We start from the raw sequence: 57671 nt of genomic DNA on the forward strand, positions 1-57671 counted from the left end.
GGGTGCTCTGGCAGAATTGCCAAATTGTAATTCAAAGATTAGCTTGAAACAAAAGCAAATTTTTAAACATGCTCTAATAAGCAGGAAGGTGTAAAAAGAATTACCACTGAGACTGGGGCTGGTCAGTGGGGCAGCGCACTGAGTTTTGCCTGCCGTCATTTTGGCCTTGAGTGCGAAGTGTACATGGTAAAAATCAGCTATAATCAGAAGCCTTACCGTAAGCTCATGATGAATACCTGGGGTGCCAATGTTATCGCTTCCCCCAGTGACAAAACTGAAGCGGGAAGAAAAATTCTGGCCAAAAATCCTGAATCTCCGGGCAGTCTGGGGATCGCGATCTCTGAGGCAGTAGAGCGTGCCGCAATGGATGAATCCACCAAATACTCTCTGGGTAGCGTGCTCAACCATGTACTGATGCACCAAACTGTGATTGGCCAGGAAGCTATTAAGCAGATGGAAAAAGCGGGAGATATGCCTGACATGGTAGTGGCTCCTTTTGGCGGTGGCTCTAATTTTGCCGGAATAGCTTTTCCTTTTATGCGCCTCAATTTTGAGGAAGGCAAAAACATACGCTGCATCGCCAGTGAGCCAGCTTCCTGCCCCAAGCTCACCAAAGGTGTATTCCGCTACGATTTTGGGGATACGGTAGGCATGACACCTCTGTTGCCTATGTTTACGCTAGGCCACAATTTTGTGCCTGCTCCTATACATGCGGGAGGGCTTCGCTACCACGGAGCAGGAGTCATGGTAAGTCAGTTGCTGAAAGATAAGCTGATGGAGGCTCGGGCGCATCATCAGTTGGAGTGCTTTGAAGCAGGCGTTAAATTCGCGCAGGCAGAAGGCATTATACCGGCTCCTGAAGCCAACCATGCCATCGCTACCGTCATTGCTGAAGCGGAACAGGCCAAGCAGGAAGGAAAGTCCAAAACCATTCTTTTCAATCTCTGTGGACATGGTAATTTTGACATGGCTGCTTATGAAAATTACCTGTCCGGCAACCTGGTAGAACATGAGCTGACAAATGAGGAAATACAATCTTCACTGGCGGAGCTGGATACTCCAACTATAGATTAAGCCTAAGATTTACAGTTTCAAATGCTCAAAGCTACTTCAGTGATGGAGTAGCTTTTATTTTTTCTGGGTACGCATAAACTGATCATCAAAGCGACGGGGAAAGGGCATGCAGATATGCTTTTCTCGGAAAGGCTTAGTTTGCTGCATCAGGTTAAAACCTCCCGCCGTTACGATTTTATCCACATACTCAAAAAGTCCATAGGCAGGAAATAATGAAAGGCATAAATCAATAGATTCATTTTCCACTCCGTTCTGACTACAAAGCACAAAGACTGGCGATGCTTGTTCCGCTTTTGCCACATCCTGTGCATAGTGCAGCAAAGCTTCTACTTCTTCCTGAGGCTCGGAGTGCACTACCAACCATATTGCCTTGCTCTCATCTTTCCATTGCTGGAACTGCGTTAGTATTTCTTCCGGTACTTTAGCCCCGGGATATTGGAGCTCAATTGTTTGTATATTATCCGAAAGTAATGATAAATATCTTTGTTGCTCAGGGTGCCAGCTATCCACTTTATAAAGTGTGTCAAAACTTCTGAAAACAGGCTGATCATAAGCTGTCCAGTTGAGATATCGTCCTACATAATGGATTTGTGTAGGCTTGCGAATTTCAAAATTCCATTCACCCATAATGCCTTCAGGAAAAGTATCCAGATAAATATCCTCAGGCGAGTGAGCATGGGTCCATTCTTTCAGATAATTCCTCAGTTTCTCTGTATCATCAAAAAAAGGTAAAGGTATAGGCTCTATTTTCAACGATTTCCACCGCTCATCCTGAAAGGCAGCCTGCTTCATTTGATAAATCTCTCTATCTGCAAGCATTACTACCATATTATCTAAATTGAGTTCTGGCTGTGTGTGGATGAAAGCAATAGCTCTGCTCAGATGGCCTAATCCTCCGCCTACTGTATAGTACAGCTTCATAGCTTTTTTGAAGTTTGATAAAAAATTTCCAGAAAATTTACAACCTCCTGCTCATGATTAAAATAATCCTTTATCACTTGCTGGCACTTATTTGCTCTTTTCTCTACTAATTCCTCTGGTGAAGCATACCACATTTTTAACGCACGAGCAGCATTCTTCACATCTCCTGCCCTGAAGAGCCAACCCAATTGCTCTCCTTCATAGCGCAAAACATCTTTCATACCATCCACTTCAGCAGCCATGAGAGGAATGCCCAGGCTGCCGGCTTCCAGCATCACATTGGGCATACCATCATAAAAGGAAGGAATGGCAATAGCATCACATGCCGGATAATAGCCCAACAATTCATAGCGATCCAGAAAGGGCAGGGAGGAAAAATGAATAGCTGGCTCCCGCTGCAAGATTTCTTCCAATGTTTCTTCCACATTCCCTACCATCAGCAAATGCAGTTGTTCTGTCAGCCTACTCTTGCGAATAGCTTCCAGGAAAAAAGGAACTCCTTTTTTAGGCTTCAGATCACCAAAGAGGCCAATCACTTTTCGGCCTTGTGCAAATTCTTTTCGCCATTGCGTAGCTTTTTCGTGGTCACTTCGGCTAAGCTTCCAGGGGGTAGTATCAATACCGTTTGGCGTATAACAGACCTTATGTTTGGGAAAAAGCTGCTGAATTTTCTGCACCTTATCACGACTTACAGCACCTACTACTGTCGACTGTTCAATAGCTCTGAGTAAAACAGGCTGCTTCCTGGCAGAGAACATAGCCGCGTCAAAATCATTTCCCCGAAAGAGTGTGACAAGAGGAGTCTGCATCCATGCAGGAAACACAGAAGCAGCCAATACGGGTAAATAACCGCCAAACGCAACTATATGAGTGTAGCTGGTTTTTTCAGTACTCAGATGATTCCAAAGTTTATTAAGCGTATGGGCAGCATCTACTTCAAATGGACAAGCCAAATATCTACCCTGCATTTGTAACTGCCACTGGTAGGCTTTTTTGCGCTGAGAAAAATGAATAATATCTATCTGTACTCCCCGCTCCCGCAGATGGTGCACAATGCGATCGCAGGATTGGGCCATGCCTCCCCGCTTAGGAAAATAATTTTCGGTAAGCCAAAGTAATCGCAGTTTCAACTTAACTATCCAGATAGGTTAATACCTCTTCATCTTCGTCAAATTCCAGTAAATTCTCTTCATCAAAAGCATCATAATCGTCTTCAGAAAACAACCTTCCTCCGGCCCCCCTTTTCTTTACTCTTTTATAGGGATCTTTTTCCTGACCTTCCTCATCGGGAAATATTTCGTCACTCATGATGCTAGGGGTTGAATGGGTTCTACTTGTTTGTATGCTGAAATCAGCAAGCCGGTAAAGTATTTCGGACTCATGCTTTTAAAATAATCTCCGTGAAGATTGGGGTTATGGGTAGACAATTGTTTGCCTTTCATACTGAGCATATAAAATTTTGAGGTCTCTTCTACTCTCAGACCTTCCGGTATTTCTTCTGCCAGCTGGTATTTTGCCTTTGGCAAAATTAGTTTAGTCTTGATCAGATGCTTGGTTTTGTACTTCGTCTTGCGCTTGTTTTTATGGTACTTCACTCCCTTCCGCTGCCTTACAATATCTTCATTCTCCCAAATAAGCAACGCACCATCGGCAAGGGGAACCTTGGCAGTAAGCCAGGGAAGACGAAAAAATGTGGTCGTGATCTTTCTATAACGCTTATTAGTAGGTTTTTCATCAACCTCCTCGCTACCTTTGTATTGCTCATCAGTGGGTAATGCCAGGTTGATATCCAGTTCTACTTTATGGCTTTTGCGCACTTTACTGCTCAGTAATTTCAGACTGGGAATCACGAAGAAGCGAAGCTGATTACCCACGTCCAGTTTTTTGAACTTCAGATGCAGCCACAAGGCTGTGCCAAAAAGTAAAGCAAGCAGAAAACCCAGGAAGAAGGCAAATGTCAATCCGTTTAGCATCATGATGATGGTGAAAAACAGCGGAAAAGCAGAGAATATCATGATCAGCACCAGTCCCTGCCGTGCTTTGTCTGCATACCTGTCCATGAGGGCGATATGGCTCAGTCGGCGGTTCCATTCTCTAATAGTGTATTTACCACTTACTTTACGTTTTTCCAGTATTTCCTTTTCTTCCTCAGTGAGTTTCCGGTAAATCCGGTAGGCATTGATTGAGTTTTTAAACATGCTGCATACGATGGTTGATGATTGTCTGGTATAGCTTGGCCAACTTAGCCTGTTGATCAGTCCAGCTAAATTGACCTCTTACGCTTGAAAGCGCATTCTGACTTAATTTACTACTTTCTTCAGGATAGTCCAGCAGTACTCTGACGGCCCTGGCAAGTTCAGCAGGACGATCAGCTTTTACCAGTTTGGCGTTCATTCCATTTTGCACCAGTTCTCGGACTACCGGCAGGTCGGACGCTACAACTGTAGTGCCACAAGCCATAGATTCCAGAATTTTGAGCGGACAACAGCCCTGCTCCAGATTACGGCTACACTCTTTAAGCGGTGCAAGTGAAAGTTTAGCATGCTGCACATAGGCCCATAACTCTTCCTGCTCAAGCCTAAACTTCCAAATTAGTCGGTCTTCTACGCCTAGTTTTTCAGCAAGTTTGCGGTAAGGTTTTACAAAATGGCGATGATGCGCTGCACAAATTATAAGTTTGAGCTTACTGAAATCCTGCAGATAAGGCAAGGCCTTGAGCAATATGTCTATGCCCTGCCAGGGCTGCAAAGCACCAAAGTAGATAAGATACTGTTCTGGTGCATCCTCAGGGCGTTCAAAAACAGGAGGCAGCACCGCTCCATTGGGAATCCATGTGATTTTAGATTCTGGCAAGCCCCTATTTAATAAATGCTGCTCAATAACTTTGGAAGGTACTACAATATGGTCGGCATGCTGTAAACAATGTTGCTCCAGTTGGTCAATCTTATTCAGCGTATTCTCCGGCAGATCAGCGTAGCGATAAGGCAACTCTATGGAAGGCAAACCATTGACTTCAAAAACTGTAGCATAAGCACGATCAGGTGTCAATAGAGCCATGCCACTCCAGATATCGCGAAAGTGGACCATTTCCAGCTTATCCAAGGCATCTCTCAAGTGCGCAAGCCGCTCTGCAAAAGCCTCAGCCCTTTGCAGATAGTTTTTTAGCGGCAGATTGAAACGCTCATAGCGAAGATTACCCTCTGTTTCTGAAGCAGGTTGATCGGTAGCTCCCAATGTGTAAAGCACACCTCCCCCCCACTGACGAAAGAGCGTTTCAGAAAAATAGCGAATGTGAGTAGCTGCTCCTTTGGGAGAAGGGTAAGGGTCAAAAGCGGCATAAAGGGCACGGTACTGCTGATCCATGGAACCCAATATTAGAAAAGCCAATTCATTTTGCAAACCGATGTAAGTCTATTTATCTTTCTTCACATCACCTACAATTATGAGAATACCTGATGAATCTTTCGTTCTGCATAGCTGGAACCAGAATGCCCGGCAGTGGAACACCCTTATTGTAGAAAACAAACTAGAGAGTCGTCGGCTGGTTACTAATAAGGCCATTGTTGAAGTTTTACTTTCATTAAAGGGTGAGCTAATGCTGGACGTTGGTTGCGGTGAAGGCTGGCTGGTGAGAAAAATGAACAAAGAAGGAATCAAATGTCATGGAATAGATGGAAGCTCCGAACTTATACAACTCGCACAGCAGAAAGGAGGAGGAACCTATGAGTGCATAAGCTATGGAGATATTATCTCGGGCAGTACGATTGAAGGTTCACCCTTTGATGTTTTGGTATTCAACTTTGCAATTTTTGATGAAAAAGCAACTGCCCGGTTACTGCTGAGTTTACAAACTCACTTGCTTGATGGAGGAAAAATTGTCATCCAAAGCCTGCACCCTGATGCTATGCCTGCCAGCAAAAAAAGTCGCTGGGAAGCTGACGTTTGGCAGGGACTTCCGGGAGATTTTAAGGATACTTATGCCTGGTATCTGCGAAGTATGGAAGATTGGAAAGCACTTTTTGATGCTTGTGAGTATAAGCTGGAGAAGATTATTGAGCCCAAACATCCTCAAAGCCAGCAAGCGGTATCAGTGATTTTCGTACTCAGTCTCGCTTAAGAAATGATGTGATTAATCTGTTTGATAATTACATCAAGCTCTTCTGCCCTTCTTTTAATAGTGCGAGGTAGCTTAGTGTTTTCCGGAGAACTCTCGGTCATTAGGTCACTGAGCCCCATAATTCTACAGAGCGGCCCTCTCAGGTGATGCGCATTGATATAGGCATATTCAGCGAGCTTACGGTTTTTTTCTTTGGTGCTCTCTACTTCTTGCTCTATCATTTTCTCCAGCTTAACATTCAGTAATTGAATCTTGGCCTGCTGATGCGCCAGCGCTTTATTTTTTTCTGCAAGTTCATTGTCCAAAGCTTTCAGTTCTTTGTTCTTTCTGACAATCCCATCACGATAAAGAAGGAATTTTTGTTTAAGTATCAGAGTAAAGATGGTAATGAGTAAGGCATGCAAAAGAAAATCAAGAGCCTGAGTAAGATTAGAAGGATAGATAATAGTATCATGTACTGGCAGTGTCTGGGCATAATCCAGGTAAAGCAATGTCAGAATCAGCAGAAAAAAAAATGAAGACGATTGTAAACGCCACTTTTTGGGGCAACAGATGACACTAATCATCATTAACAGGAAAGCATTGTAAGGCATGGTACTGTTGAAGCCCCCAAAAAAGATCCATTCAAAAGTAAGGGAAAGTGCAGCAATCATAATCACCCAGCTAGGGTTGATATGATGATGAGTTTGTTTCAGACCCGGATACAATACTAGTCCGTACAAACTCAACGTAACTATATTTTCAATCTGGGTGATCCATACAAAATCAGTAAACAGAAAATCATAGCACAGTTGAATAAGTTGATAGCCCATGCTAAAATAGATGAAGACTCTTAATAAAGACTGTTCAAGATTTGCTTTCATCTTGTTGTGTGGGAGTATGAATAGTTATGAGTTGCTGATCAGAAAGAAGCGCTTCTTTTATTGCCTGTACCACTTTATATATATCATCCATAGAAGTATTTAGCATTTCCTGATAGCGAGTAGGGTAAGGAGAACCCACCTTTTCAATTACTTCCTGAAGATTTTGTAAAGGAATCTGAATATTTTTAGTGTTCTGCTCAATGTATTGTTGTAGTGCTTTTGTTCTTTGCTCATGATAAGCTTTGCTTTCCCCCACAGCCTGTTTCAATTGCAGATTCATTTGGGTAAGCAATCGTTGTTGTTTATTAAGTTTCGCATTTTTTATACTCACCAGCCTAACCTTTTTCTTCAGCTCTTCATGCTTAGCTTTCAGTTTTTTATCTTCTTCTTCTATAAGTATTTGTAGGTAAGCGATCAAAATAGTCAAGGCGGTAAGTGTGTATAAAAAATTATCATACCCCCAGGAGTTGCGGACAAAGAGCAAATAAAAAAGCGAGTTTTTAACGTACACACTATAGGAAAGATAAATCATAATGGCGAAAGCTATGATAAGAAGTGCTTTTTGCCACCTACCATTGTATAGCAAGCAAAGTATTACTGTTAAACCAAAAAAGTTGTACTCTGTAGTCCCCTCTACTCCACCTGACCGGATGAATAGCAGTGCTAACAATAATACTAAGATCACTCCCAGTAAAGGAGGAATATTTTGAAAAGATTTATTCCGAAAGGCAAGAAAAGTAGTGCCCGCAAATATTCCCACCAGTATACTATCAATTAAAATTCCCTGCCAGGGCACATTACCCATAAGATCTTGTACAGTACCTCCCAGCGTACGCACTAGGGCTATTACTGTGAGAGTGAGTAGCACTCTCGACTCAAAGGACCGATTAGAAGGCTCTGTATCTAGCATAGGTCAACAGTAGGGCTCTCCTAAATTAGAAAAATATTTGAAGTATTAATACTTATTATATTGAAAGTTCATTTGGAAGAAAAGATACTTTGATTTTTTCTAAGACTTACAATTTGCTTGTAACTGTATCTGCAAACTCATATTTTCTTTCTACCCAGGAGCGTTAATGCCGAGCACACCCATACTTGCTTATGACACTACTTTTTGATGAGGCACAACCATTGTAAAAGTGGTTCCTTCTTCTTGTGCGCTTTGTACTTCCACTTTGCCTCCATGCGCCTCTACTATGCCTTTCACCAGCGTTAGGCCAAGGCCCCAACCTTTGGATTTTGCAGGGGCAGCACGATAGTATAGATTAAACAACTCCTTTTGCTTTTCCTTCTCAATCGGCTCCCCAAAGTTCTTTACTGCTATATAGGTTTGATGCGCATCCTGCCTTATGCTAATATTCACATCACTTTCAGGATCACCATGTTTAAGAGCATTTGACACCAGGTTGTCAATAGCTCTGCGTAAAGCTTTGACATCCCAATAGCCCATTATCTCGGCCTGATCTGCCTCCAAATGGATTTTAGCCTGTGTATCAGGATTTAAGCCATATAAAGAAGTCTTGACTTCTTCAAGCAAGTCACCCTCTTCCCGATGTATAGGCAAATGTTCTCCCGACTGAATGAGACTCACATTAAGTAGGTTGTTGATCAGGTCATTTCCTTTGGTCATGCTAAGCTTGATCACATTGAGCAACTTCTCTATGAGTTCGTCATTAGCCGGTGACAAACGCGTTTCCAGTATCTCAACTGCAGAAAGGGTGTTATTGAGAGGGCTTCTGATATCATGTGATAGCGCAGCGATAAACTGATCGCGTAGCATATCCTGGTCCTTCATTTGGTCAAGTAATTTTTCTACTTCTTCCTGATTAGAGTGATCTTCTGCCTGCCGGAATTTATAAAAAGCATCACTGGCCTGCTCTACTGCTTCGTCTATCACATAGGTAATAATATCGCGCTCCAGGCTACTCATATTTTCATATTGGCCATCCAATACATTAAACAAGGTTCTCTTCAGCAAGCGGTATTCTTTGATAATATGCCTGAGAGAGTACTCTGAGAAGGAAACTCTTTGCCGGGCATGCTTCTCACCTTTTACCTGTATGTGGCTAACGTCCTGAGAACGAATAGCCTCTATCAAGGCATCTATCAGGTCAGGTACACTATTCATAATGGTAGGCTGCTCATACTCCTGAGAATGAGGAATTTCTGTCTCTACGCTCTCAACCCATTGCTGAATGATATGCTCTTTTTCGCGTTCTATAATATCGGCTGCGTCCATATGGGTTTTCTTGATGGTAAAATTGTTATAATGCACTTATGCATAAAGCAGTTCATTTCAAAGGGTTAATAAATCTTGATTTAAGACCATTTCTTGAATATGAGTAATGAGAATAACGAAATACACGATAAGAGCAAAGTAATCCTCTTTATTTATATTTTTCTGATATCCCGCTACTCTCTTAGATGTAAGTAAGTCTATAGAACTGATTTTTGACAAATAAGTGTGAATTTGCTGGTTATCTCCCGCATAAACTCTAGCTTTAGACTGTAAATGCCAAGGTAGGCATAGCTAATCTTTACGGCCATGGATGGACTCTTCAGTATTTTAATCATTATTGGCGCAGTGATCCTGGGCATCATGCTATTATTTTACATACTACCGATCAACATATGGGTTCCTGCTGTCTTTTCGGGAGTAAGGGTAAGGTTACTGAATTTGACCTTTATGCGGGTACGTAGAGTACCTCCCAGCACCATTGCTAATGCTATGATCCTGGCCAGTAAAGCAGGCCTAAGTGATGTCAGCTCTGACGAGTTGGAAACACATTATTTGGCAGGAGGAAATGTACCTACTGTAGTGAAAGCATTAATCGTTGCCGATAAAGCCAACATTCCCCTTACTTTTAAGCAGGCTACTGCCATTGATCTGGCTGGTAGAGATGTGCTACAAGCTGTGCAGACTTCCGTTACACCCAAGATCATAGATACACCTTCCATAGCCGGTGTGGCAGGTGACGGTATTCAGCTAATCGTCCGGGCAAGGGTAACGGTACGGGCCAATATACAGCAACTGGTGGGTGGAGCCGGTGAAGACACTATTCTGGCCCGCGTAGGGGAAGGGATCATCAATACCATTGGTTCAGCCCATTCGCATACCATCATCCTGGAAAACCCTGATAACATCTCCAAAAATATCCTGGAAAGAGGACTGGACGCAGGTACTGCCTTCAGTATTTTATCCGTAGATATTGCTGATGTAGATGTGGGAGAGAATATTGGTGCCAAACTGATGATAGATCAGGCCTCGGCCGACCTGAGAGTAGCAAAAGCCAAAGCGGAAGAAAAGCGGGCAATGGCCGTAGCTTTGGAGCAGGAAATGCGTGCCAAGTCTCAAGAAGCCCGGGCCAATGTGATTGCTGCCCAGGCTGAGGTTCCTATTGCCTTAGCTGAAGCCTTCAAAAAAGGGAATCTTAATCTCCGCTAAAGCTGTATGGGTTAATTCAAAATGTAAAAGGAACTTCCACCATTGTCTGGTCCCAAGCCAGTTTCATTACTCCTTCTTTTACTCCTTTACCCTTACCTTCAAATTGTATGGTGAAATTTTCTACCGGATTGCTGAGTTCTGAGACAGGAGCACTTACCCTCAACACATCCTTGGCTTCGTCATAGCTGTAAGCTCCCCACTGATCCACATCACTGCTCAGGATGATGGTCCATTCCTTTTCTCCCGGCACACTTAGCAGCGCATACGATCCAGCTTTTACCTGCTTGCCATTGAGCTTTACATCTTCATAAAACTTAATCTCCGGAGCTTCATTCGCTCCATTTCTCCAGACTTTTCCATAAGGTACTAACTCCCCCATTACTTCTCGTCCATTTTTAGCCGGACGACTGTAAGTTACTCTGATGACCGGGTAATCAAACTCAAGCTCTTCGGGCGCAAAACGTATATCGTGCGCAAAATCATCGGGAAAGTAAGCCATATCCATCGGGCTTTTGTCAGTGCCACGAAGTTCCTGAGCATGTAAAGAGGAGCATAAAGCAAAGCAAAATAAGGAGAGCAACAGGTAATTTTTCATCATAGTAGGTTTGGTAAATAAATATAAAGCAAAAAACAATCTAAGCAGGGGCTTTTGAATGGAAGGTAAGATAGCTGACAATTGGCTGTATACAAAATGAGTAACAAACATATCTTTACCTCTCAAACAATAGTGGAATTAGTATACAAAGTGGAGATGGCATGAGCGTTTTCACTATTCAAGCTTAATGTAAACATTGTGTCAACCTTAAGAAAAATGTGGCCTTGAAAATACTCTTTATTTTCCATATCACTGATAATCAAAATCCTAACTTTTGAGAATGCCATACACGTTGTGAAATCAAGGCAATATCAAAAACACAGCACGATTAAGGCATAAAAGTTGTGCAATCCTCACAAACACTACCCCCTATGAAAAGCACTTTTTTCTGCATAATCTGCCTGGCCTTTCTATCTTCCTGTATGGTTACCTATGGTGACAACAATTTCAGTCGTATCACCAAAGTAAATGAGATTGAATGTGTGGACAAAGCAGAACGGATGTATCTGTTTTTTGAAGGTGAACCTATTGATTATACCTACGAACGTATAGGTCTGGTAGAAGCTAACGGTGATCGCTTCACCTCTAACGATCTAGTAATGGACTACCTCAAATATGAAGCCTGGAATGCCTGTGCCAATGCGATCATCAATATCAGGCGCGACTTTAAAACCAGAGAAGAAGGCTCCATGCTGGATGAGGAAGATGATACCGACTTCTATGATGCTACCGTATATTCTGGACTTGCCGTACGCATATATACTGATGAAGAATTTGTCAGCAAATATGGCAACGGTCTGGATACATCTTTCCGAGAAGTAGTGGCTAATGATATGAACCAACAAATAAAGGAAAGTAATACGCAGGCTACTGCTTCTGTGGTATTGCTCGTGCTAGGGATAATGGTAGCCATAGTTACATTGGGAAATCACTAAGTAAAGGTTTGCTGGCTTAAATTCCTGTTGTGGTAAAGCTAAAATTATTTATTTATCTTAGGTAAGCTTTTCAACATTTCCCAAACCCTCAACCTGCTATATCATGAAAGCCCGCTATCTGCTTTTGTTTTTGTTTGCCTTCTTTGCTATTGGCGTGGGCTTGTACCCTGCCATTTACTTTCTTACCGATATGAGTGATCAGGGGATATTTGCAGGTAAGACTGAGGAATTACTTGCCAGCAACTTCTGGAATTTATGTTTTTATGCCCATGTAGGCTTTGGAGGTATTGCCCTGCTGAGCGGCTGGTCGCAGTTCTTCAAAAAAATCCGCAACAAGCATCTCAGGCTACACCGCAACCTGGGTAAAGTTTATCTACTGGCCGTATTACTCAGTGGACTTTCCAGCCTCTACATTGCATATTACACTGCCGGAGGTATCGTATCCGTTATCGGCTTTGAAGCGTTGGGCTCTCTTTGGCTGTTCACCTCTGCTATGGCTTACATGGCAATCAGGAAGAGGAATACTGACGCACACGAAAACTGGATGATCAGAAGTTACGCCCTTACTTTTGCCGCAGTAACGCTCAGGTTATGGATTCCTTTGTTCATGGGTGCCTTCCAAATGTCTTTCATAGAATCTTACCGCATCATTGCCTGGCTCTGCTGGGTGCCCAACCTGCTCATTGCCCAGTGGATCATTCACCAAAAATATTTCAAAAAGAAGCAGCTAAGTTTAGCACGATAAATTTATGGCCTCACTATTAAGGAGAGCCAGTTAAATAGCCTTATATTGTTAGCTATCATTTGCTTAACAACCTAGCCTGCAATACAATGATACGATACCTGCTCTTTTTGTGCTCATTACTTCCCTATGTATCACTTTGTCAATCTGTTAACACTGATAAGCCCCGCGTAATTGTATCTACCGACATTGGGGGAAGTGATCCTGACGATTTTCAGTCTATGGTACATTTTCTGGTCTATGCCGATCGCTTTGCCATAGAAGGTCTAATCAGTTCTCCCCCTCACGAAGGAAGAAAGGAGCACATAGAAGAAGTACTGCAAGCCTATACCAAAGATTATCCTCAACTCAGGCAACACGGAGAGTTTCCATCGCCGGAAGCACTATTACAAGTGACGAAACAAGGGGCTGTTGACTCACTCACCACTTCCGAACCTACTGAGCTAAGCGAAGGGGCTGAGTGGATTGTTCAAAAAGCCAAAGAGGATTCAGCGCCACTTTATGTACTGGTCTGGGGTTCTATCACTGATGTAGCCCAGGCGGTGCATGCTGATCCTTCTATCAAAAAGAACTTAAGAGTTTATTCCATTGGTTCATGGAATACCCGCCTGGACCCCAATTCCCGTGATTACCTCTACGAAAATCACCCTGACCTCTGGTGGATTGAAAACAATACTACTTTCAGAGGTATGTATATGGGCGGCATACAGGAAGGGGAACATGAAAACACTGCTTTCGTAGAAAAGCATGTAAAAGGACACGGTACCTTAGGTGAGTTGTTCTGGGAAAAGAAAAAGGACATCAAAATGGGCGATACTCCCTCGGTTTTGTATATGCTTTCCGGTGACCCTGCTAATCCTACTGACAAGAGTTGGGGTGGCACTTTTGTCAAAACGGCTCACGGACCTCATTACTGGACCGATGACCCAAAGGCGGAACTGGTGGAAAATGACCGTCCCGGGGCTAAAACCGTCAACCGCTACCGCAAAGCTTATCTGGACGACTGGGCAAAGCGTATGGACTGGACGTTAAAAGAGCCGTAATCCCCTACTTCTGAATCCAACCTAAGTCAAATGTAAAACCTGGCAATACTGTATCTCCCGAAATACGTTGCTGGTAACTCTCAACTTCTTTTACTGCCTGCCCGGGCGTGTAAATAAACACTTTTTCTTCAGAAGGCTGGAATAGCCAGGCCAGGCGGCAACCGTTATCCATCCACTCTTCCATTTTCTGCTGAGCTGCGCTAAGGTTATCCGATTCAGACATTAATTCCACGACAAAGTCTGGGCAAAGCGGAGGAAATTTCTTTTTTTCATCTTCAGTTAAAGCCTCCCAACGGCCCCGGGAAATCCAGGAATCATCAGGAGAACGTGTGGCACCGTTAGCCAAAGCGAACCCCGTGGAAGAATCAAAGACTACACCAAGTTGAGTTTGCTCATTCCACAAATCAAGTTTCGCAACAATTTTTGAATTACTTCTCCCTGTATTTCCTCCGGTAGGTGCCATAATAATGATTTCCCCTTTACTGTTTTTTTCCATGCGGACATGCTCATTTTCCTGACAGAACTCATAAAACTCATCGTCTGTCATTTTTATACTGTCCGGAAATTTTATCGCAAAAGATTCCATATCTGATTCAGTTATCATGCTTCACTTTTCCTAATTTAGCTTAAATGATGAAGCTTATAGAACAAGTCTGTTTAATTTCTTTTTCTTTTTTAATCAAATGATTTACTTCACCCAACTTATCTACCTCAAAGAAGGTCAGGAAGAGGCTTTTCATGCTTTTGAAGATGTTGCCATTCCTATCATCAGCAAACATAAAGGGGAACTTCTTCTCCGGCTCAGACCTACCCAGGATACCGTTATAGACGCTACTCTTGAAAAACCATACGAGATTCATCTGGTATCATTTCCTTCTGAGGCAGAATTTGAAAGCTTCACACGGGATGAAGAGCGTAAACAGTTTCTACATCTGAAAGAGCAGTCAATCAGAGCGGTATGGCTGGTTCAGGGACACAAGTTGTAACGGAAAGAACATGCTTATAATCTTCCTCCTTTTTCCCTATCTTAAAAGTTATTCTTAAGCCATATCTCCTTCCAATGAAGCACTTGATATTTTCAGAGCGGCCCAGCAAAGAGGCATTGACCCAAGCCTTAAAAGAGGGTTTGGGTAGAGATTATAACGTCCGCTTCTTTGGTATTGGCCCTTACAAAAGCATCATCCTGAGCCGCTCTCCTCTTCACGCGGTGCAAATTTCCTACAGCAAACCCAACATCATACAGATTGAAGGTACCTATTCTTCTCCCTTCAGTGCCTTTATGGTGTGGTTAGATACTTTCTTTGGTGCCGGGCTCTCTGCTTTTGATTCTCCTCACGCAGACTGGCGTAAACTGGAAGCTGAGATAAGCACTTTTCTGGAAGATCGGTTCATTAATGAGAAACAAAAAGTACAAGCTGATCTGGATTCTCTTTCTGAATAAAAACAAAAATGAGCACCTAAAACCATGAATCAAGCATTTGCTTTTTTAGCAGCAGGAGTTTTGGTAGATTATTGCCAAAACTACTCATATGAACATATCCATTCACTTTCTGGGTGCAGCCCAATCAGTCACCGGCTCCAAGCATCTGCTTCATTTTGATGATTTTCAGGTATTGATAGATTGCGGTCTTTTTCAGGGACTCAAGGAGCTACGGCTTCGCAACTGGGACCCATTTCCTATGGATGTCTCTCAGGTGGAAGCGCTGGTACTCACCCATGCCCATATTGATCATATCGGCTACCTGCCCAAGCTCGTCAAAGAAGGCTTTGATGGGCCTGTTTACTGTACATCCGCTACCGCTGACCTGGCAAAAATTCTCCTGCTGGACTCTGCCAAGCTACAGGAAGAAGAAGCTGAATGGGCTAAAAAGAAAGGCTACTCTAAGCACAATCCCCCCAGACCATTGTATACTACTGAAGAGGCAGAAAACACTTTTCGCCTGTTCCAGCCTTATGAGTTTGACGAAGATATTTATCTGCGAGATGACATCTGCATCAAATTTCATTATGCCGGACATATTCTGGGTGCTGCCTGGGTAGAACTAACAGTACAAACGGATAAGCAGCAAAAAACCCTGGTATTTTCCGGTGATATCGGCCGCTATCACCAACCCGTATTGCGCGACCCGGTATCTATGAAGCAGGCCGATATTTTAGTAACCGAATCTACTTATGGTGATAGGGATAATTTATTTGAAGACCCCTCAGAGGAGTTTGCTCAGGTGGTGAATGAGGCGATGGAAAGAGGAGGTTGCCTGCTTATTCCCGCATTTGCCCTGGGCCGTACTCAGATGGTCCAGTATTATCTCAGGACACTTATGGAATCAGGCAAAATTCCTAAGGTACCGGTATATCTGGATAGCCCTATGGCCATTAGCATGACGGAGTTGTATAAGCGGCACTTCTCTTACCACAAATTAAGAGATGAGGACCTGTCCGGTGAGTCTATTTTTGATTACGAATTTTTCAATTATTACCGCAGTGTACCTGCCTCTCAGACTATCAATGAGATACGTCGCAATGCCATCATCGTCTCTTCCAGTGGCATGTGCACCGGAGGCCGTATTTTGCACCATCTTTATCATCGGCTTCCACGAGAAGAAGACACTATTCTTTTTGTAGGCTTTCAGGCAAAGGGAACGCGAGGGCGTGATATTTTGGAGCAAAAAGAAACCATCAGAATGTTCGGGCAGGAAGTTCCACTCAAAATGCAGATACGCAAAATTGACGGCCTGTCAGCGCATGCCGATAAAAATGAATTACTCCAATGGGTGGGGACCCTACAGGAAGCACCCAAACGTACTTTTATTGTACATGGAGAACCTGAAAGTGCGCAAGGTTTCCAACAAACGCTTACCCAAAAACTGGGCTGGTCAAATGTACATGTCCCCAATTATATGGAACAGCATAAATTGTTTGATAACATATAAATGGAATTATCAATAGCATCAGATTTGACTGTATATTAATAATACCACTGACTATTAATACTATGCCTTCTCCTACTAGCAGAATTCTTTCCATTGACATTTTCAGAGGCCTCACCATGATGCTAATGATATTTGTCAACGACTTCTGGACATTGGAAGGAATACCCAAATGGCTGAAGCATGCCCAGGCAGGAGAAGACTATCTGGGCTTCTCCGATATTATCTTTCCAGCTTTTCTTTTCATTGTGGGTTTATCCATTCCCTTCGCCATTGATGCCCGTAGAGCCAAAGGAGAGGGCAATATGCAGATTTTAATACACATTCTGGTAAGAACACTGGCATTGCTGGTCATGGGTGTCTTTATCGTCAACCTGGAGAACATTGACGGAAGTCGGGTGCTAATCGGTCGCTACGGATGGGGGATACTAATGGCTTTAGCCTTCTTCCTAATCTGGAATCGTTACCCGAGAGACACAGATAAGAAAAACCTTTACCTTTTTTTACAAGTCCTGGGCATAGCCCTGTTAATTACTTTATTCATACTCTATGCAGGAGGAAGCGCTGACCAACCTCTGGTATTTCAAGCTCACTGGTGGGGCATATTGGGGTTAATCGGCTGGGCTTATCTGGTATGCAGTTGTGTCTATGTTTTTAGCCAAGGCAAATTGTGGCCGGTAGTTGCCATTTGGCTATTTTTCTGTCTGTTCAATGTGGCAGCATTAGCAGGCTGGTTAGCCTTTCTCTCTCCTCTGCACAAGCTTTACCTCTGGCCGGTAGGCAATGGTGCTATGATGGCCTTTACTATGAGTGGGGTAGTGGTTTCTGTCATTTTTCAGCAACAAGTTCAGCAGAGAACATATTGGAGATTTATCGGAATCCTGCTCGTGCTTGGAGTAGGCTCATTACTCTTTGGTTTTACTACGCGGCCTTTCTGGGGTGTTTCCAAGCTAGGTGCCACACCCGGCTGGATTGGTTATTGTACTGCAATCAGCCTGTTTTCTTATGCTTTTCTATTCTGGCTGGCAGATATACGAGGGAAGAAAAGATGGGCAAATTTCTTGAAGCCTGCCGGAACCAGTACGCTTACCTGCTATCTGATTCCCTACCTCTGGTATCCTCTGACAGCAATTCTCGGCCTGAGCTTACCCTTAGCCCTCCGTACTGGCCTTATGGGACTTGTCAAATCTATGCTTTTTGCATTGCTTATCATCGGCATTACTGCCCTGATTAACAAAGCCCATATCAGACTTAAGATCTGAGCAAATTGTACTATTGCCGCTACCCTTCTCTACTATTTGCCAGCAATTCACCTAATTTTTTATATACTTATTTTTCGTAATTTATACGTAAAAATGATAACAATACATACTAATTATCATTTATTTATAATGTAAGTATATTTTTTAATCTTAAACATAGTGACTTATGAATACTAATATCACGAAAAAACTTTTCGCATTTTTGAGTTTAACTGTTCTATTTGCTTTTGTAGGCAACGCATCTGCACAAGATGTAAGTGATGAATATAATGAAGCGATGACTCAGGCTTCAGAAGTAACCGACTGGGATACCAATAATAATGGCATTCTTGACGATAATGAGTTTTATGTAGTGAATTATCGTATCTGGGATGTAGATAGTGATGGGCAGCTTACAAATGAAGAATGGCAGTCAGGTATGGATTATTATGTAACCAACTATGATATGACTGACTATGGCGTATTTACCGATTGGGATACCAATCAGGATGATATGGTTGACGTCAATGAATATATTATAGTGATGGGTGAAAACGATGTGTATGGATTTAAAGAATCCATGAAAGATACCCAAAGCGGACAAGCTACCGCCCAGAATACCGAAGACCCTACTCTTAAGATCTGGCACCTGGACAATGACAATCTGGTAGAAAAGATTGAATATGGTGACTGGTCATATACTTTTGACAAGGACGATAACTAAGCTTAGGTTCAGTGTAATGATAAGTGAAAAGACTTTCTCGTAAGGTAAGAGGAAGTCTTTTTTATTTGTGCTATTGTCAAAAAATTGTTGAGTATACCTGGTGTCCCCCACAACAAACTAACTATCTCCTCTGAGATAAAATGAATAAAGAAGAAAAATCCCTTTCATTAAAAACTAAAATTCTTTAGAATAGGACATATTTAAATTATTACACTAAAAATTATGTCTTACACAATATATAATTCTGAAATAAAGAATAAAAGAAGATTTCTTAAGCAGTTCTTCGCAGGTTCTCTGGCTTCTCTCGCATTACCTACCATAGCGGAAAGCTCAGCCAAGCCTCATGAGATTTTGGAATTATTGTCAAGGCCTGAAAATAAGTATGAGGAAAGTTACTGGGAGATGGTCAAGAAGCAGTTTACCATTCCAAACTCACTAATTATGGTGAATGCTGCTAACCTCTGTCCCAGCCCTTACTTTGTCACTGAGAAAGTGCTCAGCTCACAGCAAAAGCTGGAGAAAGATGTGTCATTTCAATATCGCTCAGTATTCTCTACAGAGCGGGAAGAGGCACTCAAAGCGCTGGCTAGTTTTGTAGGCGTGAACCAAGATGAAATTGGCATTACCCGCAATACCACCGAAAGTAATAATATCATTGTACACGGACTAGACCTGAAAAAAGGCGATGAAGTGCTGCTGTGGGATCAAAACCATCCTACCAACGGTATTGCATGGGAGCAGCAAGCCAAACGTTATGGCTTTAGTGTCAAAATGATTAGCGTGCCTGCCTCTCCCACTTCCGCCGACGAGCTGGTAAAGGCTTTTGCGGAAGCGATTACTTCCAAAACTCGCCTGATTTCTTTTTCGCACATCTCTAATACTTCCGGCATCGCCATGCCTGCCAAGGAGATTTGCGCCTTGGCTAGGGAAAAAAATATTCTCAGCATGGTTGATGGTGCGCAATCACTCGGTGTGCTGGATCTGGACCTGAAAGATATCGGTTGCGACTTCTACTCCAGCAGCACCCACAAATGGCTGATGGGCCCTTTGGAAAACGGAATTATTTACGTCAATAAAGATAAGTTGGAGCATGTCTACCCAGCAATTATTGGGGCGGGCTGGAAGCCTGAAAGCAAGACGGTAGACGAAAAGCTTTGTGTACTGGGCCAACGTAATGAACCTACTGCCTCAGCACTCACTGCTATCGTTAACTTTCATAATACTATTGGGAAAAAGCAGGTAGAAGCAAGAATCAAGGCTTTGAATACTTACCTCAAAGAACAAATCAGTGAGAAAGTACCTACCGCTGAGTTTGTTACACCTCTCTCTCCAGAATTAAGTGGAGGGGTTACTATTTTGAGCATTCCCGGTAAAGACCGGATCGCAGTTTTTCAAAAATTGTACGATGAGCATGGCATAGCCTGTGCCCCTACCGGAGGGCTACGCCTTTCTCCTCACATCTACAATACCATGGCAGATATGGATAAAATCGTAGAGGCGCTGCAAACGGTTTGATGTAAAAAAATTATTTCCAGCACTTCAGGTTATCTTTTAAAAGGTAAATCCACTACCTTTATCACATTAGACTCTCTTTATAAAATACCACCATTCTTTTAGCAGAAATCTATTCCATTTCTGTCCTATCCGTGCTGCTCACTTCATGGCAGCTACGACTAATTTTCTATTGTCATTATTTATAAAGAAGAATCATGAAACATGATATAAAAATCGCCATTCTGGGCGGCAGCGGTAAATCCGGCAAATACCTTGTCCGACAATTGTTAGCCCAAGGTTACTCCTGTAAACTGCTTCTCAGAAATCCCGAAAACTTTACGATCAAAAGCCCTTGGGTTGAAACTATCCGAGGAGATGCCAGAAATGAGCAGGATATATTTTCCTTAATCAAAGATTGTAAGGCGGTGATCAGTACTTTGGGACAACCCAAGGGAGAAGCACCCATCTTTAGTAAGACTACGCAGAATATTATTCAGGCTATGCAGAATATTGGCGCTAAGCGCTATATCCTTACCGCTGGTTTGAATGTAGACACACCAGAGGACAAGAAGTCAGAAAAGACGCAGATGGCTACTGCATGGATGCAGGCTAACTTTCCTGAAATATCGGCTGACAGACAAGCAGAGTTCAGGCTTTTGTCAGAGAGTAAATTGGACTGGACGATGGTTCGCCTTCCTATGATTGAGCAGACAGAGGGGAGAAGTAAAGTACTGGTAAGTCTGGACGATTGTCCGGGTGAAAAAATCAGTACCACTAACTTAGCACACTTTCTGATTGAGCAATTGTCTGATGATGGTTTTGTCAGAAAGGCTCCTTTCATAGCTAATGGCTAATCTCTATCAGATCATGTACCCACAATGGGTACATGGTTTTTCACTTTTCATCATGAAAAAGAAACTCCCGGTAAATATCCCAATGCTTGCCATTATGCTTTAGCAGAAACAGACTTTTCACCAAAAAGCTATCCTGAAATTTTCTGTGCTGAAACTCCGGCCAGGCTTCCTTGAAAGCTGGTTTGCTGAGGTCGCGCGTAGCAATAGTCATATGTGGATGTAGCTCTGCTCTAATCTCACTTTCCTGAAAGTCCAACTGCTCTGCCAGCACATGGTTAAGCTGTGCATGAAGCTCCAGAATAGCTTGAGAGTATTCCACATTCACATAAATCACCCGGCTAGAGAAGTGACCGAAGCCATTGAGCCTAAGCAAAAATTCTGACTGTTGCTCAGTAAACTGTTCCAATGTTGGAATAAGCCTGCTTTCTTCTTCCTCTTTCCGTTTAAAGGGCGTTTGTAAAGTAATGTGCGCCGGAGATTTCAAAGCGTGTTTGACATCAAACCTGGCTTTCATCTCCTCCTTCAATGCTCTCACACTTACTCTAAGCTCTTCGTGGGGAATTAAGGCGATAAAATAGAGTTTCATAAAGATATTGAGTGTTATTCTTCTTTAAAAAACATAGTTATCCAAAAGAAAACGATAAACATGCCTTCATTGTGGATGAGTCATTCACTTCAAAATATTACCAGTCATGCCGGGGTATTATAAGACATTTCCTTAATTGCTAAAGCATTAGACTCTATTTTCTTACGAAGTGTAAAAACATGAAAAATCCGGCAGATGAAGAGCTTACCGGATTTCTATTCTAGTTTTATGGATTATTGCCCTTTACCACTGCCTCTTTTTCTTCTTTAGCCTGGGGATAATGCTTGTCAGAAAGGTCAATTTCGCCCTTTACAGATCAGCCTAATCACTACCCGGAAGTATTTGAGCGTGGGTTGTGAGGGACTGCACGGTAGATTTCAAAACCATAATAATCTAATACGGCAAATGAACCTACCATCACCACAACAAAACTGATTCATAGCTTTTTGTACTTCATGATTAGAAAAACAGGTTGTCAAGATGTAAAAAAATGCCTAGCGGTGCAGACTGGACGCATTAGGCAGGCTCATTTGAAGCTGCTGAATGAACTTGGGAAAGAGGATGTTATTTTCCAAATGCACATGAGCGTACAGGTCTTCTTCAAACTCCGCCAGTTCCTGATATAACATTTTGTAGGATTGGCAGGCATCATCGGGTGTTTCATAGTCATTTGTCAGACTACGAATTCTTTTCATCTCATCACCGGCATCTTCGTGCTCCTCATTGAGTTCTTTTAGTAGATTATCAATTTCAGCTTCAGTAATGTTGAGGGCTTGTTGATCCAATGCTTTGATCAGTGGAAACAGCTTTTCTTCTTCCTTGCGGGTATGCTGTAGCAACTCTTCATGCAACTCAATAAAGTCGTGGTAGATATCAATCAGCTCAGGATGTTGCTTTCCATGCACTTTACTCACTTTCTCTGCCAGCAGGTGAACTTCCGGCCCTTTCTTCCGGATATACGCATGGTGGTTATTGACGATGAAGTCGCAAAGCATTGAAAGTGACCAGTCATTGACTCTCAGATTTTGCTTTTCGGGCTGAACTTGCCGGATGGCTTTGTTCACCTCTTCGGGATCTACCCCGGCTTCCCGGCAGGCAGCATCAAAGCTCCTTTTGCCCTGACAGCAGTAGTCTATTTTCAGCCTGTTAAATACAGCAGCGGCCTGAGGATACTGATTTACGACCTCTCCTACGCTGACTGAAGAAGGCTGCTTAGCGATTTGTACCCGCCAAATCTCCGGACCAGCCTCAAGCACTTTCCACTGTAACTGTCCGGGACGCTCTTCCTGAAACTGATAAAACAGCGGCTTGGGATCATGGTCATTGACAAGAATCAGGCTTTCACCTTCGGAAAGCTTGTCAAAAGTTTCAAAAATGAATTGATGCTTATCCTTAGGGGCGATTTCTCTTACGTCTATCGTGCTCATTTTCTTAAAGTTATGAATTAATAATGTGCTAAAGATAAAGGAAGTGAAGACCAGGGGTTTATGATCTTAATCACATTGACTCAGAAAAAACTTTCTTTTGTCGCTGTGTGATGCATACTAAGCCAAGCCCGATGGGCATGATAAGGCTCAGGTAGAAGAGCAGTGAAAAATAATGAGTGACTCCGGGCAGGCCATTGACATGGAATAATACCTGTAGTACCAGCGCCAGTTCACTCAGGATAAAACCCATTATAAATACCCACATGCCGGTCTGCTGCCTACCTGTAGAAAGGTCAAGCCATCTCTGCTGTACAAACCAGCCCAGCAAAAAGAAGGTGGTGATGCCAATAAAGTTCAGATGCAGATAAGCAATGACCAGGTTTCTTTGGCGGTAGGCCAGATCCGCTACAAAAGGTAAAGCTTCGGCTAATTGTAAAATATTCTTTACCACCAGCGACATCAACACCAGCAGCCAAAGCAAGGCTACCATTTTACCCAATCTATTTATCCACTGCTGACGTACTACACTCAGGATGCGAAAAAGAAAGTAAAGGCTAAAGAGTTGTGCAAATGCTGCTAAGCCAGCCAACACATAGAGCCAGACAGGTGGCTGTGTCCACAATACGGAAGAAGCGTAAGCAGGTACGGCAGCCAAAGCATTGAGCCAAAAGAATGCATTGCCATCCCTTTTTGAGTAGGCGATATTATTTTTCTCCAGCCAGAAAAAAAAGAGGCCCATGATGGCGAAGAGAAACCAGCCATTGTACTGGAAATGTAGATAAAAGTAAATCGCCAGAGGATACCAGTGGGTAGCCGATAAACCATTGGCCATGATAGGTCCCAGGGCAAAAGGCCCAATAGAAGAAATCAGCATCAAGGCAATAGCAAAGCGGACGATCACGAATGAAAAGCGGTGCCTGTCCCCCGGCTGAGTGTCTTTTCTTCTGTCTTTCAAAAACCTCCAGGCAAAAAAGTAAGACAAAAAGATATGCAGGGTAGAGACAATGATGCTGCCTGCGGCATAGCCTTGTAATGGAAAAAGGATCAGCATACCCAAAACCGTAAGCTGAAAGGCCCAGAAGAGCCGGTCAAAAGAGTTTAAGCGTTCTTTCTGCACATAAGCTGCTACCAGCGCCACATATAAAGCATTGAAAATCCAGCCCAGAAAAGCCACATGAGAATGGCCATGCAACCAGAATTTATAATTAAGCCCCGGCACAGGGCTGAGGTAAAAAGAACGCAGAAATACACCCAGCACCGCTACGATAAAGAGAAAAAGTAGAGAAACCCAGGCCCATCTTTTGAACAGTATCTTACTTCTATCTACATCCGCTTTTTCTATGGCCTGAGTGGATGGCATGGCTTAAGAAATGGTTTTGAGGGTTTTCATCTTGAAGCTGAAGATATCGGCGATGCTTTGGGCTTTCAACCGTGCTTCTTCCGCTTTGCGGCCGGCAAAATGCTCATCCAGCGTCTGCATAAATAGGCGTATCCACCGGTCAAAATGTTCACCTTCTATGGGAAGAGGCAGGTGTTTGTCAAAAGGGCTGCCTTTGTACTCGTTTTCTCCCAACAGCAGCTTTGCCCAGAAGCTGTACATTTTTGGTAGATGCGTTTCCCAGTTGACCTCTGCCACATGATTAAAAATAGGTGACAGCAATTCATCCTGATTTACTTTTTGGTAGAATTCATCTACCAGCAGGCGGATGTCGGCTTTATCCTGTATATCTTTCATGAAAATATCTTTTTTGACAACTGAGAAGCTGCCTTGTTTTTAAGGTTTTGACGAACAGCAATAGTTCCTATACTGATCAGGTAAGCGAAAATAATGAGGCCATTGAACATACCACTCCATCGGTGCAGAATAGAAAGATCAGCCATGCTTCCTATGATTCTCAACCCAAGCGTAATTTGTAATCCTGCCAGCCAAAAGTACAGTAGCGGATGATAGGGTTTCGCTTTGAGCTTCAGGACTCCCGGCAGGATGATAGGTCCGTGGGCAAAGATCATGGAAAAGACGAAGCCAATAAAGAAGCTGTGCAAGACTGCATCGTAGTAAAAATCGCTCAGCAGGCTCAATGTGCCGCAGAGCAGCAGCCAGAAATAGCCGCAGAGCAGTGCTGCTGCTACAAAGCGGGTAAGTCCTTCTTTTTTGATGGTGATGCGGGCTATGTCAAAGCGGTACAGCCAGATTCCTGTGAAAATCAGTCCGCTACCAAAGATCATTCTGCCCATACCATGAAAAGGTAACACCAGCCCCAATAAAAAAAGGCTCATGGCACAAATAAAACTGATACGCTTGAAAGGATTGCTGGGCAGAAAACGGCTCAGCTCCAGTCGTTCTCCGGCAATGGTAAAGAGTAGAAAGCCGATCCACCAGCTTACTGCCAATGGGTACAACTGATACTTGAGCAAAATCAGATTGCCTATCAGCCAGCACAAAGCTCCACCGATCATCATCAGCATATGTGTTTCCGCATGCCGCAGGTACAAGTAGTAAAGCATAATGGCATAGACCAGACTTGCAGCAGATAACAGTACATAAGCGACTATGCTCAAATGTGCCAGAAAGAAAAAGGTGCTGACGCCTGCCAGCAAAGAGGCCAGATAAGCCCAGCGTTTTTTGATCACTACGGCCCTTTCCAGACTGATCAGCGTACCCAGAAAGCTGCCTACCATCATGGCGCCGTGCTCACCGGCATTGACGGAAACAGGGATGTTCCAACCCAGTCTCAGCCAGCCTGCGGTAGTGGCCGTAAGCAATGCCAAAGCGACCAGAGGCAAAACAAAATGGGGGTTTTTCATGACTGCATTTGTTTGGAACTGGCAATTTTTAATCCTGTTCAACGCTTTCTTCAAAACTAGTACAGCCAGCTTTATTCATTTATGATTTCAGTCATATTGCTCAAAAATCCCGTCGTTCTGCTGTTCTTTTCACCGCCCAGAGCGGAATCAACATCCAGAGCAGGCAGAAAAAGAAGGCAGTCAGCATTCCCAGTGAGGTACCGAAGAATTTATTGAAAACCGCTCCGGTATAGCCCAACAGGGCAGATATATCCAGCTTGAGCATCATCAGAATGCGGGATAGGTCTACGGGGTTGAGAACAGTGAAAGCAATGGCGAATTTTTCTATAGGATAATCTTCAAAAGCCAACAGCAACAAAAGTAAAATACCGTCATATATTATACCCATAAACAGCCAAACGAGCAGCGCCAGTCCGAATCCTCTCACCCTGTTTTCATTTTTCAGCGCAATCCAGAAGGCAAGTGCAGTGAAAATAAAAGTAAGCATGATGCCAATAAGCACCAGGGTGAAGAAATTCCATATCTGTGCAGACACAAAGATTCCATATAATAGAAATGGAAGTCCCAGGCCCAGCAGCAGGCTGAGGGAAAGAGAAAGTGCCAGGCCCAGATACTGCCCGGTGAAGATAGACGTACGACGAATAGGTTGCGCCAGCAGAAGTTCTACAAACTCCCGGCTGCTGTAGTAATATATAACGCCAAACATAATGCTCACCAGCGGACTCAGCACGATGATGATGTTCATCAGGCTGATGATGGCTTTAGATAAGTCATTGCTGAAGTACAGCAGACCTGTAGCGCAGAGCAGATAGAACAGAAAATAGATGATGCTCCAGCGGCTCCGCATCAGGTCAAAGAAGGTGAATTTGAATATTTTTAACATGGTAATTGTAAATTTAAAATTACAGATTCCAAATTGAAATGTTGATCATTCAGGACGAACACGATTAATCGTGTTCGTACAGTTTTGGAATTGAGTTGAGTAGTTCAATCATTCATCATCAATATGCTTTCTTTTTTTTTGAGCAGCATCTGAGCGATAGCGTGTTCCAGATCTACCTCTCCGCTTTGCCTTACCAATTCCTGCAGGCTGCCCCTGAAGTGGATGTGTCCCTCCAGCAGAAAGACAATCTCATCCGCCAGGTTTTCTACCAGACTCATGATGTGGGTAGTCAGAATGATGGTTTTGCCGGCAGCTCTTTCTCTGAGGATCATCTCTTTTAACCTAATCATCGCCACCGGATCAAGCCCTACAGTTGGTTCATCCAGGATGATGATGGGATTGTCAAACATCAGGCTGAGCAGGATATTGACCTTCTGCCGGGTTCCACCGGAGAGAGCGCGCAGTTTTTTGTCCAGAAAATCTTCCAGCTCAAAAGCTCCAATTATCTCTGCTTCATTGACAGCTTCCTGCTGCCGTATGTCTTTGACCATGCGGATGAGTTCCTGCACTTTGAGGTTTTCAGGAAAGCGGGCAATCTGCGGCAGGTAAGCAATCTGCTGACGGTATAGCCACTGCTTTTTGATGAGCTTCCCGTCTATCTGGATATCTCCTTTATCGGGAATAACCAGCCCAAGCAGGCTTTTGATGAGGGTAGTTTTGCCAGATCCATTGGGACCAAGTATAGCAAAAATACCTCCCGAACTAATATCCAGGTCTACCCCTTTGAGTACCTGATTAGACCCGAAGGATTTATATAATTTATTGATCGTAATCATGATACGGGTTTCATTAAAGGTGAAGGATCTACCAGGTTTTGCGGGGTAATGGCCGGAGCCACTTTTTCGGCAAAATTGATGATGTCTATGAAAAGACTCCGCAACAGAATGATAGAAGGCTGCACCCGGTTGATGACATAGGAAAACAGTTTGACCGGATGGTAGGGTACATCACCTACTCCATCTTTATCCAGGTCATAGCCGCTGTATTCGCTCCAGTAGTTACTCTCGTAAGTGTTGTAGTTGTGCTGACTGTTGGTAGACAGATCAAAAGTGTTGGACAGAAAGTTGTTCTTTGTGAATACATTGCTATCAGAACTGCCGGAGATGCGTAGTGCCCATCCGTTGCTCCTGAAATTGTTGTGGCTGATCTGACAGCGATTGGCCCCTTCGGCATAGATGCCACTGGTATTTTCAATAAATTCATTGTGGGTGATCTGGCTGTCAAAAATCTCTTTGAGCAGCAGCCCGTAGGAGGCACTTCCCCAGTTTTTTTCAAAGACATTGTGCTGCATGTTGATCTGCTTGGAAAACATGACAGCCACGCCTGCGCCATTGCTACGAAAGGTATTGCCCAGATAATTATCGTTGTTAGAAAACATAAAGTGCAGTCCATAGCGCAAATTTTCTTCGCTTACATTCTCCTCTATGCTGCTGTAGTTGACAAACTCCAGATAAATACCATCCCGGTGGTTTCTGACGATATTGTTATTGATGATGATACTGTCACAGTACCAGAGATGGATGGCATTGCCGGAAGAAGCTTCATTCTCTGCATTGCCAATAATCTCATTGTCAGTCACAGTACACTGGAAAGATTCTTCCAGCATTACACCAAAGAAGGTGTTCATCAACTGATTGCCGCGTATGGTACTTCCCCGACTACCGCTGAGTTTGATACCTGCCTGATCTTTGAGGTAGCTGATGCCTACATTTTGAATTCGGAATCCATTTACTGTTACAGAGTCAGCGGTAATGGTCAGAATCTCGTTCTTGCTTTCTCCATCCAACACCGGAAAATCCTGACCTAGCAGTACCAGCGGTTTGTCAATGATGATATTACCTTCTTTGTAAATACCTTTTTCTACCACAATTGTATCTCCGGCACTGGCCATTTGAATAGCACTACTTACCGACTTATGCTGTTGATCTGCACCCACATAGATGGTTTGGGCATGTACAACACCTAAACTTAATAGAGCGAGCATCCATATATTCAGCAAAGCTTTCATATTCATTCCTCACTTTCTTGCTTAGTTTGTACCTGCGGATCGGCCAATGGCCAGAAGGTATCAAATTGTTCATTCAGTTGTTCCCAGCTATAGAGTTCTCCTCCATTCTCCTGCTGAAATTGCTGTGCTATCTCCTTATTCCGGAAAGCAGTCATGTTCAATCCCATAGGGCTGGGCATCTGGTCTGTCTTCAGATAATACGCCTCCTCTGCTTTGATCAGTACTCCAGGCTCAGTAAAGCCGGTGACGAGATGGTGTGCTATCTCTTCCTGCTCTATCTGCTCGGTTTTATAAAAGTTGACCATACATTCTATGGCGTCAAACTTGAATACCTTGCCTTTGTCAGAAACAAGCTCGCTGCCGTAGCGCTGGTCTACGATAGTCATCTGACAATACTGGCATTGCTCTTCGCCATAGCTGATAGGCTGAGGCTCTACGGAGCATCCGCTAAAAAACACCACGAGAGCCAAAATAGCGAAGGCAAATTGTTTCGTAACTTTATTGTTTTTGATATTTCTCCATTTCAGCCAGCTGGCTGCCAGTCCCAGTACAATGGCCAAACCCAGGAACAGACTTCCCCAATGAGGATAAGAGTGAGCATCAAAGTTCAGCAGCATTTTCTGACCAAAGAGGGGTGGCTGATAGACCATACCCGGTATTTTAATCGGTGCCTGAGGATCAAGATTATGACCATAGTCATACATCCAAAGATAAAAATCGTAAATGCCTAGCGTCCCCAATAGAATGAGCAGCAGGGCCCAGGTCAAAAATCCCTGTCGCTTATTGACGAAGAAAAGACCTATACCCAATAGAGTCATACCCACTACGATAAAAGGAAAGTACTGCAACTCAGGAATGGAGTCCGGCTCAATGTATTTCATTCCAATATAGTGGTTCAGAATATTGACATTCTGTAAAACGCCTTCTTCATTTCCTGAAATCTGGTTGATCCAGATGTACATGGTGATCCCATCGGGATATTGAGGAGCATAGAGCGTGATCTGCCATAAAGGAAAAGCAAATAATAAGAGCAAGCTCAAAGCTCCGGTCAAAAACAATATTCTTGGTAAATTTTTCATGGCTTTAGCTTCTCATGGATTGAAAAGCAGACCTCCAGCCCGGACAAAACCTAGGCTGGAGGCCATGCTCACATTATCTGTTTCCTGTTTTCCAGTTAAGCGCTACGCTACTTCCTCTGGGTGAAACTCTGGCATAACCCTGCATCTCCTGATGCAATGCCGAACAGAAGTCAGTACAGTAGAATGGATATACACCGGGTTTCTGTGGTTCCCAGAGCAAAGTCTCTGTTTGCCCGGGCATCACCAGCAATTCAGCATTGTTAGCACCCATCACACTGAGGCCGTGGGGCACGTCCCAGTCCTGTTCCAGGTTGGTAAGGTGGAAGTAAACCTTATCGCCTACTTCTAATCCTTCAATATTGTCAGGAGCAAAGTGGCTGCGAATGGAGGTCATGTACACATGCACTTCATTTCCGTCTCTCTCCACTCTGGCTTCACTTTCTTTTTTAGCAACATAAGGGTGATGATTTTCTGATAGTTTAAAAGTCTTGACTGATCTGGGCTTCACCAACTCAGCAGGAATGGCCTGGGCATAGTGCGGCTCTCCAATGGTGGGAAAATCCAGCAGCAGTTCCATTTTATCTCCTGAGATGTCATAGAGTTGTGCAGAGTGCGCTAACTCAGGACCAGTGGGCAAATAACGGTCTTTGGTGATCTTGTTTAAAGCGACCAGATATTTGCCAAAGGGTTTCTGTGAGTCGCCACCGGGAATCATCAGGTGACCAATGGAGTAATAGGTAGGCGCACGGTCCAGCACTTCTTTGGAATCTACCTTCCATTTCACCACCTCAGATGAGATGAAGAAAGAAGTATAGGCATTGCCTTTGCCATCAAATTCAGTATGCAAAGGTCCAAGACCAGCCTGTTCTACGATACCATCCAGTACGGATTCGTATTTGAGCACAGGGATACCGTCAATGGTAGTTTCAAAATCTTCATTTTCAATCGCCTGCGTCATTTTGGTAAAAGAGTGCACCGACATATCCGCTGACAATTTACCATTACCCACGATGTATTCTCCAGTAGGGTCAACGTCTACACCGTGAGGAGACTTGGGAGTAGGCAGGAAGTATACCAGTCCGGGACATTCTTCAGGAATCAGCACTTTTACAGATTTTTTCTGAGTGGCAGTAGCAGAATGTGTCTCATCACTGTACTCGTTATTATAATAAGAGGCAGGCATCTCCTTGGCCTTTCCTTGTGCCAGATATTCCTCAGCTTTTTTCCAGTTGACGGCTGCAATAAAATCCTTGTCGTTTTGTGAAGCGCCGATTTCTTTCAGGGTAACTGCTTGTTCGGTATTGTAGGTAGTAAAGAACACCCATCCATGAGATTTGCCTTTACCGGCATGCGCCAGGTCATAGTCGTAGCCGGGTACCAATACCTGAAAAGCCACATCCATATCACCGCTTTCCTGATCCACGCTGATAAAGCTCAGCGAGCCTTTATATTTCTCTTTGTACTGATCCAGTGCCACATCTTCATTAGGAATGGGTATGCTAAAACGAGTACCCGCTACCACATATTCAGAATTAGCAGTGATAAAAGGAGAAGAGTGATTACCACCGGAGTTCGGAATCTCAATGATCTCGGCAGTTTCAAAGGTGCTCAAATCTACCCTGGCAATACGGGGGGTGTTGTTACCGTTGATGAAAATCCAGCGTCCGTCAGGCACTCCATCGGTTTGGGAGAGTTCAGGGTGGTGGGCATCATCCCAGGGCACAAAACCATAGGAGGTCTGTAGCATGGGCTTGGTTTCTTCATTATAGCCATAGCCTTTTTCGGGGTCCTGAGAAAAAACCGGAATTACTCTGAACAATCTTCCAGAAGGTAAACCGTACACGCTGATCTGTCCGCTAAACCCACCTGACATAAAAGCATAAAACTCATCGTGGTTTCCGGGAGCCACGTACACTTTGGAGGCAGCGTTGCTAACGCTCATTACACCTCCGGAATCGTTGTTTGTCCCCTGAGGAGTACAGGCAAAGATAAAAGCTGCACTCAGAGCTATTGTTGCGCATTTTTTTATAAAAGATAACATGACATTTACTGATTTGATGGTTATTATTTTATTTCACTTCGTCTACTGAGCGGAAGTATTCCAGTATCTTTCTGGCGTCTTCCCGGCTGATATTCTGGTTAGCCATGGGGGATAAATATTCTGCCAGCAGCGCCTTAGCGATAGGATCTTTTTGCACCATCTCATTAGGATTCATGATCATGTTCATGATCCATTCAGGAGAACGACGGGCAGTCACTTCTTTCATGGCCGGGCCTATGTATCGCTCTTCCAGCTGGTGGCAGGCTGTGCAATTCTCTTCAAAAATAGCCTTTCCTTCCGCAGCCATTGCTTCGTCTATCGGCCCCAGTTCCACATGATCTACCGGGCCAACTCCCTTATTATCCATAGGATCAACCAGTTCTTCGGTCAGCTCTTCCGTATTTTCCTGCGCCTGCTCAGATGGAGCAGATGAGTCGGATGCATTTTCATTTCCGGCATTGCTGCCACAGCCAAACAGTAGTCCGCTGAATATCAGACTAAGCACCAGATTTCCGGTGAATTTTAGTACCTTAGGTATATTGTTGATGGTCTTCATAACGAATCTTATTTTGTTATTTCAAAAGTAGGAGGACATTGACTCTAGTGTTTATGATTTGAATCATATAGGGCTGTTAACTCTTATTTTTTTTAGTTTTATTGGACAGCCTCCAGGATTCAAAAGCAGTTTTAGTCTTTATTTTTTTTAAAGAAGAGCGAAGAATGGGTATGATAGATGATGAAATACTGAAGAAATATGGTGCCCGTGAAACCAGTTTTCACAAAGATGAAATGCTCTTTATGGAAGGAGACAAAGCCCTGTATTACTGGCAAATCGTAAAAGGTGGCGTCAAAATGGTCAACTTCAGTCCTGATGGACAGGAGTTTACGCAAGGTATCTTTCACGATGGAGAAAGTTTTGGAGAGCCTCCCCTCTTTTCTGACTTTGATTATCCCAGCAATGCCGTAGCCGTGGAGGATTCGGTGCTGCTGAAACTTTCCAAAGAAAACCTCATCCAACTGCTAAAAGAAAACTTTGAAATCCACTGGATGATCACCAGTACGCTCAGCAAACGCCTACAGTATAAGGCCATGATTATGCGGGAAATGTCCAGCCATCCTCCTGAGCACCGCATCCTGACGTTGATTGACTATCTGAAGCATGAAGAATCGCAGGAACATGAAGGAGAGCAGTATTATGAAGTGCCGCTTACCCGGCAGCAGATCGCTGATATGACCGGGCTGAGGGTGGAGACTGTCATCCGAAGCATCAAAGCACTGGAGGAAAAAGGTAAAGTAAAAATTATCCGCCGTAAGGTGTACAGAAGACGATAAGTAATCTTCCGGTATTTTATTTTCCAATTAATACGATAATAATCTCCCTCCTCTTTCATCACGGGGAGGATAATGGATAAGTGCTGATTTCTTCAGGGCAGTAATCCGATTAACTTTTTTGATATACGATCATTATACTTACTTTTAAATCAGAGGCAGCTTTTCAAGCTTAGTAGCTCAGAATATTTTTTTTACAAAAAGCTGATTTTTTAACCCTTATAGCCTATGGCAAAAGATAAAGAAGAAGCTCCAACTTCTTACGAAAATGATCAGGATATTCATCGTTTTTCCCGCCGCTCTTTTCTCAAACTGGGTGGAGGTGCAGCTGCGGTAGCTGCTATGGCGGGTGGCGGCTGGGCACTCACCGAGATCGTAGTAGATGAAGGACCAGTAGCCTCCTGGCACAATTCGGTCTGCCGCTACTGTGGCACCGGATGCAGCCTTATGCTCGGACTGGACGAAGAGAAAAACCTGGTACGGGTGAGAGGCAATGAGGAAGCCCACAATAAAGGGGTGATCTGTATTAAAGGCTCTACGGTAGACTTTCTGATGAGAAACAAGGAAGGGCGCGTCACCACCCCTATGATCCGTAAAAATGGTCAGTTGGTAGAATCTAGCTGGGAAGAGGCGATGAGTCTGGTAGCACAGAAATTTCAGGAAGCGATTGATGAGTATGGCCCCGAAAGTGTTGCTTTCTACGGCTCAGGTCAGCTACTGATAGAAGAGTCTTACACTGCCAACAAGCTTTTCAAAGCCGGCATCCGCTCCAACAATGTAGATGGTAACCCTCGCCTGTGCATGGCCTCAGCGGCCTTTGGCTATACCCAGACTTTTGGCAAAGATGAGCCACCCGGAGCCTATGAGGATATTGATCATGCCGACGTTTTTTTTCTGGTGGGCAGCAATACCTATGAATGCCACCCTCCAATTTGGGAGCGCATCATGATCCGCAAAAAAGTAAATCCGGCAGTGAAGATTATCGTGGTGGATCCTCGCAAAACCAAGACTGCGGAAAGAGCAGATATGCACCTGCCGGTAATACCCGGTACGGATATGTTGCTGCTCAATGCCATGATGTACACCATTCTGGAAGATGGCTTGCTGGATGAAGCATTTATCAGCCAGCATGTTAATTTTTCCAATGGCAATGAGTTTGTTTCTTTTGACGACTTTAAGGAATTTCTGCAGGATTATATACCCGAAGATGTAGCCCCTACCCTGGGTATTTCTCCCAAACAGATACGGGAAGCGGCATTCTGGTTTGCTGCCTCCAAAGCTTCCATGTCTATGTGGACCATGGGCGTTAACCAGCGGGTGCAGGGTACTTTTTTAAACAATAACCTGAACAGTCTGCACCTGATCACCGGACAGATCGGAAGACCCGGAGCTACTCCCCTTTCGTTAACCGGGCAAAGCAATGCCTGCGGAGGCGTACGAGATACCGGCTCACTGGCGCACCTGCTGCCCAACGGTCGTAAGATTGCTAAGGAGGATAACCGAAGAGAAGTAGAGGAATTATGGGGCGTACCTCCGGGTACGATCAATCCCAAACCTGGCTATGACGCGCTTTCTCTGTTCAATGCTATGAATGAAGGGAAAGTGAAGGTCATGCTAAACATGTGTACCAATCCGGCGCAAAGTCTGCCCAATGCGGATCAGTATAAGTCTGGAATGGAAAAAACCTTTATGGTCGTTTCTGAGGTGTATCAGGATACCATGACAGCCCAATACGCCGATGTACTGCTACCTGCCGCTTTATACATAGAAAAAGAGGGCGTGTACGGGCAAACGGAAAGGAGATATCAGATCATACAAAAGCTGCAGGAACCCTATGCGCAATCACGCTCCGATCTGCAGATTCTGGTTGATCTGGCAGAACGTCTGGGACATGGTGACCTTATCAGTGCCAAGACGCCTCATGAAGTCTGGGAAGAGTACCGTCACTTTTCAGCCTATAGCAAATACAATTTTGAGGGAATCACCCACGAAAGGCTAAAGCAGCAGCCGGGCATACAATGGCCCTGCCCTGATACTGACCATCCGGGTACGGTGCGCCGCTATGTGCCTGGCGATCCCTTTGTGCCGGAAGGTGTGGATCATCTTTTTTACGGCTATCCGGACGGCAAAGCCATCGTTTTTCTTCGTCCTTATGTACCTTCCAACGAAGAGCTTAGCCCTGAGCGTCCTATTTTTCTCACTACAGGACGAGTGATCTCCCAGTGGCATACCGGCACCATGACTGGCAGAATAGAACCTCTGGTACATTCCAGCGGACCGGGTACTTTTCGGATGCATCCGCAGGACGCTGCACGTTTCAGGCTCCAGAGTGGAGATAAAATACGTGTGAATAGCAGTCGCGGAGAGATGGAAGGGGTAATGGAAATCAGCGAGAATGAAACGCCGGGCGTAATCTTCGCTCCTTTTTATGACCCTACCTTCAAGATCAACCGCATTGTCTCTGATGATTTTGACCCTATCTCCAAAGAACCGGATTACAAGACCACAGCGGTGGCAGTGAGTAAAGTAGAAACTTTGAGAAATCAATAAGTATGGATGTTCTGGATATCATTGCTATCATAATTCTGGTGGCCGAACTCATCATTTTTTATCAGTTGCGCAAGCACCGTCATCAATTGACACGAAGTGTAAAGTTACTTACCCTGGGAGGTATTATTATAATTCCTATTCTGGCAGTAGTTTTTGCTAACTATCATGTATTTGTTGGCACTAAAGCATCTGAAGCCTGTGTAGCCTGCCATGTGATGGCGCCTATGGGCAATGACATGATTGACCCGCAAAGCACTACTTTGGCTGCCCGCCACTTTCAGAACGGATGGATCAGACAGGATGCCTGCTATGCCTGCCATAAAGACTATGGTTTTCAGGGAGCTATGAAGGCCAAGATGGATGGTTACCGCCACCTTATGCGCTTTGTAACAGACACTTACAACGAGCCTATTCGCTATAGAGGAGAGTTTAACAGTCAGAACTGCCTGAGCTGTCATGAAGGCACTTTTACTTTTAATGCTGTAGAAGAACATCAGCCGGTAATGGAAATTATGCTCACTACCCGCTCCATAGGCTGTGTCAACTGTCATGGTAGGGCACATCCCGAACCTTCCCGGCGCACACCCGGACACCCGGATTACGAAATGCTGTCGGCTACGCCAGAGGAGATCAGCCGGCTGAGAAATATGATTGAAGAAATGGAAACTTACGAAGAAGAGCAATGAGAAAGATATTCATAGAAAGCGTGTTTACAATGATAGGTCTGCTGATCACTATTCCCTTTCTGATCAGCCCAACTCCGGTCCTGATGTTCCTGTTTACATTTATCGCTCAGCCTTGTTTTCTGGTGGCTATCGTGCTGGCTAGCATACAGATTGTCAAAGACCTGCGAAAGAAGCAGGTCATCTGATAGTTTTCAGTATCCATGATAGGTATTAAAAATCTTTTTGTCAGGCTTTTACAAGCTTATGAGCTTCTAAATAAACAGTATTATGCTTAGTCAAATCCCGGACCTGCAGGCATCTTCACCACACTTCCCTTGCTTGTCAGACTGACAAACAGGAACTAAGTATAAAATTTGAGAAAAGAAGTCTCTCTATTTAATACACAGAGACTGTTAAGGAAGTTGAGCCTATCTCATTCACAGGGCATAAGAGATTGAACACGAATTCTGTAAATAATTATGGAATTGCTCATGTTTTAGACTAACCTTTGCTGATATTAGACCAATAAGGATATATTTTATTAATATTACTTATAAGTTTAGAGATTCTGAAGACAGGAAATCTAATGTCAAAAATCTAACAGGATAGGCAAAAAAACTATCAGTAAGTGCAGATCAAGAGGTTAGGTTTTATTTTACTACTGCCTTTTTACCCTGATTTTGCAAAAGAAAAGTTTAACTTATTTTTCTTTGCCATAAACAATTTTAACAAAACTGGAATTAATTATTTATCATGAAAAAATGGCTTTTTATTGGGGGGAGTGTTATGGTTGCAGGCCTGTTATCACTTTTGCTTTTCCCTTCTCTTATAGATCGGGAGAAAGAAAAAAATTCACCCGTCAAGGAAAGTATTCTTCCCATAAAAATTGCCGAAGTTACTGCCACTGAATTTGCTGACTTCGTAGAAGCCGTAGGCTCTACCTTCGCCTATGAGTCTGCCGAAATCACCCCCAATGTTACTGAAGTGGTTGAAAAAATTAATTTTAGTGATGGGCAGATGGTCAAGAAAGGGGATGTGATCGTAGTGCTTCGTTATGCTGAAGAAAGCGCGCAGCTAAGCGCAGCTAAGGCCAACCTCAAAGAGCAGGAAAGAGAGATTGAACGCCTTACCGGTCTTGTTAAAAACGGAGCAGCAGCTGTGTCCGCCCTGGATGCCAGAAATACACAAAAGCAGGTAGCCGAGCAACAGATTCTTCAGTTTCAGGCCCAAATATCAGACAGAATCATCAGAGCGCCATTTGATGGCGTCCTGGGTTTGCGAAACATCAGCGCAGGCTCACTGGTATCTCCTCAAAACGTAATCACTACCATTGACGACCTCAGCACCATGCGGGTAGACTTTACCGTACCGGAAATCTACCTGGGTCAGGTCCGGTCAGGTATGGAAATAAGTGCCATCTCTCAGGCTTATCCCAATCAGATATTTAAAGGCAAAGTGGCTGAAATTGATACCCGGGTAGACCCCAGTTCAAGAGCTGTCCGGGTAAGAGCAGAGATCCCTAACGAAAGACAATTGCTTAAGCCTGGCATGTTACTGTATGTGGAAATGGCACTTGAAAAAGGTACTTCCCCTTCTATTCCGGAGAGATCAGTGCTGCAAACCGGCGAAAGGCAGTTTGTTTATAAGGTAAGCAAAGATTACGTTCAGAGAACTGAAATCAGGCTGGGTAGAAGAAAACCCGGCTATGTGGAGGTGATCTCAGGATTAAACCTCGGAGACTCGGTAGCTACCTCCGGCCTACAGGATCTGGATGATGGGGTAAGTGTACAAATTGATGGTGTATTTGAGCAGCCTTCCGAACCCACAGAGATTATTGACCTTGAGAGCCAGTTGTCCCAATAAGCCTATATTTCCATGAAACTATCTGATATTTCTGTCAAAAGACCTGTATTTGCGGCAGTCTTAAGTTTACTGATACTGGCCTTTGGTCTGGTTTGCTATACTCGGCTGGTAGTCCGTGAGTACCCTGACATTGAGCCACCCATTGTATCTGTTGAGACGAATTATCTGGGCGCTTCAGCCGCTGTAGTAGAAACCCGTATCACCCAGCTGGTAGAGCAACGCGTGAGTGAGGTGGAGGCGATCAAGTTGATCAATTCCAGTAGCGTGGACGGCCGCTCGGAGGTCACCATAGAATTTGACCTGAGCCGTGATATTGACGCAGCAGCAAATGATGTGCGGGAGGCAGTTTCTAACCTTTTGGACAACCTTCCTGAAGAAGCTGATCCGCCGGAGATCAACAAGGTAGATGCCGGCTCAGACGCAGTATTGTATCTGAACCTCACCAGCACCGAGATGGGCATGCTGGAACTTACCGATTACGCTGACCGCTACCTGGTAGACCGTTTTTCGGTGTTGCCCGGCGTGGCCCGAATCAGAATCTCCGGAGGCTCGCGCTATGCCATGAGAATCTGGCTGGACAGGGAGGCACTCGCCGCCCGTCAGCTTACGGTTACCGACGTGGAAGATGCGCTGAGAAGCGAGAACGTAGAGCTTCCGGCAGGTTCCCTGGAGTCGCTGGACCGCCAGTTTACGGTACGCCTGAACCGTGAATTTGAAGAAGTGGAAGACTTTAACAAGCTCATTATCAAAAGAGATGCAAACGGCCACCATATTCAACTGGAAGAAGTAGCGCGAGTACAGCTTGGCCCTGAGGAACACAGAATGAGTTATACCGGTAACGGTGTGATGAGAGTAGGCTTAGGCATCATCAAGCAATCCAAATCCAATACACTGGATATTGCCAATGCTGTTCAGAAAGAAGTAGAAAAAATCAAACCTACTTTGCCTGAACATATGTCTATCAGTAATAGCTACGACCGCTCGGTATTTATTTCGGAAGCTATTTCAGAAGTATACAAGACCCTGGGCATCGCTATCATCCTGGTGATATTTGTCATTTACATCTTTTTGGGTGATATAAGAGCCACCATTATCCCTGCCGTTACCGTACCGGTTTCACTGGTAGGTACCTGCATTGTACTGTTGATGTTCGGTTATTCATTGAACCTGCTTACGCTTCTGGCTTTGGTACTGGCTATCGGCCTGGTGGTAGATGATGCCATCGTGGTACTGGAAAATATTTACACCCGACTGGAAAATGGAGGAAAACCTCTACTGGCTGCCTATCAGGGAGCAAGAGAAGTTGGTTTTGCAGTAATCGCCACTTCGTTGGTGCTCCTGGCCGTTTTTATTCCTATCACATTCCTGGCAGGCGATATCGGCAAGCTATTTACTGAGTTTGCCATTGCCATGGCTGCTGCCGTATTTTTCTCGACTCTGGTGGCACTTTCGTTGTCCCCTATGCTGTGCTCCAAGATGTTGAAGTACAAAAAAGACAGAGGCAATTTTCTCACCCGGGGAGTAGACCGGGCAGTAAGGTATCTGCAAAAAGGGTATCGTTCCAGCCTGGAAAGTTTTATTAGCAAACCTTTTATCAGTGTGATCATCATTCTACTGTTCCTGGGAGGCTCAGTAGGATTGTTCATGATTGTTCCTAAAGAATTTATCCCTAAAGAAGATCGCGGCGTTTTCTTTCTGAGTGCACTTGCCCCCGAAGGTTCTACCTACTCCTACACCAAATCTTATATGGATGAAATTGAGGACAGGCTAATGTACCTGAACGATGAGACCGGTGAAGCAGGGACCATATTGGTAAGAACGCCCGGAAGCTTTGGGTCAACAGTACAGTCTTTCAATGATGGACGGGTAATCATCGTGCTGTCGGATTTTTCCCAAAGACGCTCTGCCTGGGAGATCATGGATGAGGTACGGGAAAGACTGTCTGACCTCACCGGACTGCAAGTTTCTGTCATCATGCGCCAGGGGCTAAGTTCGGGCTCTGGCAAACCAGTGCAGTATGTACTGAGCGGTGATACCTATCAGGAAATTGCCGAATGGAGAGACATATTACTTAACGAAATAGAAGACTACCCCGGACTGGAAGATATTGACTATGATTACAAAGAGACTAAACCGCAGCTAAAGGTTAACATAGATAAGACCAGAGCTGCCGAGCTGGGAGTCTCTATCATTAACATAGGGCGTACGCTGGAAACACTTTTAGGCTCCCGTCTGGTAACTACCTTTATCAAAGGTGGTGAAGAATATGATGTGATCGTTGAGTCTGATTTTGAACAGAAAAGGATGTTGTATGACCTGAAAAATATCTTCGTGCGCTCTGAGCGTACCGGCACCCTGATTCCATTGTCAAATCTGGTAAATCTGGATGAGTTTGCTGACTCTGGTAGCCTGAACCGGTACAACCGCATGCGTGCCATCACCATTGAGGCAAACCTGACCAATGGCTATACCCTGGGACAGGCGCTTGACTACCTGGATGGTGTGGTAGCCGATAAACTACCGGAAGAAGTTACCATCGGTTATAAGGGAGAATCTCTGGATTATAAAGATTCCAGTGAGTCTGTAATCTTTATTTTCATACTGGCACTCATTGTTGTATATCTGGTGCTGGCAGCCCAGTTTGAAAGCTTTGTACATCCTTTTGTACTGATCCTGACCGTACCTTTTGCCCTGTTGGGAGCTTTACTGGGGCTTTGGCTTTTTGGGCAGTCTATCAATATATACAGCCAGATTGGAATGATCATGCTGGTAGGTCTCGCTACTAAAAACGGCATATTAATCGTAGAATTTATCAACCAGCTACGAGATCGTGGACAGGATTTTGACAGTGCCATCATTGATGCTTCTGTGATGCGCTTACGTCCTATTGTAATGACGGGCCTTACTACCATTATGGGTTCTCTTCCGCTGATTGTTTCTTTTGGGGCAGGCAGCGAAACCAGGCTGGTGATAGGGATAGCCATATTATTTGGTGTGCTGGTATCTTCCATCTTTACCATCTATACGGTGCCGGCCATGTACAAGCTGATTGCCCGAGGTACTTCAAGTCCTAACGCCGTAGCCAACGAATTGGAAAAATCATTGAATGAAGAAAAACTTAATCTTGCCTGATTTGAGTCGCATCACAAAAAAGCTCCTGGACGTATTATTGATTTTACTCATTGCCGGAATCGGATCCTGTAATCTGGCTCCGGTTTTTCAGAAGCCTGACCAGGACATATACGATAATTTTAAATATAAAGCCTTTGCCGACTCTCTATCCTCTATCTCTATTGACACTGTCTGGTGGAAATATTTTGAGGATACCACCTTGGATAATATCATCAGACAGGTTTCGCTGAATAACAATAACCTACAGGCGGCACTATACAGTTTTGAGCAAGCCAACATATTGACCAGGGTAGAACGCTCCCCACTTTTACCGGAAGTACAGACAGAAATCAATACATCTCGCACAGTAGTCTCAGAAAATGCGGTACAGAGCTTCCAGTCTAATAAATTCACCAATTATTCACTACTCGGACTGGCCAGCTACCAGCTTGACCTTTGGGGGGCGTTGAGAAATAACTACCAAGCTTCAATTATTGCGTCAGAAATATCTTTACTGGAATACTATAACCTGCTTTCTGTACTAAGAGCACAGGCGGCATCACAGTACATCAGCATTCGCCAGCTGGATACACAAATCGCCCTTTATGACTCTACAATCCGCCTAAGAGAACGCTCCCTACAGATTGCCAATTTAAATTATGAAGCGGGAGCCTCTGACGCCCTGGACCCTGCAAGAGCTGAAACCCAGCTCCGTACGGCTCAGTCCCAAAGGTGGACACTGATCAACCAGCGGGCAAGGCTGGAAAATTCACTGGCAGTATTGACTGGTAGAGAACCCTCAAATTTTTCCTTGCCTGATACTCCCTTAGACTCATTGCCTCCTATTATTCCTTCTAAAATACCTTCGGAGGTACTGACCAGAAGGCCAGATGTATGGATTGCTCTCAAAAGTATGGAAGCAGAAAACGCCCGTATAGGTATCGCAAAAGCTAATCTTTATCCTAATGTTACGCTATCTGCTCAAGTTGGATTTCAGGGCAAGTCTTTTGAAAATATTCTAACTCCCCAAAGTTTTGCCTGGACTATTGGCGGAGGGCTGCTTCAGCCTGTATTTAACTATGGCAGAAACAAAGCATTGGTAGAAGCAGCCTATGCCCGCTATCAGGAGGTAGCAGAGCTGTATCAGCAGTCGGTGTTATCAGCTTTTGAAGAAGTAGAAAATGAGTTGGCCAATATTTACTACCTCAACAATCAGTACCGGAGACAGCAGCAAACGGTATCTGCTGCCACCAGAACTTTGGATCTTGCCCGGCAGCGTTATGAAGCAGGACTTGTGTCCTATCTGGAAGTAGTTGACGCTGAGCGCACTGCCCTGCTCAACCAGGTAGATGCCGTAGGCCTTGTGGGAGAGCTTTACCAAAGCATGATCAACCTCAGCCTGGCTTCCGGTGGTAACTGGGAAAGTGGCCCTCAGCTCTACGAAGCTGAAGAATTTATGGAATAGCATTTCAAAAAGTCAGTATTTTCAGGCTATAGAAAAGGTCAGCTACTTTAGGATTGCTGACCCTTTCAGTTTTATAACCAAAGCATTTTAGTTTTGCTATAAATACGATAATTGCTCAGTCTGTCTTTTTACTCATTACGCAGGCTCTCTACAGGATTGGCTAGCGCAGCTTTGATAGATTGAAAACTAACCGTAAGCATAGCAATGACAGTGGCTAACAAACCGGCTGAAGCAAAAACCCACCAGGGCAACTCCACTCGGTAGGCAAAGCCTTCTAGCCATTTTGATAGCACGTACCAGGCAATCGGAGAAGCCACCAGAAAAGCCACTATTACTAGAGCTAAAAAGTCTTTAGAAAGTAAGTGTACCAGGCTGCTTTCGGTAGCCCCCAACACTTTACGGATACCAATTTCCTTGGTACGCTGTACAATGGTATAGGAAATGAGGCCAAGCAGACCCAAACAAGCTATAAAAATAGCCAAGCCTGCGAAACAGATAAAAATCTGCCCAAAACGTACTTCTGACCTATACTGCTTGTTGAATGCTTCGTCCAAAAAATAGTAATTGAAAGGGCGTTGGGGAGCAATATTCTGCCACTTCTGTTCCAGTGCAGCAATGGTAGAAGAAATATCCTCTGTACCCAGGCTCAAGGAGAAGAAGCGGGAGCGATTGGGTTCCAGACGAATGCTCATAGGTGCGATCTCTTCCTGCAAAGGCCTGAAATGATAATCTTCCACCACACCGATGATTTCACCTTCCACTCCCCACTGTGAGAATCGCTTACCCAATATATCTTCCGGAGAAGTATAACCATAATTTCTTGCAAGAGCTTCATTGACAATGAGTGCCGATGTATCTGTCAGGAAATCCTGAGAAAAAGCACGGCCTGCTGCCAAAGGCATTTCATAATGTGCCAAAAAATCGTGATCTACATAGAATAAGTTAACATTGCTGGACTGCATATCACCATCTGGATTTTCTATCTCGGTGTAAGCACCATTGTTACCTTCTCCCGGTACACTGGAGGAAGCGGCAATAGATTTTACCTGGGGATGACCTGCCAGCTGCTGCTTAAAAGTCTCTATCTTTTCTTGTATTACATCATCACCCCGAAAATCAATCACCAGCATCTGGTCTTTTTTAAAACCAAGAGCCTGCTTACGCATATAGTCCAGTTGTATGTATACTACTGCTGTACCTACAATCAGAATGATAGAAATAGCGAACTGAGCTATTACTAATACTTTGCGCAGCCATATACCTCGCTGACTACTACTAAATCGTCCTTTCAAAATAGCGACTGATTTAAAGCCGGAAAGAACCAATGCCGGATAGAATCCTGCCATAACCCCTACTCCTATTGCAACGCTTACGAATAGCGGTAGGTAGTATGTTTGCTGAATCACACTAAGAGCTACAATTTTTCCTGCTAACTGGTTGAATACCGGAAGCAGTAACTCGCTCCCCAGCAATGCAATGGCAAAAGCCAGCAAACTGAGCAGTAAAGACTCACATAAAAACTGAACTGTTACTTGCCTCCGGATGGCTCCCACTACTTTACGGATACCTACTTCTTTGGCTCGCTCAGTAGCTCGGGCAGTTGCCAGGTTCATGAAGTTGATACAGGCAATCAGCAAAATAAATACAGCGATAATTGCAAATATTTTTACATTAGTCAGATTACCAGTAATAAAAGCGCCACGCTCAGAAAAGTACACTTGTGATAAGGGTTCTAAAAACAGCGTATAGTTCATACCCTCATCGCGATCCTTTTCACTGATATAGTTGTCCAGAAAGTCTGGTAGTTTGCTTTCCAATGTTTTGGGATCAGTTTGCTCTGAGAGCAATATGTAAGAGGTATTGATAAAATTGCCCCACTGATCAGAAGCTTCAGGGTAAACTTCCTCCAGGCGAGTAGAAAGAGACATGAGAACTTCAAAAGTAAAATGTGAATTTTCCGGTACGTTTTCCATAACACCCGTTACCATACAATCATATTCTCCTTCCAGCAGCAAGCGCTGCCCCATCGGGTCTTCATGACCAAAATACTTTTGAGCAGCATTCTCGGTAAGCACTATGCTGAAAGGAGCTTTCAAGGCAGTTTTTGGGTCTCCTTCAAGCAGAGTGAAGCTAAACACTTCAAAAAAACTTGAGTCTGCCAGCATGGCCTCGTCTTCCTGAAAAGTTTGATCTTCCCGCTGAAGAAGAAAGCGAGCATCATCAAGACGTACAATCTCTTCCACTTCCGGTAAATCAACCTTCATATAAGGAGCCATAGGAGAAGAGGTCTCGCCTACATTTAAAGTCTCAGTTGGTGTTTTAATGTCTGTAACTAGCCGATAAATACGATCAACTTTACTGTGAAAGCGGTCATAACTTAGCTCATGCTGAACATAGAGAAAAATCAGGAGGCAGCAAGTCATTCCGATGGCCAGCCCTAGTATGTTAAGGATGGAGTAAAATTTATGCTTTGCTAAATTTCTGGTGGCGACTTTGAAGTAATTTCTAAACATAGCATTATGGTTGTTGGTATAATATTTTCTCTTTTGAATATAATCAGGGTGCAGAAACATGAACACATTGAGCCAATAAAGCGCTTTGGCTTTCCACAAGCCCTGTTCTTTTACCCTTCGTTGAAATAGTTCATACAAATCACCTTCTACCTCATCTGTTAATTCGGTACGACAATACCAGCGTAGAAACCGGGTAGCTCTCATTGGCGGATCAGATTGATATTTTGGTAATTTCGTCATCTGTTAAATCATTTTTACATCCCATACCACTTTAGGAATAGCGCTCCAAAGTTCGTTACGCATGGTTCTTGCTTCGCGCAAAGCTTCTTTTCCGGAATTGGTGATGGTAAACAGGCGTTTTTTTCTCCCTCCTCTTTCTTCACTCGCACCTCCCATGTGAGAGTGCAAAAAACCTTTCTGTTCCATCCGCATCAAAGCCTTATGTACCGAGCTTACCGTTACCTTTCTTCCGGTACGCTTCTCTATTTCATCCGTAATAGCCAGACCGTAAGCATCATCGTAGAGGATACCCACCGTTAGCAGTACCAGTTCTTCAAATTCACCGAGATGGGTTCCTTTCATATTTGTTTTGTATATGTCTAACAAATGCAATGAGAATGCCAGTGCCTTATAATCATTGCAAAGGCATATTATAGGAAACAATACTGTCCGCTAATGATCGTTTGGCGTTCGCTGATGAACACAAATGAAGTTAACAGGTTATGCTAAAGGGTTTATAAAATCACCTTCAAATGAAGTGGTTTTTACCCTCTCAAAATTTATTTAACTTCACAGCTACTGCAATCCTTTTACCTTATTCTAGCCGTAGCTTTAAAAAAACAGAATGCTGAATAATACGTTACACAGAAAAATAAAAGCTTAAACAACACGTAAGTACTATCACTTAAAAATTAATGGAATACCTTTCATTACTGCTCAAGTGTATTCTCTATTGAACAATATTTTCCAGTATGCAAGCTGAATCAATGATGGCTGATTTTATGCCCCACGGGCATTGTTACTTTTGGGAGCCTTATATTCTCTGGTCTCATGCCTTTTCTGACGGAATCATTGCATTAGCCTATATGGTGATTCCTTTTTCTCTCTTTTACATTTTCAATAAGCGAAAAGACTTTACTTACAGATGGATGGTAGTCCTCTTTGCCGTATTTATCTTTGGCTGTGGAGTGACCCATATCTTTGATGTAATTAATATCTGGTACCCCATTTACCGCATTGATTCTGCGGTACGCATCATTACTGCACTGGCATCAATAGGCACTGCCATTGTATTGATCAAGTTTACTCACAGGATTACCCTGATACCTACCGGAAGGCAATGGGCTCAGGTAAATGAAGAACTAAGTGCATCCAATGAAGAGCTGAGCGCAGCAAATGAAGAACTACATGCTGCCAACGAAGAATTGCAGGCAGCAAATGAAGAGCTTACACTTTTAAACGAGCAGCTATCGGATGCTAAAGAGGAAATACAAAGACTTTCCAAAGAGAAGCTACAGCATAGCCAACAGAAATACCAGGACCTTGCCGAAAGTATTTCAGATATCTTTTTTGCCCTTGATGCATCTTTTCACTTCACTCACTGGAACAAAGCCAGTGAAGAGTTTAGTGGAATCAGTGCAGACTTGGCAGTAGGCAAAAGCATGTATGAGCTGTATCCTCACCTCAGGGATTCTCCTCTTGATCAACTCTATAAAAAGGTAATGCAAACCGGTAGGCCCGATAAATTTATTTATGAGCTGGGACCGAAGTACGAAAATCGCGTCCACGAAGTAAATGCTTATCCTACTACAGAGGGAATAAGTGTCATTACCGTAGACATCACTTCTTTACAACAGGCACAAAACCAGATTGAGGAACAGAAAAAGCAGCTAGAGCTAGCCCTTTGGGGTGCAGATTTGGGCATATGGGAACGCGACCTGGTAAATGATACGCTACACTGTGACGATCGCTACCTGCAAATTACCGGAATGAAAAGGGAAGATATGGAAACTAAACTTAGTGATTTCACCAAACGCATCCATCCCGAGGATAGGGCCTCTGTCATGGAAAAGTTGAAAACCCATGAAGAAGGCAAAGCCCAATCCTACCGGGAACAGTACCGAATTATAGATCCCTCAGGACAGGAAAAACACAAATGGGTGATGAGCAGTGCCAAAATAGTGAAACGCAATCCGGAAGGTAGAGCGTTGCGGATCGTCGGGGTCTTGCAAGACATTACCGAGATGAAACAGGCTGAAGAAAGCAATCGCTTTTTCAAGTACCTGATAGATCATACTGATGACCCTATTTATTGGATTGACCCCCATAATGATTTTCGTTTTGTCTATGTGAATGAAGCTGCCTGTCGGCATTATGGGCTTCCGGAAGAAAAGTTGCTCAATATGAGCCTTCCTGAATGGGACCCTACCTTTACTATGGAAAGGTGCCATTTGCACTGGGAGAGGATCAAAAGAGAAAAATACTTAAACTTTGAGTCCATTCACCGTAATGCAAAGGGCGAAGAGATTCCGGTGGAAATCAGCACCAACTACCTTAAGTATGGCGATCGGGAGTTTTTTGGTGGGCACTTCAGGAATATCAGCGAGCGGAAAGCACACGAAAATAAAATTATAGAGCTACAGCAACGTCTGGAGGGTATCATAGACTCTGCCATGGATGCCATCATCACTACCGATGCAGAACAGCAGATTATGATTTTTAATAAGTCCGCTGAGCAGATGTTTGGATATACTGCTCAGCAAATCATTGGGCAGCCGCTTTCCAGACTTATTCCTGAACGCTTTCATTCTTCTCACAGCTCCCACATTCTGGACTTTGGAGCATCGGGAAAATCCAACCGGAAGATGGGAACCAATCAGTCTGTATTTGGTATAAATTTAATGGGTAAAGAATTTCCTATTGAGGCTTCTATCTCCCAGGTAAAAGTAGGGACACAAAAATATTTTACTGTGATCATGCGGGATATTACCCAGCGACTGCAAAGAGAGCAACAGGAGAAGGCCCTGAACAAAGAACTGATACAACAAAACGAGCAGTTACAACAATTTGGCTATATTACCTCTCATAACCTCAGAAGTCCGGTGGCTAGTTTGCTGGGCCTGATAGAAGTGATTGACGAAAATGAAATAAAAGATCCTACTTATGTGCAGGCGCTCCATCGTATCCGGGTAACCGCAGAGAAAATGGATGAAATCATACAGGATCTCAACCAGATTCTAGAATATCAGAAATCTATCAATGCTCAAAGAGAGTGGGTTAATTTTGAAGATATACTAGAAAGTGTAAAAATATTGATTGCCTCTTCCATCCAAGCTACCAATGCTAAAATAACCGCCTCATTTGAAGTAAGTCAGTTATACACTGTAAAAAGTTATTTTCAAAGTATTTTCCATAATCTGCTCTCCAATGCCATTAAATATAAAGCCCCCAAACGTGTTCCTGAAATTAGAATTAAAACGAGAAAGGAAAAAAATGATATCATTATTGAGATCAGTGACAATGGTTTAGGGATAGATTTGAAAAAGAACCGGGAGAAAGTTTTTGGGCTATATAAACGCTTTCATCATCATGTAGAAGGTAAGGGCATAGGGCTTCATCTGGTAAAAACCCAGACCGAAGCCCTGAATGGTAAAGTAAAAGTAGACAGCCAACTTGGAAAAGGCACAACTTTTACGCTTACGTTGCCTATAGCTGAAGATAAAGAAGGATAAGATTTGGAAATTAACTCCCAGTAGTTTTATTCCTCTATATCCTTACAATTGTATCTGTTGTCTTTCTCTATCTTCCTGCTTAACATATGCTTTGAGTCCCCGAAGACTTTTGATCTTGCCATCTTCAGGTATACTTACGTTTAAAGTATATTCACCAGTGGCAAAGACGTGAGGAGCAAAACGGTTTCCTTTGATCCGTAGTACATATTCCGTTTCCTGAGTAGCCTCATTGATTACTTCTACTACCGGATCAGTACCTCCTAATACTTCAATCTCATCCAGATAAGCTACGGCTTTTCTTCCGTAATTGTCCTGCTGGCTGACAGTAATGGGCCAACCATCGTACTGCCCCTCCGGACTGGCCACAGGATCTATATAACGCGGCCAGCACTCAATCTTCGTCTCGCGTGCCTGCTTATCAAAAATGATGATGCCGTAACCGGTGCTACGATCGTAAATACGGGCAGGCTCCCGCCCGCTCTGATGCGGATTAGCTACAGCGTGTACTGTCATCCGGTTACCAAAGCCATCAAAGAAATTGCCGGTATAAGCAGGCTGCCCTTCAAGGGGCTGATGATCTTCCCCAACAGGAGGCCACCAACGGCGGGGAAAAAGGTTATTTAAAGCAGGCCCCGCAAAGGCAAAACCCGCGTCGCCAAACTCCTCAACGCCATAGTGTACTGTGCTGGCAAGATGCTGATCCCCGGCAATGTGCAATGCAAAACATTTGCGTAATGCCCTTACGGCTTTGTCACGGCCTTCCTGTGGCCAGCCATTAGAGTCCATATCGGTGGTAGGCGCATCGCCTTTTACATACTCTCCTTTTTCGGGCATGGGGAGCCTGGGTACAATACTGTCAATAATACTGCCTTCGGGCAAAGTAGCCACTGTACAAAAATTGGTTTGCGAAAGTACCGCCTTCATCTGCGCTCCATTGCTCCAGTCACTTCCCCAGTCATCCAGAAACTTGAGCTGACGCTCTCCCAGCAGTTCGGCATCCACATCACGGTGCTTTTTGATATCAAATTCTCTATTCTGGATAAAGCCGTTGGTCACTTTTGCCTCTTGTGGCAATGCATTTTTTGGGGCCGACTTAAACTTCCGGTCTTCCAGAATGGCCATACTAACCCCTCCGTAACTCCATCCGGTATAATAGACACCTATACCTCGCTTAACCGGCGTGGGGTCGTAAGGATCGGGTAAATGTCCTGTTTGCGTGCGCTGCACCATATTTACCCAGGTGACTGGCATTTTGTATCCTCCCTGGTCCTGGGCTACATAACCCCAGCCTTCTTCCGAAGGAGCATGCTTGCCACCTTCTCCCCATACATTGCCATGGTACACATCATGATCGTCAGGGATACAGGCAGAAGGTATTTCTCTGAAAATATCACGGTACGACCAGCCGAACATATACCACTTGCGCAGAAAATCCAGCGTAGCTTTCTCTACCGGAGAAGTCTGTATACCAAAACCACCAGAACTCTCATAGAACTGATCTCCCAGAAACACCGCCAGATGAGGCTGATGTTTATTTACATTTACTGTCACTTCCTGGTCAGGGAAGCCGTAGTCAGCATTACAGCTAAATACTACCATTTTCACCTGATCGGAGGCAAGAGGTTCTTCAGCGATAGTACCTTCATAAAAATAAGTAGCTGATTCATTTACCAATGGCAAATCCAGCTTTACCCGGTAGGGCATAGCCTTCTTGTAAGGCCAGTTTTCTATTCTGAATTGAGCGGTTCGCCCCATTGGATCAATACTTCTTTGCTGTATCGTTTTCCACTGCCCTCCTTCCTGTACCTGTAGTGACACTTCATAACCCTCAATCAATTCTATTGGCGTAAGCTGGGCAGTTAGTTTAAGCGTTTTGTTATGCAAAGTATACTGGGCGAAGCAGACAGGCCCAAAGCTTTGCTCCGGCTGATAGTTTATTTTTTCTCCTTCAATTTTCCACTGATCAAAAATTACCGAGGGTTCATTTGCGGTATCCCCTTCCGCCTCAGAGTGTGAAACCAAGGCGATATTACCTTGCAAAGTCTCCGCAGCAATATTATTTACCGTAAGCTCAGCGACATCCCCCTGCTCCTGAGCAGTAGCCGTAAGAGCAAGGCTATAGCTTTCGCCCTGAGGTGTAGCTTTCAGGTTTAAGAGAATGGGGCGATCCACTGCCGGAACTTCTTCTCCTGTAGTATCGCCAACAAACAACTGGCCATCTTTATCAATGCCTACATCCAAACCTTGACCAAACACTGCGGCAGAACGGTAATCTTCAAAAGGCCCCTTGGCTCCTAATCTGAAGCCCGCATAGCCCTGAGGTGATCCTGAAATATTTTGCATCTCCACAATCACACTGCTGCTAAATGCTGCTTTTTGCTCACCCAATTGGCAGCATAAGTTATGCAAGGCACGGTTTTTCCCACTTACATTACACACTACTCTTCCTGATTGAAGTTCCCAATCCTGCAAGCGGTTTCCCCAGTATTCCGGACCTACCCACAGCATATCCGGCCAGTTTTGCCAGCTACTTTCAAAGGAAGCTTTGCTTTTCATCAGTGCAGCTTTCGTTTCCGTATTTCTGGCTGAGGCTGTACCATTAAAAAATACTTTAGGGGTAACAGTAGTGATGGCCAGCGCCTTGACAGCATCTCTTCTTCGCATATTTTAGGTTGTTTATCAGTGTTTATATTTTTCCGAATTAATAATTTAAGCAGTCTTTGCTAATCTTTGCTAAAGTTTACAAACCAAAGCCGCTTACACGCATACGCTTTTTAATAAAAGGGATGGTCAACTTGTTCCCCTGGCTCACGAAATACCCAGGGTCTGAACTGCTCCAGCCTTTCTTCCCATTCTTCCAGTGTTCGGGTAGGATAAGTAGCTTCCCAGCCTCCTTCTCTAAAACTTTCACTCACTCCTTCATCATTGATGGACTCCCTCCACTGATTTAAGGCTTCCAGCAGTTTTGCTCTGGTCTCCTGATGTGCAGGATCATCTGCCAGATTATTCAGTTCGTAAGGATCATTTTCCAGATCATACAACTCAAACTCCGGCTTAGTGGCTGCCATAAAGCGTGCCTGCTCAGGAGGCAGCTCGCCTTTCAAATGAAGGACATTCAGCAGTGCCAAAACGGGATAGCTGTTTTCTTTGTAGCGATTAAACTGGCAGTAAGCTCTTTCCGGCATCAGGTTATGAATTAGCTTAAACTTATCAGAACGGATCGCCCGCATGGCATCATGAGTACTGTCCATCTTGTCACGGGCAGCAAATATGTACTCACGTTCACCAACATCTGGTTCAAACAGGTTCTTACCATGTAAAGGGTGCGAGGATGATGCCCCGGCTACATCCAGTATGGTTTTAGAAATGTCAATCGTCATGACCATATCCTCTGACACTTTACCGGCTTGTATTTGTCCCGGCCAGCGGGCAATGACAGGTACCTGTATACCGCCATCGTACAAAAACTGCTTGCCTCGTGGCATGCACCGCCCATTGTCTCCAATGAGAAAAACCAGAGTATTTTCGGCTAAGCCTTCCGCTTCCAGACGATCCAGTACCTCTCCTACCTGGCGATCTACCACCTGCATCGCTTCCAGGCCATTGGCCCAGTCTCTTTTCGCCAAATCTACCTGCGGATAATAAGGCGGAAGCCTTACCTCACTGATATCTATAGGGTTCAGGGAATCACGCTCCCAACGACGATGCGTACCAGGAAAAGTGAGCTGCGCAAAAAAGGGCTGTCCTTCCGCTCTTTCGCTCCAATCTTCTCCTTCATACAAATCACCTTCAAAGGTAAAATTGAGATCAGTTTTTCTGGCCTGCATGAAGCAGGTAAAATAGCCTGCTTCCTTCAAAAGGTGGGTAATTGGTTTGATGCCATGGGGTAAAGGTTTTCTTTCAAAGCCTGAGCCATCCGTACGGTGCTGACTGGCCCCAATGTAATTCTGATGAAAGCCTGTCATCATAGCGGAACGAGAGGGTGAACAAACCGGGGCGGTACTAAAGGAATTGGTATAGCGTATACCCTCGGCAGCCAGCTGATCTATATGGGGAGTGCTGACGCCCGGCTCACCATAAGCGGAAAGCTGATATCCCCAGTCTTCCAGCATGATCCAGACAATATTGGGTGGGGTTTCTTCCTCCTCCGGCGGTTGATTCTGACAACCAAGTGTTATCAAAACCAAACTCAGAAAACCAATAAAGGATGTGATTTGAGTAGAAAAGCATTTAGGTAGTTGCATAGAAATAGTGTCAAGCATTCTTATTGATGCATTTAAAATCTATAAAAAATCTCATATTCTGAAGGAACAAGCTCAATTATCCTCTTAAGTCACTAAATCATTCTTGATTTTTTTCTGCACGAGTGAATTATTTTTCAGCTATAAATGTATACTTACCGGTAGGTATATAAACTGTTTTAATCTAGAAATAAAGAAAAATGAATAAGCATTGGGCTCATGAAGCCGTATTTTATCACATTTATCCGCTGGGATTTTGCGGAGCGCCGGAGAAAAATGACTTTACTTCACTGGCTGTAAATCGTCTAGACAAAATTTATGATTGGATAAGCCATTTGAAAAATTTAGGCATCAACGCCTTATATCTGGGGCCTTTATTTGAATCCGGAGAGCATGGCTATGATACCGCAGATTACTATAAGGTTGACCGCCGTTTAGGTACTAATGAAAGCCTTGCCCAAATTGTCAAAGCACTACATGAAAATGGTATTCGTGTCATTCTGGATGGGGTCTTTCATCATGTGGGCCGGGATTTCTGGGCATTCCGGGATGTGCTGGAACATGGCGAGAACTCGCGCTATCGCGATTGGTTTACTGGTTTGTCCTTTGAAGGAGAAAGCCCTTACGGAGATCCTTTCCAGTATGAAGCGTGGAATGGCCATTACAGTCTGGTCAAGCTCAATCTTCACCATTCGGAAGTAAGAGACCATATTTTCCATGCCATCAAATTTTGGGTAGAGCAGTATGACATTGATGGTTTGCGACTGGATGTGGCAGAAGATATAGACATAGATTTTCTTAAAGCTCTCTCTTCCTTTCGTGACCAGATGAATCCGGACTTCTGGCTGATGGGAGAAGTGATTCATGGAGATTACAATCAGTGGGCCAATGTAAAGACTCTGGATGCTACCACCAATTATGAAGTGTACAAAGGGCTGTATTCCAGCCATGTGGATGCCAACTATTTTGAGATCGCGCATTCGCTCAAAAGGCAATTTGATGACCCGGGCATGTACAAAGGCTTGCCTCTCTATAATTTTGCCGATAACCATGATGTAGACCGGATAGCCAGTACGCTTACTAATCAGCAACATCTCTATCCCCTGTATACTTTACTCTTTAGCATACCCGGTGTCCCTTCTATCTACTACGGAAGTGAGTGGGGCTGGGAAGGCAAAAAAGTCAATGGAAATGATGCTCCCCTGCGTCCTGATATAGAGCTTACCATGGTGAAACAGGAAAGCCCCCATCCTGATCTGGCACAGACGATTAGTGAACTCGCTCACATTCGCAAAACCTCTTCGGCACTCAAGTATGGAAATTATAAGCAAATACATGTAGATCACGAGCAATTGGCCTTTGTCCGAAAAAGTGATGATGAAACCATATTGGTAATGGTGAATGCTGCCGATGAAAAAGTAAGTGTAGACCTTAAGCTCCCTGAACTGAAAGGACGTACATTGGTAGACTTGCTGAATCCGGAAGAAAAATTTACCGTTCAGCCCAAAACCACCAGCCTTCCAATTTACCCTCATTGGGGAAGAATTATGAAAGTGGAATAAGCATATCCGATCAATTCAAATAAACATTATGGATAAAAGATCAGAAATCATATCGCAGGCGGTATCTCTCTTTGCTGCTTATGGCTATGAAGGAGTAGGTGTGCAGCAGATCGTTAAAGCAGCCGGAGTGACCAAGCCTACGCTATATTATTATTTTGACAGCAAACGAGGCTTGTTAGAAGCAACGCTCCAGCAATATTTTGATCAGCTTTATTCGGCTACAGAAGTAGCTACCGTCTTTCAAGGAGACTTAACGGTGACACTACGCAACATCGCTACGGCTTATATTGATTTTGCCAGTGAGCATATGCTGTTTTACAGAATGCAACTCAGCCTGTTGTTTTCCCCTCCTCAAAGTGAGGCCTACGCAACCATATTGCCTTTCAAGGAAAGACAATATGGGCTTTTGGAAAATATGTTCACGGAAGCAGCCAGGCAGCACGGTAACATGCAGGGTAGACAGCAGGAATATACGGTCAGTTTTCTAGGCACGCTTAATGCTTATATTGAGCAAGTATTTAATCAGGAGATAAAAGCAAATGATGAACTGGTAAACCGCATGGTTCACCAGTTTATGCACGGTATACTTTCATAAAAATTTTCGGTAGTGACACTGGCCAGGAAGACGAAGTAACTTCCGGTTAAGATACGTTAGTTAGTCTGCCAGTTTTACGCGTACTGCGTTAGGGCCTTTCATACCCATTTCTACTTCAAAGGTCACTTTATCGTTTTCTGTGATCTTATCTATCAGGCCATTCAGGTGTACAAAAATACTTTCCTGAGTATTTAGATCTTTGATGAAGCCATATCCTTTGGAATCATTAAAAAAGCTGACTCTGCCTTTTCTAAGGGTATCTTCCGGTTCTTCGGCTTCTTTTTTAGGGACACCGATCACGATGTCTTCTTCATTGATCTCTTTCTTTTTGGAGGGATCAGGAGGGGTGGAAGTGAAATTACCGTCTTCATCCACATACATGATCATATCATCCAGGCTATTGCCATCTTTGGCATTAGCTTTTCTATCCAATCTTCTCTGTTCTTTTTCCTTCTTCTTTTTCTGTTTTTTCTTTTCTGTTTCTTTCTTGTTTACAGTTTCTTTTGATTTACCCATAATGGTTTTTTGCTAATTAAAATATGTTTTTTTGAGGTGACAAATAATGCATTCTGAATCCGGGAAGGAGAAAGAAGATATTCAGTTTTTCCGAGAGACAAATGTGAAAGACAAAGCTACAAAATTTCTTTTTCTCTAGCCCAAAGATTTTTTTGTCTGTCAGAGAGCTGGTGTAAGAAATAAAGCTTTACGAAAACTGCTGAGATAACATTCTCTATCCATTCCTGTATTGAAATGACAACATTTACAGGCTGGCATAAAGTTTCTCCTCAGTTCCCTATATTTTTTCAAACATTACCACCAGATTCCTGGCAACTCATCACCTTTCTTTTATTGGGAAGCTTTCTTAAGATTAGCATAGCTGATCAGCGCTATATTCAAATCTTTAATCAGTTGAATGATTTCCGGATCGGTCAGCAAATCCGTGACCCCTTGCCGATCAATGGCTACATCATCGTAGCCGGTATGCCGAATGCCACGCACTTCAGGTACATCATAAGCAGGATGGTCCACAAACAGATACGTACCGGAAGTCAGTTGCTTCAGCATATTGATAAAACCTTCTCGCTTGAGGGCGGGTGTATCGGTAGGGCCTGCATAACGGGCACGCCCTACGCCCAGGTCTTCCGGATGAATATCCAGGTTATATTCCTTGGCCAGTTTGCGATATACTTCCTCTACTTCAGGCGCCATACTGGTACAACCCATATGGGCCGTAAGGTGGCTGATCTGCGGGATATTGCGTATCCCCATTTCTATCTGAGCCCGTATCTCTTCCTCTATTTCCCGGATATCCCAGTCCTGCGTCTGTAGGGCCTGCTCAGGACCATAATTGTCGTTGGGCCAGATCATGGGATAAAAATAGCCGTTCTCATCGCTGATGCTGGGGGCTTTAGTCAGTGGTCGCCACTTAATATTGGACCATTCGCTGGTCAACGTGACATGTATGCCTACATCAAGATCAGGATAGTCTTTTAGTAATTCTACGGCTTCGGGAAACCAGGGGGTAGGCACCATCACCTCTATGGAAGTGGTAATTCCCTGCTCTACAGTTTCTATCATGGCCTGGTTGGCGGCATGTGAAAAACCCATATCATCGCTACGCACAATGAGACGTATAGGCTGATCCTGAGCGGGCAAAAGATTACTTGAAAAACAAAAAATTAACAGAAAAAAAAACGGTTTCATGATCATAGTTTTCAGAGTATCAGAAAATTAGCATATTAGCTGTTCGGCTCTGTCCTGTGCTATGAGGGTTGATGAGTTGCCCTTTACGCAGGACAGATTCATCAAGAAAATCTGCCATACAACAATTTCCAATGAATCTAAGCAAAAGTTTCTTAACGCTCACAGTTTTTGTATTTACTCCATATACTACACTTTTCGGACAATCCATCACCGAAGGTTCCTACTGGAAAAAGCAGGCCATTGAAGATATCATTAAGCCCTGGAATGATCATGCCATTGATCATGAATATGGGGCCTATCACAGCTTTCTTGATAAAGACTGGAAGCCTTTCAATGAGGATCATAAATTTCCCGGCATGATTGCCCGTCATCTCTTCAGTTATGCGGTAGCTTATATGCTCAGTGGGGAGGATGAATATCGTCAGCAGGCTGCAGAAACCTATGATTACCTGACTACACAAGGCTGGGATGAGCAGTA

Annotated in this window: 50 protein-coding genes and 2 pseudogenes (1 of these 52 running past the window's edge); 25 read left to right on the top strand and 27 right to left on the bottom strand. The window is 43.9% G+C overall.

Features of this window, described 5'->3' with window-relative positions:
• Window positions 1-87 precede the first annotated feature (87 nt).
• Window positions 88-1074, top strand: a pseudogene (locus WJR50_RS27525) (TrpB-like pyridoxal phosphate-dependent enzyme); the annotation flags it as partial.
• 54 nt (window positions 1075-1128) lie between these two features.
• On the opposite strand, the gene WJR50_RS27530 reads toward WJR50_RS27525, so the two are convergent.
• From WJR50_RS27530 to WJR50_RS27550, 5 genes are read right to left on the bottom strand one after another with little or no spacing between them, the layout of a single operon-like run.
• Entirely contained in the window at window positions 1129-1995 is an 867-nt protein-coding gene (locus tag WJR50_RS27530) for a hypothetical protein (RefSeq protein WP_341296535.1), read from the bottom strand.
• Complete coding sequence (locus WJR50_RS27535; RefSeq protein ID WP_341296536.1) at window positions 1992-3125, bottom strand: glycosyltransferase family 4 protein; 1134 nt, start codon at window positions 3123-3125, stop codon at window positions 1992-1994. The genes WJR50_RS27530 and WJR50_RS27535 overlap by 4 nt, the downstream gene beginning before the upstream one ends.
• A 1-nt stretch (window position 3126) precedes the next feature.
• A complete protein-coding gene (locus WJR50_RS27540) occupies window positions 3127-3303 on the bottom strand; it encodes a hypothetical protein (protein WP_341296537.1) in 177 nt (58 codons plus the stop codon).
• Window positions 3300-4193 (bottom strand): hypothetical protein, encoded by an 894-nt coding sequence (locus WJR50_RS27545; RefSeq protein WP_341296538.1) that lies wholly within the window; start codon window positions 4191-4193, stop codon window positions 3300-3302. Before WJR50_RS27545 ends, WJR50_RS27540 begins: the two co-directional genes overlap by 4 nt.
• Window positions 4186-5358, bottom strand: coding sequence for a glycosyltransferase family 4 protein (locus WJR50_RS27550; protein ID WP_341296539.1), 1173 nt, complete (start codon window positions 5356-5358; stop codon window positions 4186-4188). Before WJR50_RS27550 ends, WJR50_RS27545 begins: the two co-directional genes overlap by 8 nt.
• A gap of 79 nt (window positions 5359-5437) precedes the next feature.
• Here WJR50_RS27550 and WJR50_RS27555 point away from each other — a divergent pair, with 79 nt between their 5' ends.
• On the top strand, window positions 5438-6112 hold the full coding sequence (locus WJR50_RS27555) for a class I SAM-dependent methyltransferase (protein WP_341296540.1): 675 nt from the start codon (window positions 5438-5440) through the stop codon (window positions 6110-6112).
• On the opposite strand, the gene WJR50_RS27560 is transcribed toward WJR50_RS27555, so the two are convergent.
• From WJR50_RS27560 to WJR50_RS27570, 3 genes are all read right to left on the bottom strand, one after another.
• Window positions 6109-6975, bottom strand: a complete 867-nt coding sequence (locus tag WJR50_RS27560) for a phytochrome family protein (protein WP_341296541.1) — start codon at window positions 6973-6975, stop codon at window positions 6109-6111. The genes WJR50_RS27555 and WJR50_RS27560 overlap by 4 nt on opposite strands.
• Window positions 6959-7885, bottom strand: coding sequence for a hypothetical protein (locus tag WJR50_RS27565; RefSeq protein WP_341296542.1), 927 nt, complete (start codon window positions 7883-7885; stop codon window positions 6959-6961). The genes WJR50_RS27560 and WJR50_RS27565 overlap by 17 nt, the downstream gene beginning before the upstream one ends.
• A gap of 189 nt (window positions 7886-8074) precedes the next feature.
• On the bottom strand, window positions 8075-9214 hold the full coding sequence (locus tag WJR50_RS27570; RefSeq protein WP_341296543.1) for an ATP-binding protein: 1140 nt from the start codon (window positions 9212-9214) through the stop codon (window positions 8075-8077).
• A 306-nt stretch (window positions 9215-9520) separates the two neighbouring features.
• Here WJR50_RS27570 and floA point away from each other — a divergent pair, with 306 nt between their 5' ends.
• The gene (gene floA / locus WJR50_RS27575) at window positions 9521-10420 is read left to right on the top strand and encodes a flotillin-like protein FloA (protein WP_341296544.1); all 900 of its coding nucleotides are present in this window, start codon (window positions 9521-9523) and stop codon (window positions 10418-10420) included.
• 16 nt (window positions 10421-10436) lie between these two features.
• Here the strand turns inward: floA and WJR50_RS27580 are convergent, their stop codons facing one another.
• Window positions 10437-11018: a DUF2911 domain-containing protein gene (locus WJR50_RS27580; RefSeq protein WP_341296545.1), complete on the bottom strand. Its 582-nt coding sequence runs from the start codon at window positions 11016-11018 to the stop codon at window positions 10437-10439.
• A gap of 368 nt (window positions 11019-11386) precedes the next feature.
• Between WJR50_RS27580 and WJR50_RS27585 the strand changes: the two genes are divergently transcribed.
• The 3 genes from WJR50_RS27585 to WJR50_RS27595 all read left to right on the top strand — a co-directional run bounded on the left by WJR50_RS27585 (window position 11387) and on the right by WJR50_RS27595 (window position 13735).
• Window positions 11387-11950 carry a hypothetical protein gene (locus WJR50_RS27585; RefSeq protein WP_341296546.1) on the top strand — a complete coding sequence of 188 codons (564 nt, stop codon included), beginning with the start codon at window positions 11387-11389 and terminating at the stop codon, window positions 11948-11950.
• A 103-nt stretch (window positions 11951-12053) separates the two neighbouring features.
• Window positions 12054-12695: a DUF2306 domain-containing protein gene (locus WJR50_RS27590; protein ID WP_341296547.1), complete on the top strand. Its 642-nt coding sequence runs from the start codon at window positions 12054-12056 to the stop codon at window positions 12693-12695.
• 86 nt (window positions 12696-12781) lie between these two features.
• The gene (locus tag WJR50_RS27595; protein WP_341296548.1) at window positions 12782-13735 is read left to right on the top strand and encodes a DUF1593 domain-containing protein; all 954 of its coding nucleotides are present in this window, start codon (window positions 12782-12784) and stop codon (window positions 13733-13735) included.
• 4 nt (window positions 13736-13739) lie between these two features.
• On the opposite strand, the gene WJR50_RS27600 is transcribed toward WJR50_RS27595, so the two are convergent.
• A complete protein-coding gene (locus tag WJR50_RS27600) occupies window positions 13740-14339 on the bottom strand; it encodes a Uma2 family endonuclease (protein WP_341296549.1) in 600 nt (199 codons plus the stop codon).
• Window positions 14340-14418: 79 nt separating this feature from the next.
• Between WJR50_RS27600 and WJR50_RS27605 the strand changes: the two genes are divergently transcribed.
• The 7 genes from WJR50_RS27605 to WJR50_RS27635 all read left to right on the top strand — a co-directional run bounded on the left by WJR50_RS27605 (window position 14419) and on the right by WJR50_RS27635 (window position 20975).
• Window positions 14419-14721: a DUF1330 domain-containing protein gene (locus WJR50_RS27605; protein WP_341296550.1), complete on the top strand. Its 303-nt coding sequence runs from the start codon at window positions 14419-14421 to the stop codon at window positions 14719-14721.
• Between the two features lie 74 nt (window positions 14722-14795).
• Window positions 14796-15176 carry a hypothetical protein gene (locus WJR50_RS27610; RefSeq protein WP_341296551.1) on the top strand — a complete coding sequence of 127 codons (381 nt, stop codon included), beginning with the start codon at window positions 14796-14798 and terminating at the stop codon, window positions 15174-15176.
• Window positions 15177-15264: 88 nt separating this feature from the next.
• A complete protein-coding gene (locus WJR50_RS27615) occupies window positions 15265-16665 on the top strand; it encodes an MBL fold metallo-hydrolase RNA specificity domain-containing protein (protein WP_341296552.1) in 1401 nt (466 codons plus the stop codon).
• 62 nt (window positions 16666-16727) lie between these two features.
• Window positions 16728-17924: a DUF5009 domain-containing protein gene (locus WJR50_RS27620; RefSeq protein ID WP_341296553.1), complete on the top strand. Its 1197-nt coding sequence runs from the start codon at window positions 16728-16730 to the stop codon at window positions 17922-17924.
• Window positions 17925-18090: 166 nt separating this feature from the next.
• A complete protein-coding gene (locus WJR50_RS27625) occupies window positions 18091-18627 on the top strand; it encodes an EF-hand domain-containing protein (protein ID WP_341296554.1) in 537 nt (178 codons plus the stop codon).
• Window positions 18628-18849: 222 nt separating this feature from the next.
• Window positions 18850-20142 carry an aminotransferase class V-fold PLP-dependent enzyme gene (locus tag WJR50_RS27630; RefSeq protein ID WP_341296555.1) on the top strand — a complete coding sequence of 431 codons (1293 nt, stop codon included), beginning with the start codon at window positions 18850-18852 and terminating at the stop codon, window positions 20140-20142.
• A gap of 194 nt (window positions 20143-20336) precedes the next feature.
• Window positions 20337-20975 carry an NAD(P)-dependent oxidoreductase gene (locus tag WJR50_RS27635; protein ID WP_341296556.1) on the top strand — a complete coding sequence of 213 codons (639 nt, stop codon included), beginning with the start codon at window positions 20337-20339 and terminating at the stop codon, window positions 20973-20975.
• Between the two features lie 40 nt (window positions 20976-21015).
• Here the strand turns inward: WJR50_RS27635 and WJR50_RS27640 are convergent, their stop codons facing one another.
• The 11 genes from WJR50_RS27640 to WJR50_RS27690 form a co-directional block, all read right to left on the bottom strand.
• Window positions 21016-21561 carry a 2'-5' RNA ligase family protein gene (locus tag WJR50_RS27640; protein WP_341296557.1) on the bottom strand — a complete coding sequence of 182 codons (546 nt, stop codon included), beginning with the start codon at window positions 21559-21561 and terminating at the stop codon, window positions 21016-21018.
• 494 nt (window positions 21562-22055) lie between these two features.
• The gene (ric, locus tag WJR50_RS27645) at window positions 22056-22988 is read right to left on the bottom strand and encodes an iron-sulfur cluster repair di-iron protein (protein WP_341296558.1); all 933 of its coding nucleotides are present in this window, start codon (window positions 22986-22988) and stop codon (window positions 22056-22058) included.
• Between the two features lie 70 nt (window positions 22989-23058).
• Entirely contained in the window at window positions 23059-24348 is a 1290-nt protein-coding gene (locus tag WJR50_RS27650; RefSeq protein ID WP_341296559.1) for a hypothetical protein, read from the bottom strand.
• Window positions 24349-24351: 3 nt separating this feature from the next.
• Window positions 24352-24723 carry a group III truncated hemoglobin gene (locus tag WJR50_RS27655; RefSeq protein WP_341296560.1) on the bottom strand — a complete coding sequence of 124 codons (372 nt, stop codon included), beginning with the start codon at window positions 24721-24723 and terminating at the stop codon, window positions 24352-24354.
• Window positions 24720-25793, bottom strand: coding sequence for a DUF8744 domain-containing protein (locus WJR50_RS27660; RefSeq protein WP_341296561.1), 1074 nt, complete (start codon window positions 25791-25793; stop codon window positions 24720-24722). The genes WJR50_RS27655 and WJR50_RS27660 overlap by 4 nt, the downstream gene beginning before the upstream one ends.
• 100 nt (window positions 25794-25893) lie before the next feature.
• On the bottom strand, window positions 25894-26676 hold the full coding sequence (locus WJR50_RS27665; RefSeq protein ID WP_341296562.1) for an ABC transporter permease: 783 nt from the start codon (window positions 26674-26676) through the stop codon (window positions 25894-25896).
• Between the two features lie 104 nt (window positions 26677-26780).
• On the bottom strand, window positions 26781-27512 hold the full coding sequence (locus WJR50_RS27670) for an ABC transporter ATP-binding protein (protein ID WP_341296563.1): 732 nt from the start codon (window positions 27510-27512) through the stop codon (window positions 26781-26783).
• Window positions 27509-28750 carry a nitrous oxide reductase family maturation protein NosD gene (locus tag WJR50_RS27675; protein WP_341296564.1) on the bottom strand — a complete coding sequence of 414 codons (1242 nt, stop codon included), beginning with the start codon at window positions 28748-28750 and terminating at the stop codon, window positions 27509-27511. Before WJR50_RS27675 ends, WJR50_RS27670 begins: the two co-directional genes overlap by 4 nt.
• Entirely contained in the window at window positions 28747-29823 is a 1077-nt protein-coding gene (locus WJR50_RS27680; protein WP_341296565.1) for a nitrous oxide reductase accessory protein NosL, read from the bottom strand. Before WJR50_RS27680 ends, WJR50_RS27675 begins: the two co-directional genes overlap by 4 nt.
• A 73-nt stretch (window positions 29824-29896) precedes the next feature.
• Window positions 29897-31864, bottom strand: coding sequence for a Sec-dependent nitrous-oxide reductase (gene nosZ / locus WJR50_RS27685; RefSeq protein WP_341296566.1), 1968 nt, complete (start codon window positions 31862-31864; stop codon window positions 29897-29899).
• Between the two features lie 28 nt (window positions 31865-31892).
• Window positions 31893-32420, bottom strand: a complete 528-nt coding sequence (locus WJR50_RS27690) for a c-type cytochrome (protein ID WP_341296567.1) — start codon at window positions 32418-32420, stop codon at window positions 31893-31895.
• A gap of 164 nt (window positions 32421-32584) precedes the next feature.
• On the opposite strand from WJR50_RS27690, the gene WJR50_RS27695 reads away from it, so the two are divergent.
• The 8 genes from WJR50_RS27695 to WJR50_RS34260 all read left to right on the top strand — a co-directional run bounded on the left by WJR50_RS27695 (window position 32585) and on the right by WJR50_RS34260 (window position 43030).
• Window positions 32585-33196 (top strand): Crp/Fnr family transcriptional regulator, encoded by a 612-nt coding sequence (locus WJR50_RS27695; protein ID WP_341296568.1) that lies wholly within the window; start codon window positions 32585-32587, stop codon window positions 33194-33196.
• A gap of 225 nt (window positions 33197-33421) precedes the next feature.
• The gene (locus WJR50_RS27700) at window positions 33422-35743 is read left to right on the top strand and encodes a molybdopterin oxidoreductase family protein (RefSeq protein WP_341296569.1); all 2322 of its coding nucleotides are present in this window, start codon (window positions 33422-33424) and stop codon (window positions 35741-35743) included.
• Between the two features lie 2 nt (window positions 35744-35745).
• Window positions 35746-36429 carry a NapC/NirT family cytochrome c gene (locus tag WJR50_RS27705; RefSeq protein WP_341296570.1) on the top strand — a complete coding sequence of 228 codons (684 nt, stop codon included), beginning with the start codon at window positions 35746-35748 and terminating at the stop codon, window positions 36427-36429.
• Window positions 36426-36614, top strand: a complete 189-nt coding sequence (locus WJR50_RS27710) for a hypothetical protein (protein ID WP_341296571.1) — start codon at window positions 36426-36428, stop codon at window positions 36612-36614. The genes WJR50_RS27705 and WJR50_RS27710 overlap by 4 nt, the downstream gene beginning before the upstream one ends.
• A 547-nt stretch (window positions 36615-37161) precedes the next feature.
• Window positions 37162-38271 (top strand): efflux RND transporter periplasmic adaptor subunit, encoded by a 1110-nt coding sequence (locus tag WJR50_RS27715; protein WP_341296572.1) that lies wholly within the window; start codon window positions 37162-37164, stop codon window positions 38269-38271.
• Between the two features lie 12 nt (window positions 38272-38283).
• A complete protein-coding gene (locus WJR50_RS27720; protein WP_341296573.1) occupies window positions 38284-41403 on the top strand; it encodes an efflux RND transporter permease subunit in 3120 nt (1039 codons plus the stop codon).
• Window positions 41378-42847, top strand: coding sequence for an efflux transporter outer membrane subunit (locus WJR50_RS27725; RefSeq protein WP_341296574.1), 1470 nt, complete (start codon window positions 41378-41380; stop codon window positions 42845-42847). The genes WJR50_RS27720 and WJR50_RS27725 overlap by 26 nt, the downstream gene beginning before the upstream one ends.
• A 111-nt stretch (window positions 42848-42958) precedes the next feature.
• Entirely contained in the window at window positions 42959-43030 is a 72-nt protein-coding gene (locus WJR50_RS34260; RefSeq protein WP_445223495.1) for a YSIRK-type signal peptide-containing protein, read from the top strand.
• On the opposite strand, the pseudogene WJR50_RS27730 reads toward WJR50_RS34260, so the two are convergent.
• Together WJR50_RS27730 and WJR50_RS27735 are read right to left on the bottom strand one after the other, a co-directional pair.
• Window positions 43024-45600: pseudogene (locus WJR50_RS27730) on the bottom strand (ABC transporter permease); the annotation flags it as partial. The gene WJR50_RS34260 and the pseudogene WJR50_RS27730 sit on opposite strands and share 7 nt — an antisense overlap.
• Before the next feature lie 3 nt (window positions 45601-45603).
• Entirely contained in the window at window positions 45604-45942 is a 339-nt protein-coding gene (locus WJR50_RS27735; protein ID WP_341296576.1) for a PadR family transcriptional regulator, read from the bottom strand.
• Window positions 45943-46331: 389 nt separating this feature from the next.
• On the opposite strand from WJR50_RS27735, the gene WJR50_RS27740 reads away from it, so the two are divergent.
• Window positions 46332-49091 carry a PAS domain S-box protein gene (locus WJR50_RS27740; protein WP_341296577.1) on the top strand — a complete coding sequence of 920 codons (2760 nt, stop codon included), beginning with the start codon at window positions 46332-46334 and terminating at the stop codon, window positions 49089-49091.
• Window positions 49092-49133: 42 nt separating this feature from the next.
• On the opposite strand, the gene WJR50_RS27745 is transcribed toward WJR50_RS27740, so the two are convergent.
• Together WJR50_RS27745 and WJR50_RS27750 are read right to left on the bottom strand one after the other, a co-directional pair.
• Complete coding sequence (locus tag WJR50_RS27745; protein WP_341296578.1) at window positions 49134-51755, bottom strand: alkaline phosphatase D family protein; 2622 nt, start codon at window positions 51753-51755, stop codon at window positions 49134-49136.
• Between the two features lie 110 nt (window positions 51756-51865).
• Window positions 51866-53335 carry a sulfatase family protein gene (locus tag WJR50_RS27750; RefSeq protein WP_341296579.1) on the bottom strand — a complete coding sequence of 490 codons (1470 nt, stop codon included), beginning with the start codon at window positions 53333-53335 and terminating at the stop codon, window positions 51866-51868.
• Window positions 53336-53532: 197 nt separating this feature from the next.
• Between WJR50_RS27750 and WJR50_RS27755 the strand changes: the two genes are divergently transcribed.
• Window positions 53533-54894, top strand: a complete 1362-nt coding sequence (locus WJR50_RS27755) for an alpha-amylase family glycosyl hydrolase (protein WP_341296580.1) — start codon at window positions 53533-53535, stop codon at window positions 54892-54894.
• 28 nt (window positions 54895-54922) lie between these two features.
• Window positions 54923-55489: a TetR/AcrR family transcriptional regulator gene (locus WJR50_RS27760; protein WP_341296581.1), complete on the top strand. Its 567-nt coding sequence runs from the start codon at window positions 54923-54925 to the stop codon at window positions 55487-55489.
• A 60-nt stretch (window positions 55490-55549) separates the two neighbouring features.
• Here the strand turns inward: WJR50_RS27760 and WJR50_RS27765 are convergent, their stop codons facing one another.
• Complete coding sequence (locus tag WJR50_RS27765) at window positions 55550-56005, bottom strand: cold-shock protein (protein ID WP_341296582.1); 456 nt, start codon at window positions 56003-56005, stop codon at window positions 55550-55552.
• A gap of 330 nt (window positions 56006-56335) precedes the next feature.
• Window positions 56336-57193, bottom strand: coding sequence for a polysaccharide deacetylase family protein (locus WJR50_RS27770; RefSeq protein ID WP_341296583.1), 858 nt, complete (start codon window positions 57191-57193; stop codon window positions 56336-56338).
• Window positions 57194-57324: 131 nt separating this feature from the next.
• Here WJR50_RS27770 and WJR50_RS27775 point away from each other — a divergent pair, with 131 nt between their 5' ends.
• Window positions 57325-57671: the 5' portion of an AGE family epimerase/isomerase gene (locus WJR50_RS27775; protein WP_341296584.1), read on the top strand. The gene runs 1099 nt beyond the window's last position; only the first 347 of its 1446 coding nucleotides appear in the window; it begins with the start codon at window positions 57325-57327; the stop codon falls past the right edge of the window.

Origin of the sequence: Catalinimonas locisalis, from assembly GCF_038039535.1 — a bacterium.
GTDB lineage: Bacteria > Bacteroidota > Bacteroidia > Cytophagales > Cyclobacteriaceae > Catalinimonas.

What these genes read in the sequence shown, in the direction of transcription:
- WJR50_RS27590 (WP_341296547.1), top strand. Translation starts at nt 12,054, where the DNA reads ATGAAAGCCCGCTATCTGCTTTTGTTTTTGTTTGCCTTCTTTGCTATT.
- WJR50_RS27570 (WP_341296543.1), bottom strand. Translation starts at nt 9,214, where the DNA reads ATGGACGCAGCCGATATTATAGAACGCGAAAAAGAGCATATCATTCAG.
- WJR50_RS27670 (WP_341296563.1), bottom strand. Translation starts at nt 27,512, where the DNA reads ATGATTACGATCAATAAATTATATAAATCCTTCGGGTCTAATCAGGTA.
- WJR50_RS27655 (WP_341296560.1), bottom strand. Translation starts at nt 24,723, where the DNA reads ATGAAAGATATACAGGATAAAGCCGACATCCGCCTGCTGGTAGATGAA.
- nosZ (WP_341296566.1), bottom strand. Translation starts at nt 31,864, where the DNA reads ATGTTATCTTTTATAAAAAAATGCGCAACAATAGCTCTGAGTGCAGCT.
- WJR50_RS27560 (WP_341296541.1), bottom strand. Translation starts at nt 6,975, where the DNA reads ATGAAAGCAAATCTTGAACAGTCTTTATTAAGAGTCTTCATCTATTTT.
- WJR50_RS27580 (WP_341296545.1), bottom strand. Translation starts at nt 11,018, where the DNA reads ATGATGAAAAATTACCTGTTGCTCTCCTTATTTTGCTTTGCTTTATGC.
- WJR50_RS27690 (WP_341296567.1), bottom strand. Translation starts at nt 32,420, where the DNA reads ATGAAGACCATCAACAATATACCTAAGGTACTAAAATTCACCGGAAAT.
- WJR50_RS27640 (WP_341296557.1), bottom strand. Translation starts at nt 21,561, where the DNA reads ATGAAACTCTATTTTATCGCCTTAATTCCCCACGAAGAGCTTAGAGTA.
- WJR50_RS27735 (WP_341296576.1), bottom strand. Translation starts at nt 45,942, where the DNA reads ATGAAAGGAACCCATCTCGGTGAATTTGAAGAACTGGTACTGCTAACG.
- WJR50_RS27755 (WP_341296580.1), top strand. Translation starts at nt 53,533, where the DNA reads ATGAATAAGCATTGGGCTCATGAAGCCGTATTTTATCACATTTATCCG.
- WJR50_RS27545 (WP_341296538.1), bottom strand. Translation starts at nt 4,193, where the DNA reads ATGTTTAAAAACTCAATCAATGCCTACCGGATTTACCGGAAACTCACT.
- WJR50_RS27635 (WP_341296556.1), top strand. Translation starts at nt 20,337, where the DNA reads ATGAAACATGATATAAAAATCGCCATTCTGGGCGGCAGCGGTAAATCC.
- WJR50_RS27595 (WP_341296548.1), top strand. Translation starts at nt 12,782, where the DNA reads ATGATACGATACCTGCTCTTTTTGTGCTCATTACTTCCCTATGTATCA.
- WJR50_RS27555 (WP_341296540.1), top strand. Translation starts at nt 5,438, where the DNA reads ATGAGAATACCTGATGAATCTTTCGTTCTGCATAGCTGGAACCAGAAT.
- WJR50_RS27750 (WP_341296579.1), bottom strand. Translation starts at nt 53,335, where the DNA reads ATGCAACTACCTAAATGCTTTTCTACTCAAATCACATCCTTTATTGGT.
- WJR50_RS27680 (WP_341296565.1), bottom strand. Translation starts at nt 29,823, where the DNA reads ATGAAAAATTTACCAAGAATATTGTTTTTGACCGGAGCTTTGAGCTTG.
- WJR50_RS27610 (WP_341296551.1), top strand. Translation starts at nt 14,796, where the DNA reads ATGAAGCACTTGATATTTTCAGAGCGGCCCAGCAAAGAGGCATTGACC.
- WJR50_RS27650 (WP_341296559.1), bottom strand. Translation starts at nt 24,348, where the DNA reads ATGCCATCCACTCAGGCCATAGAAAAAGCGGATGTAGATAGAAGTAAG.
- WJR50_RS27710 (WP_341296571.1), top strand. Translation starts at nt 36,426, where the DNA reads ATGAGAAAGATATTCATAGAAAGCGTGTTTACAATGATAGGTCTGCTG.
- WJR50_RS27620 (WP_341296553.1), top strand. Translation starts at nt 16,728, where the DNA reads ATGCCTTCTCCTACTAGCAGAATTCTTTCCATTGACATTTTCAGAGGC.
- WJR50_RS27600 (WP_341296549.1), bottom strand. Translation starts at nt 14,339, where the DNA reads ATGATAACTGAATCAGATATGGAATCTTTTGCGATAAAATTTCCGGAC.
- WJR50_RS27615 (WP_341296552.1), top strand. Translation starts at nt 15,265, where the DNA reads ATGAACATATCCATTCACTTTCTGGGTGCAGCCCAATCAGTCACCGGC.
- WJR50_RS27695 (WP_341296568.1), top strand. Translation starts at nt 32,585, where the DNA reads ATGGGTATGATAGATGATGAAATACTGAAGAAATATGGTGCCCGTGAA.
- WJR50_RS27585 (WP_341296546.1), top strand. Translation starts at nt 11,387, where the DNA reads ATGAAAAGCACTTTTTTCTGCATAATCTGCCTGGCCTTTCTATCTTCC.
- WJR50_RS27550 (WP_341296539.1), bottom strand. Translation starts at nt 5,358, where the DNA reads ATGGATCAGCAGTACCGTGCCCTTTATGCCGCTTTTGACCCTTACCCT.
- WJR50_RS27540 (WP_341296537.1), bottom strand. Translation starts at nt 3,303, where the DNA reads ATGAGTGACGAAATATTTCCCGATGAGGAAGGTCAGGAAAAAGATCCC.
- WJR50_RS27720 (WP_341296573.1), top strand. Translation starts at nt 38,284, where the DNA reads ATGAAACTATCTGATATTTCTGTCAAAAGACCTGTATTTGCGGCAGTC.
- WJR50_RS27740 (WP_341296577.1), top strand. Translation starts at nt 46,332, where the DNA reads ATGCAAGCTGAATCAATGATGGCTGATTTTATGCCCCACGGGCATTGT.
- WJR50_RS27705 (WP_341296570.1), top strand. Translation starts at nt 35,746, where the DNA reads ATGGATGTTCTGGATATCATTGCTATCATAATTCTGGTGGCCGAACTC.
- WJR50_RS27660 (WP_341296561.1), bottom strand. Translation starts at nt 25,793, where the DNA reads ATGAAAAACCCCCATTTTGTTTTGCCTCTGGTCGCTTTGGCATTGCTT.
- WJR50_RS27745 (WP_341296578.1), bottom strand. Translation starts at nt 51,755, where the DNA reads ATGCGAAGAAGAGATGCTGTCAAGGCGCTGGCCATCACTACTGTTACC.
- WJR50_RS27625 (WP_341296554.1), top strand. Translation starts at nt 18,091, where the DNA reads ATGAATACTAATATCACGAAAAAACTTTTCGCATTTTTGAGTTTAACT.
- WJR50_RS27665 (WP_341296562.1), bottom strand. Translation starts at nt 26,676, where the DNA reads ATGTTAAAAATATTCAAATTCACCTTCTTTGACCTGATGCGGAGCCGC.
- WJR50_RS27715 (WP_341296572.1), top strand. Translation starts at nt 37,162, where the DNA reads ATGAAAAAATGGCTTTTTATTGGGGGGAGTGTTATGGTTGCAGGCCTG.
- WJR50_RS27565 (WP_341296542.1), bottom strand. Translation starts at nt 7,885, where the DNA reads ATGCTAGATACAGAGCCTTCTAATCGGTCCTTTGAGTCGAGAGTGCTA.
- WJR50_RS27675 (WP_341296564.1), bottom strand. Translation starts at nt 28,750, where the DNA reads ATGAATATGAAAGCTTTGCTGAATATATGGATGCTCGCTCTATTAAGT.
- ric (WP_341296558.1), bottom strand. Translation starts at nt 22,988, where the DNA reads ATGAGCACGATAGACGTAAGAGAAATCGCCCCTAAGGATAAGCATCAA.
- WJR50_RS27725 (WP_341296574.1), top strand. Translation starts at nt 41,378, where the DNA reads ATGAAGAAAAACTTAATCTTGCCTGATTTGAGTCGCATCACAAAAAAG.
- WJR50_RS27630 (WP_341296555.1), top strand. Translation starts at nt 18,850, where the DNA reads ATGTCTTACACAATATATAATTCTGAAATAAAGAATAAAAGAAGATTT.
- WJR50_RS27765 (WP_341296582.1), bottom strand. Translation starts at nt 56,005, where the DNA reads ATGGGTAAATCAAAAGAAACTGTAAACAAGAAAGAAACAGAAAAGAAA.
- WJR50_RS27770 (WP_341296583.1), bottom strand. Translation starts at nt 57,193, where the DNA reads ATGAAACCGTTTTTTTTTCTGTTAATTTTTTGTTTTTCAAGTAATCTT.
- WJR50_RS27700 (WP_341296569.1), top strand. Translation starts at nt 33,422, where the DNA reads ATGGCAAAAGATAAAGAAGAAGCTCCAACTTCTTACGAAAATGATCAG.
- WJR50_RS27530 (WP_341296535.1), bottom strand. Translation starts at nt 1,995, where the DNA reads ATGAAGCTGTACTATACAGTAGGCGGAGGATTAGGCCATCTGAGCAGA.
- floA (WP_341296544.1), top strand. Translation starts at nt 9,521, where the DNA reads ATGGATGGACTCTTCAGTATTTTAATCATTATTGGCGCAGTGATCCTG.
- WJR50_RS27760 (WP_341296581.1), top strand. Translation starts at nt 54,923, where the DNA reads ATGGATAAAAGATCAGAAATCATATCGCAGGCGGTATCTCTCTTTGCT.
- WJR50_RS27605 (WP_341296550.1), top strand. Translation starts at nt 14,419, where the DNA reads ATGATTTACTTCACCCAACTTATCTACCTCAAAGAAGGTCAGGAAGAG.